We start from the raw sequence: 57,671 nt of genomic DNA on the forward strand, positions 1-57,671 counted from the left end.
AAACTGTAATGCGGCATTTTCCGCACCCAGGCCGGCCAGTTGATGCACGCGCAGCAGGCCAGTGTTCTTGTCCGGCATCAGCAGCATGACCCGCTGCATGCCGCTCGCCACCAGCGCATCGCGGGCGGTGCTGATCAGGTGCATGGCGTTGTTGAACGGGGAGGGCTCGACCAGCATGTCGGCGCACAGTTTGCGCCAGCGTTGCAGGTCATCGGCAGAAGGTGCGGCAGCGGGTTCATGGCCATTGCTGATGCGCCGAAAATCCCACGGCCAGAGCAGCGCCTGGGCGGGATGCCAAAGATCGTCCGCCGCATGCTGGCGAGCGCTGCTGGCAGCGTTCTGGTGTACCTGTTGCTGGGTCTGGTCCATTGACTGTTGCAGGTACAGACTGCTCAGCAGTTCCCAGCGCAGGCAGTGCGGGCTGTTCCAGGCCTGCTGTGCGGCCAGCGCCAGGCCATTACCCATCAATACCGTATTGGCTGGCTGGTTGAACCAGCGTTGCAGATCGGCGTTGGCATCCATGTCGCGCTGCTGTTGCAGCGGGTCGTGATTTTCCCTGGCGATACGCAGCGCCTTGACCCATTCGCGGCGCTCTTTGATCAGTACGGTATAGCCACGCGTGACCCAGACCGGCAGGCGCCAGACCGTGGCCAGTGCCTGGCACAAGTCCAGCAGCTTGACGCCGAACAATTCAAGCTCGACCGTGCGGCTTGATTCGCCTTTATGAATGACCCGCAGTTCCCATTCTTCCAGCAGCTTGGGGTGGGCCAGCGCCAGTGGCCAGAGCGGTGCGAGGAACAGCAGGCTGCCCAGATGAATATCCTGCCAGAGCCGCGCCAGACGGCTGGCGAACAGGCCATTGGCCTGTTGGGTGGCATGCTGGCTGATCAGAATCAGTTGACGGTAAGCCTGGGGGACTTCCTGCGCCTGTTTGGCCGGCAGGCGATTAAGCAGCACTTCGGTGCGGGCCAGGCCCAGGCGATTGAGCGCCACTTCAAGACTTTCGGCCGGCTCTGTGATGCCATGGCTGTGCTGGTTGGCCTCGCGCAGCACGCTCAGCACCAGCGCCGGGCTGTCTTGCATCATGTCGGCAATATCACGCAACGAACGACGGCTGTCGTTCAGTGCGGCGCGCACACGGGCGTGATTGGCCTGTGCAACGGGCAGGGCAAGATCATCCAGTTGTTTGACCCAGGCTTCAAGTGTCTTGGGGCGTGGGAGGTGCGATGTGCTGGCTATCGGCATACGGAAGGCCTGTGCGGCTGAGATCGTTCAGCAGTGGATACGCTTTTTCATATATGGATGCGTCATGTATTGTTACACCCTGTTTCGATAGCAAAACAGGTTTTTCACGGCAACAGCCTATAGTCTGGCTCAGGCGGGCCGATAAGCAGAACAACAGTTTCATGAATCACCGCACATCTCCCTGAACCCGACTCAACAAGTATTTGTACCTATGGCCAAAATCATCGGCATCATTGTCGTTTTCGCGAGCGTTCTCGGCGGATACATGCTATCCCACGGTCAATTGGCAGCGCTGTTCCAGCCATTTGAAATCGTCATCATTGGTGGTGCAGCGCTGGGCGCCTTTCTGCAGGCCAACCCTGGCCATATGACCATGCATGTGTTCAAAAAGTCGCTGAAGATGTTCAGCACTCGCTTCACGCATGCCTATTACCTCGAAGTGCTGGGTCTGGTGTACGAGATTCTCAACAAGAGCCGCCGCGAAGGCATGATGGCCATCGAAGGGGACATCGAAGAGCCGGCTTCAAGTCCGATCTTCGCCAAGTACCCTGGCGTACTCAAGGATGAGCGCATGACCGCCTACATCTGCGATTACCTGCGCATCATGTCGTCCGGCAACATGGCTCCTCACGAGCTTGAAGGCCTGTTCGACATGGAACTGTTGAGCATGAAGGAAGAGCTTGAGCATCCTTCCCACGCCGTGACCGGCATTGCCGACGGTATGCCCGGTTTTGGTATCGTGGCTGCGGTACTGGGTATTGTGATCACCATGGCCATGCTGGGAACCGGTGACAAGGCCGCCATCGGCCAGCACGTGGCGGCGGCACTGGTCGGTACCTTCTTCGGTATCATCGCGGCGTACGGCTTCTTTGGTCCGCTGGCTTCTTGCCTGGCGCACGATGCCAAGGAAGAAATGAACGTCTACGAGTCGATCAAGGCGGCTCTTGTGGCCTCGGCTTCCGGCATGCCGCCATCACTGGCCGTCGAGTTCGGTCGCAAGGTGCTTTACCCCGCCCACCGCCCCAGCTTCAGCGAGCTGGAACAAGCCGTACGTGGTCGCTAAACCATGGAAAATAATCAGCCAATAATCGTCAAGCGCGTCAAGCGCTTTGGCGGGGGGCACCACGGCGGTGCCTGGAAGATCGCCTTTGCTGACTTTGCGACAGCAATGATGGCGTTCTTTCTGGTGCTCTGGCTGTTGTCGGCTGCGACTCCGGAACAACTGGTGGCCGTGGCCGGTTATTTCAAGGACCCGGTCGGCTTCAGCGACAGTGGCTCGCCCTATGTCATCGACCTGGGCGGCTCGCCGGAAATGTCTCCTAACCAGACCCTCAACCCCGAGGTCAAGAGTACGCCGAGCCCGGACACCGTGCCGATCGAGGCCGAGTCTGCCGAAGCCAAGGCCGAGCAGGTCGAGCAGGAACGCATGGAAATGCTCCTGCTGGAGTTGCAGAACAAGATTGAAGAGAGTCCGGAGCTGCAAAAGTTCAAGGACCAGATCCTGCTGGAGATCACTCAGGACGGTTTGCGTATCCAGATTGTCGATGCCGATAACCGGCCAATGTTCGACTCCGGCAGTGCGCGGCTCAAACCTTACTTCGAAGACATCCTGCTGGCGATGTCTGACACCATCAAGGCTGTGCCGAACAAGATCAGCGTCAGTGGTCATACCGATGCCAAGCCGTTTGCCGGTACCGGTGAGTTCGGCAACTGGGAGCTGTCGGCCAACCGCGCCAACGCTGCCCGTCGTGCGCTGATCGCCGGTGGCTACCCTGAGCAGCAGGTGGCACGAGTGGTGGGGTACGCGTCCTCGGCGCTGTTCGATCGCCAGCATCCGCTGAACCCGGTCAACCGGCGTATCGATATCATCGTGCTGACCCGCAAGGCCCAGCAGCGTATGGATGGTGACCAAGGCAGTGCGCCGCCGGTCAATCCAGCCCCGGCGGCACCGGGTGCTGCGGCGCCTGGAGCCGCTGCGCCTGGCGCGGCGAACGGCAGCCAGGCGCCGGCCGTGCTGCCGCATGAGGTTCGTGAACGGGTCAATATCTTCGATCAGGGGCCACTCAGGGCGCCGGGTAGCAACCCGTAATCTGCCTGGCTGTCAGGCCGCCCCTGTAGCGTGCAGCAGGGGCGGCTGGCAGCTTTGCTGCGCCAGTCTCAGTATTCGTCTTGCGGCAGACTGGCCAGGATCGAGCGGTAGCTGTGCATCCGTTGCGGATGGATGCGGCCTTGTTCCAGCGCATTGAGCAGCGCACAACCCGGCTCGCGGTCATGCTTGCAGTCGCGAAAGCGGCATTTGCCCAGCAGATCATTGAACTCGATAAAGCCGGCCTCGACGTCGTCCCGGCTCACATGCACCAGGCCAAATTCGCGGATACCCGGCGAGTCGATCAGATCACCGCCGCCCGGGAAGTGGAACAGGCGTGCGGTGGTGGTGGTGTGGGTGCCTTGTCCGGAAAACTCCGATAGCGGCCCGACCCGGGTGCCGACTTCCGGCAACAGGCTGTTGACCAGCGATGATTTGCCGACCCCGGACTGGCCGACAAATACACTCACTTTGCCATCCAGTTGCTGTTGCAACTGCTGCATGCCATCGCCCTGATGGGCAGATACTTCGAGCACCGGATAACCCAGGCCGCGATACACCGACAGCAGGTCGTTGAGTACCACGCTGTTGTGTTCGTCGATCAGATCAGCCTTGTTGAGCAGCAGCAACGGGTGGATGCCGGCATGTTCGGCGGCGACCAGGTAGCGATCGATCAGGTTGGCATGCGGCTCAGGCATCGGCGCGAAGACGATGACGATCAGGTCGACGTTGGCCGCGACCGGCTTGAGCAGCCCGCGGCTGTCAGGGCGGCACAGTTCGGTGCTGCGCGGCAGTTGCGCGACAATCACGCCAACGCCCTGATTGCCGGCCCGCCACACCACTTTGTCGCCAGTGACCAGTGCCGGCAGGTTGGCGCGCAGGTAGCAGCGGTAGGTCTGGCCGCGATGCTCGCCGTCCTGGGCCTCGACTTCGACCTGCACACCGAAATGAGCAATCACCTGGCCGAACTCTTCCGGGCCCAGGTCGCCGCCTTCCAGAATCTCCAGCGCCTGGGTCTCACGTTTGGCGGCGCGAGCGGCGCGTTCGCCCTGGATCTTTTCGATGCGCCAGTTCTGGCGGCGGTTGAGTTGGCGTTTGGCCATGGGATTCCCGGTCAATGAGCTCGAACGCGCGATACTAGCATGCCGACGCTGAGCTAAACTGCGCGCCTATGCTGAGGAGCCAATATATGCAAAGCAAGAGCAACCTGATCTGGATCGATCTGGAAATGACCGGCCTGGACCCTGACAACGATGTAATCATCGAAATGGCCACCATCATCACTGACAGCGAGCTCAATACCCTGGCCGAAGGCCCGGTGATTGCGGTGCACCAGAGTGACGAGATTCTGGCCGGCATGGATGAGTGGAACACCCGTCAGCATGGCGGCTCGGGGCTGACTCAGCGGGTCCGTGAGAGCACCATCGACAGCGCCCAGGCCGAGGCCCTGACGCTGGCGTTCATCAAGCAATGGGTGCCGGAGCGCAGCTCGCCGATCTGCGGTAACAGCATCTGCCAGGACCGGCGCTTCCTGTACCGGCACATGCCAACGCTGGAAAACTACTTTCACTACCGCAACCTTGACGTTTCGACCCTCAAGGAGCTGGCGGCCCGCTGGTCGCCAGAGCTGAAGTTCAAGAAGGGCAGCACTCACCTGGCACTGGACGATATCCGCGAATCCATTGCTGAGCTGCGTTTTTACCGCGAAAACTTCATCAAGTAAGCACGCTGCTTCAAGCGCGCAGTCAACAAAGCCCTTTGCACCCTTTCAGTGCGTCGGGCCGCCGGGTAGACTGCGCGGCTTTGTCGCAGGGGGTAACGCCATGTTGTTGATGCTGTATCTGATGGCGATTACCGCCGAGGCCATGACCGGCGCGTTGTCCGCAGGACGGCGGGGCATGGACTGGTTTGGCGTGGTGCTGATTGCCTGTGTCACTGCGTTGGGTGGTGGCTCTGTGCGCGATGTGCTGCTTGGTCATTACCCTCTGACCTGGGTGAAACACCCCGAATATCTGGTACTGACCAGCGTCGCGGCGCTGGTGACGATCTTCATCGCGCCGCTGATGCGGCATCTGCGCTCGCTGTTTCTGGTGCTCGATGCCGTGGGCCTGGTGGCTTTCACCCTGATTGGCTGCCTGACCGCCCTGGAAACAGGGCACGGCATGCTGGTCGCTTCGGTCTGTGGCGTGATCACCGGAGTGTTCGGCGGCATTCTGCGCGACATCTTCTGCAACGATATTCCGCTGATCTTCCGCCGCGAGCTCTATGCCAGCGTGTCCTTTCTTGCTGCCTGGTGCTTCCTGGCTTGTCGCTACCTTGGCGTGTCAGATGAGCAGGCGATCCTGATTACCCTGTTCGGCGGCCTGTTGATGCGCCTGTTGGCGATCCGCTTCAAATGGGAAATGCCGAAGTTCGTTTACAAGGATGACCACTGAACGCAGCTCCTACCCCGCAGGGCGTGCTGCTCTATGGCCCATTCGACATGCTCACGGACCAGTTCTGACGGGTGCTCACGTCGTGCCTCCAGGGCCTGCAGCACGCTGATGGTCGAGGGCGCGTTACCCAGCCCGACGGCCAGGTTGCGCAGCCAGCGCTCATAGCCGGTGCGGCGCAGGGGCGAGCCTTCGGTGCTGCTGAGAAAGCGCTCTTCGTCCCACATGAACAGCTCGGCCAGCCCGGCATTGTCGAGGTTATGGCGCGGCTGGAAATCGCTTTGCTCGGTGGGTTTGGCGAAGCGGTTCCATGGGCAGACGATCTGGCAGTCATCACAGCCGAATACCCGGTTACCGATCAGTGCTCGCAACTCGACAGGAATGGCGGTTTTCAGCTCGATGGTCAGGTAGGAAATGCAACGCCGGGCATCGAGCACATACGGGCCGACAAACGCTGCCGTCGGGCAGATGTCCAGGCAGGCGCTGCACCGGCCGCAATGCTCGGTGGCGTGGGGCGGGTCCACCGGCAGCGGCATGTCGACGAACAGCTCGCCAAGAAAGAAGAAACTGCCGGCCTTGCGGTTGAGTACCAAAGTGTTCTTGCCGATCCAGCCCAGCCCGGCCTGTTCGGCAATGGCTTTTTCCAGTACCGGGGCGCTATCGACGAAGGCCCGGTAACCGAACGGGCCGATCGCCTGCTGAATGCGCTCGGCCAGTTGCTGCAGACGTTTGCGCACCAACTTGTGGTAATCGCGGCCCAGCGCGTAGCGCGACACGTAGGCTTTTTCCGGTTCAGCCAGGCGTTGGGTCATCTCGCTGTCGCCTGGCAGGTAGTCCATGCGCAGCGACACCACGCGCAAGGTGCCAGGCACCAGTTGCTCGGGATGGGAACGTTTGCTGCCATGCGCGGCCATATAGTCCATCTCGCCGTGGTAGCCCGCGTCGAGCCAGCGCTCCAGATGCTGTTCATGTTCGTTGAGATCAAGGCCGCTGATGCCGACCTGCTGGAAGCCCAGTTCGCGGCCCCAGGTCTTGATCGACAGGGCAAGTTCGGCGAGTTCGTCGCCGGTCAGTTGTTCGGTAGTGGCGGGCATGCGAAAGGAGAAAATAAGACCAAGGTGCGTATAATTCTGCCAGATATCGGAGCCCACACACGCATGCCAGATACTCAAAGCCATTTACCCGACGCGCTGTACACCGCTGAACAGGTCCGTGACCTCGATGCGCGGCTGATTGCCGCCGGCACGCCAGGTCTGGAGCTGATGCAGCGTGCGGCCCGTGCGACCTGGCGTGCAGTGCGCCGACGCTGGCCCGAGGCGGGCGTGCTGACGGTGCTGGCCGGGCATGGCAACAACGCCGGCGACGGGTATCTGGTGGCACAGTTGGCGCATCAGGCTGGTTGGGTGGTGCGGGTTCTGGCGGTGGGTGATCCGGCTGCTCTGCATGGCGATGCCGCCACGGCTCATCAGCAGGCTCGCGCAGCGGCTGTCGAAATCCTCCAGTGGCTGGGCCAGCCGCTGGTCGGGGTGGTAGTCGATGCGCTGTTGGGCACCGGGCTGCGCGGCGAGGTGCGTGAGCCCTATAAAGCGGCCATCGAAGCAATCAATGCGGCGGACCTGCCGGTGGTTGCGGTGGATATCCCCTCCGGTCTGAGTGCTGACACGGGGCAGGCGCTGGGCTGCGCCGTACGCGCCGATCTGACCGTGACCTTTATCGCTCTGAAGCTGGGCCTGTTCACCGGCGCTGCGGCCGATCATGTCGGGCAACTGCTGTGTGAGGATTTGCAGGCTGACCCGCAGTCGCTCAGCCAGACGCCGGCCACCGCAACACGGCTTGACAGCGCCAACCTGGCGGCTCTGGCGCCGCGCCCGCGTACTGCGCACAAGGGGCAGTTCGGCCGGGTGCTGGTGGTGGGCGGTGATCACGGCTTTGGCGGCGCCGCGCTGTTGAGCGCCGAAAGTGCATTGCGCAGCGGCGCCGGGATGCTGACCCTGGCAACCCGCGCTGAACACGTCACGGCTGCGCTGGTGCGCATGCCGGAAATCATGAGCGCCGCAATTCATTCTGCCAATCAATTGACCGGGTTGGTCGCTGCCGCTGATGTGCTGGTGGCAGGTCCTGGTCTGGGGCAGGGCAGTTGGGCACGCAGCCTGCTGTCTGTCGTTGCCGGTGCCGACACGCCGCAGGTGTGGGATGCCGATGCACTCAACCTGTTGGCGGCCGGCCAGGTCAGGCTGCCGTCGGGCTGTGTCATCACCCCGCACCCTGGTGAGGCGGCGCGGCTGCTGGGTGTCACGACGGCCGAGGTGCAGGCCGACAGGCCCGCAGCGGTTCGCCGTCTTGCAGAACAGTTCAAGGCTGTTTGCGTGCTCAAGGGCAGTGGCAGCCTGATTGCCGATCCGCAGGGGCGCCTGGCGCTCTGTGATCGGGGGCATCCAGCCATGGCCAGTGCCGGGCTGGGCGATGTGCTGTCCGGTCTGATCGGTGCCCTGTTGGCGCAGCACATGCAACCATTCGAAGCGGCTTGCCTGGGCGTCTGGCTGCATGCCAGGGCCGGTGAGCTGGCAGGCCTGGAGGGGCGTGGGCTGCTCGCCAGTGACCTGATCGTGATCATTCGTCGCCTGTTGGAGGAGCTGCAACCGTGTCTGAAGTAACCCTGCAGGTAGATGGCGAAGACGCCATGGTGGCATTGGGCGCGCGGCTGGCGCAGCTCACTGCGGCAAAGGGTGTGATTTTTCTCGAAGGTGACCTGGGCGCGGGCAAGACCACCCTGTCACGCGGCCTGATCCGCGGCCTGGGCCATGAAGGGGCGGTCAAAAGCCCGACCTTTACCCTGGTCGAACCCTATGAAATCGGCGCGCTGCGGGCTTTTCATTTCGACCTGTATCGGCTGACCGACCCTGAAGAGCTGGAGTACATGGGCATCCGCGATTACTTCGCCGATGATGCACTGTGCCTGATCGAATGGCCGGCCCGTGGCAAGGGGTTTTTGCCAAAGCCCGACCTGACCATTACCATTACGCACCAGGGTGCCGGTCGTACGGTGACCCTCAACCCGCAAGGCCCGCGTGGCGAACGCTGGTGCGCGGCCCTGGCCTGATGAGCCAGGCAGAATTCACAGAGAACTTTTACTGATATGGGGATGAATATGCGCATGCGCGCGCCGCTGGCGGTGCTTGGTTTGCTGTTGATGGCCATGGCCGTCGATGTGTGGGCGGCCGCGACCCAGGTGCGCAGTGTCCGCCTGTGGCGCGCCCCGGACAACACCCGGCTGGTCTTTGACCTGTCGGGGCCGGTGCAGCACAGCGTATTCACGCTGACCGCTCCGGATCGGCTGGTGATCGACATCAATGGTGCGACCCTGAGCGGGCCATTGAACGTGGCGACCGCCAATACGCCGATTACCAGTGTGCGTTCGGCGCAGCGCACCCCTACGGATTTGCGCGTGGTCGTTGACCTGAACAAGGCTGTGACCCCCAAGAGTTTTACCCTGGCCCCTAACCAGCAGTACGGCAATCGTCTGGTGGTCGACCTGTTCGACAACGCCGCCGATGCCAACCCGCCGCCGAGCCTGCCGGAGACCACAGTGGCCACTGCGCCAGCGGTACCAATCAGCCCGGCCAAGCCCGATGTCAAACTCACTCCGGTCCCAAGCGGCAAGCGCGACATTGTGGTGGTGATCGATGCCGGTCACGGCGGCGAAGACCCGGGAGCCTCGGGCGGCAAAGGGCAGATCGAGAAGCATGTGGTGCTGTCGATCGCCAAAGAGCTGCAGCGCCAGATCAGCGCGGAGAAGGGCTACCGGGCCGAGTTGACCCGCACTGGCGACTACTTCATTCCGCTGCGCAAGCGTACCGAGATCGCCCGCGCCAAGGGGGCTGACCTGTTCGTGTCGATTCACGCTGACGCCGCGCCGTCCAAGGCGGCGTTCGGCGCCTCGGTGTTCGCTTTGTCCGATCGCGGCGCAACATCGGAAACCGCACGCTGGCTGGCCGACAGTGAAAACCGTTCCGACCTGATTGGCGGTGCCGGTGCCGTGAGCCTTGACGACAAGGACCGAATGCTTGCCGGTGTGCTGCTTGACCTGTCGATGACCGCCTCGCTGTCGTCGAGCCTGAACGTCGGGCAAAAGGTCTTGAGCAGCATCGGCCGGATTACGCCGCTGCACAAATCCCGTGTCGAGCAAGCCGGCTTCATGGTGCTCAAGTCACCGGATATCCCGTCGATCCTGGTCGAAACCGGCTTTATCTCGAATGCCAACGAGGCCAGCAAGCTGACCACCACTTCGCACCAGCAGGCGCTGGCCCGTTCGATCAACGCCGGGGTCAAGCAGTTCTTCCAGCAGAACCCGCCGCAGGGCACCTACATCGCCTGGCTGCGTGATAACGGTAAACTGGCTCAGGGGCCGCGCAACCACGTCGTACGCTCCGGTGAAACCCTGGCCATGCTTGCTGCGCGCTATGAGATGAGCATGGCGACCCTGCGCAGTGCCAACGGGCTCAAGACTGACGATCTGCGCATTGGTCAGGACCTGCGAATCCCCAGCGTCGAGGTTGCCACCCAGCCATGACGGATCTGCTTGTCGACGACCAACCCGCACAGGACGCTGCAAGCGTTTCTCCTGCGGCGCGTATCCAGTTGCTCAGCCCGCGCCTTGCCAACCAGATTGCTGCCGGTGAGGTGGTCGAACGCCCGGCCTCGGTGGTCAAGGAACTGCTGGAGAACAGCCTGGACTCCGGTGCCCGGCGCATTGATGTCGATGTCGAGCAGGCCGGCGTCAAGCTGCTCAAGGTGCGTGATGACGGCCGAGGCATTGCGGCGGATGATCTGCCGCTGGCGCTGGCCCGCCACGCGACCAGCAAGATTCGCGAGCTCGAAGACCTTGAGCGGGTGATGAGCCTGGGCTTTCGTGGTGAGGCGCTGGCGTCGATCAGTTCGGTGTCGCGTCTGACCTTGACTTCCCGAACCCGGGACGCCGATCAGGCCTGGCAGGTCGAAACCGAAGGTCGTGAGATGAACTCCAGGGTCCAGCCATCGGCGCACCCGGTGGGGACATCGGTCGAAGTGCGTGACCTGTTTTTCAACACCCCGGCACGGCGCAAGTTTCTCAAGGCCGAAAAAACCGAATTCGATCATTTGCAGGAAGTCATCCGGCGTATGGCGCTGGCGCGTTTCGACGTGGCCTTCCACCTGCGCCACAACGGCAAAAGCGTCCTGAGCCTGCATGAAGCCCATGACGACACGGCCAAGGCGCGGCGTGTCGGGGCCATCTGTGGTCCGGGTTTTCTGGAGCAGGCGCTGCCGATTGATATCGAGCGCAACGGCCTGCACCTGTGGGGCTGGGTCGGCTTGCCGACCTTTTCGCGCAGCCAGGCCGACCTGCAGTATTTTTTCGTCAATGGCCGTGCGGTGCGCGACAAGCTGGTTGCCCATGCGGTGCGGCAAGCCTATCGCGACGTGCTATTCAATGGTCGTCATCCGACCTTCGTGTTGTTTTTCGAGGTCGATCCGGCAGCAGTGGATGTCAACGTCCACCCGACCAAGCATGAAGTGCGTTTTCGTGACGGGCGCATGGTCCATGACTTCCTGTACGGCACCCTGCACCGGGCGCTGGGCGATGTAAGGCCGCAGGATCACCTGCCCGAGGCGCAACCCGAGGCACCGATCCAGCGGCCGAGCGGTCTGCAGGCTGGCGAGTTCGGGCCACAAGGCGAGATGAGCCTGGCTGCGCACGCGCTGGAGCGCCCGCAAGGCCAGGCTTATGGCGCGCCGGCAGGTGGCGCAGGGGCCGCTGGCGGCGGTTCTGGCGGTTACCAGTATCAGTACACGCCGCGGCCCACTTCCAGCCTGCCGACTGCTGAGACCCAGAACGTCTACCGCGAATTCTATGCGCCACTGGCCGGCGCCGCGCCGGCGTCTGAGGTGGCGTCGCTGCCGGAGTCAAGCGGCGACATCCCGCCGCTGGGCTATGCCCTGGCGCAGCTCAAGGGGATCTACATCCTGGCCGAAAATGCCCATGGTCTGGTGCTGGTGGATATGCATGCCGCGCATGAGCGGATCATGTATGAACGCTTGAAGGTGGCGATGGCCCATGAAGGTCTCAGTGGTCAGCCGCTGTTGGTGCCTGAGTCGATTGCGGTCAGTCAGCGCGAAGCCGATTGCGCCGAGGAACACCTGGATACCTTCCGGCAGCTGGGCTTCGAATTACAGCGGCTGGGGCCGGAAAGCCTGGCGATCCGGCAGATTCCGGCACTGCTCAAACAGGCCGAGGCCAATCGGCTGGTCAGCGACGTGCTGGCCGATCTGATGGAGTACGGCACCAGTGACAGGGTCCAGGCACACATGAACGAGTTGCTTGGCACCATGGCGTGCCACGGCGCGGTACGTGCCAACCGGCGGCTGGCGATCCCGGAAATGAACGGTTTGCTGCGTGACATGGAAAATACCGAGCGCAGTGGCCAATGCAACCACGGGCGGCCCACCTGGACCCAGATGGGCCTGGATGATCTGGACAAACTTTTCCTGCGCGGTCGTTGAATGAATGCTTTACCTGCGGCCATCTTTCTCATGGGGCCAACCGCTGCGGGCAAGACTGATCTTGCCATTGAACTCACCAGGGTCCTGCCTTGTGAACTGATCAGCGTCGACTCGGCACTGGTCTATCGCGGCATGGACATCGGCACGGCCAAGCCGTCGAAGGCGCAACTGGCCGAGTTTCCACACCGCTTGATTGACATTCTCGACCCCTCGCAAAGCTACTCGGCAGCCGATTTTCGCCGCGATGCTCTTGAGGCCATGGCTGAAATTACCGCGCGCGGCAATATTCCTTTGCTGGTCGGCGGCACTATGTTGTATTTCAAGGCTCTATTGGAGGGGCTGGCCGACATGCCGTCCGCCGATGCCGGGATACGCGCACAGCTTGAAGCCCAGGCGCAGGCTCACGGGTGGCAGGCGTTGCATGACCGGTTGGCCGAGGTGGATCCGGTGTCGGCGGCGCGTATTCATCCCAATGACCCGCAGCGGTTGATTCGCGCGCTGGAGGTTTATCTGGTCAGTGGAATGAGCATGACGGCGCACCGCGAGCAACAAATTGCGCAAAGTGCCGAAGGATCAGCATCGGGACAGGGACAATTGCCCTATACTGTCGCCAGTCTTGCGATAGCTCCGGCTGATCGCAAGGTATTGCATGACCGCATTGCCTTACGTTTTGTGCAAATGCTGGAACAGGGATTTCTGGACGAAGTACTGGCACTGCGCTCAAGAGGCGATCTGCACGCAGATCTGCCGTCCATCAGAGCCGTCGGTTATCGCCAGGTCTGGGATCATCTGGATGGCAAGCTTACACGTGAAGAGATGCAGGAACGCGGCATCATTGCCACGCGCCAGTTGGCCAAGAGGCAGTTCACCTGGCTACGCAGCTGGAAGAACCTGCACTGGCTTGACAGTCTGGATCGCGACAATCTGCCACGCACCTTGAAATACCTGGGATCGGTCTCCATATTGGACTGAGTCCCTGCAATGGCTGTCTATCCTTGGGGGGTGGCGGTCCAAGCCAATCGAATTCGTTTTACTATTATTGATCCTTAAAGGAGTGCGGCACATGTCAAAAGGGCATTCGCTACAAGACCCTTACTTGAATACCTTGCGCAAAGAGAAGGTCGGCGTTTCGATCTATCTGGTCAACGGTATCAAGCTGCAAGGTACGATCGAGTCGTTCGATCAGTTCGTCATTCTGCTGAAAAACACCGTCAGCCAGATGGTGTACAAGCATGCTATTTCCACTGTTGTTCCGGTCCGTCCAATCCGCCTGCCAAGTGCTACCGATGAAGCAGGTGATTCCGAGCCTGGTAACGCCTGATAGGAGCCTGCCTTGTTCTTTGAGCGCCACAGCGGTGGTGAGCGGGCGTTGCTCGTTCATCTGGAAGGTCAAGACCCTGAGGCGCGCGAAGATCCGCAGGAGTTTCAGGAGCTGGCTCTGTCGGCCGGCGCCGATACCGTCGCACTGGTCAACGTGCCACGGCATCGTCCATCGGCCAAATACCTGATCGGAACCGGCAAGGTCGAGGAACTTCGCGACCAGGTCCGCTCCGGTCATGTCGATCTGGTGATTTTCAATCACACCCTCACGCCCAGCCAGGAGCGTAACCTCGAACGTGTCTTTGAATGCCGGGTGCTCGATCGTACCGGGTTGATTCTCGACATCTTCGCCCAGCGTGCGCGTACCCATGAAGGCAAGCTGCAGGTTGAACTGGCCCAGCTTGAGCATATGAGTACCCGCCTGGTTCGCGGCTGGACTCACCTTGAGCGGCAAAAGGGTGGTATCGGGCTGCGCGGTCCTGGTGAGACCCAGCTCGAAACCGACCGTCGTTTGCTGCGGGTGCGCCTGCGGCAGATCAAGGGCCGTCTGGAGAAGGTGCGCAGCCAGCGCGATCAGGCGCGGCGCGGGCGCAAGCGGGCGGATATCCCTTCGGTTTCGCTGGTCGGCTATACCAACGCAGGCAAGTCGACGCTGTTCAATTCAGTGACCGATTCTGAGGTCTATGCGGCCGACCAGTTGTTCGCCACCCTCGATCCGACCCTGCGTCGTCTGCAGCTTGACGACCTGGGGCCGATTGTTCTGGCCGATACCGTGGGTTTCATTCGCCACCTTCCGCACAAACTGGTCGAGGCGTTTCGCGCCACGCTGGAAGAATCGAGCAATTCCGACCTGCTGCTGCATGTGATCGACGCCCATGAGCCTGAGCGCGATGCGCAGATCGAACAGGTCATGGCCGTGCTGGTCGAGATCGGCGCCCAGGACTTGCCGATACTTGAGGTGTATAACAAACTCGATCTGCTCGAGAATGTCGAGCCGCATATCCAGCGAACCCCTGATGGCAAGCCGGAGCGGGTCTGGCTGTCGGCCCGCGACGGTCGTGGTCTCGACCTGCTCAAGCAGGCGATCGCTGAGCTGTTGGGTGAAGATCTTTTTGTTGCAACCTTGCGTTTACCGCAGCGTTTTGCTCGACTGCGGGCAAGGTTCTTTGAAGTCGGCGCTGTGCAAAGCGAGGTGCACGATGAAGAAGGGGCCAGCTTGCTGGCTGTGCGTCTGCCACGTGTCGAACTCAATCGACTGGTGAGTCGCGAAGGATTGCAGCCGCTGGAGTTCATTGAGCAACACACTTTGCAATAAAAGCGCGGGAAAGCGATAGCACGCCTTTCCCGAGCATTCGGTAGCATGGGGCGGCGCGCCGAGGGCGCGTCTTTGCTTTATCAGATGGAGAGCGCTATGGCTTGGAATGAGCCGGGTGGCAACTCGAACAATCAGGATCCCTGGGGTGGCAACCGTCGTGGTGGCGATCGCAAGGGGCCGCCGGATCTCGACGAAGCCTTCCGCAAGCTGCAGGAAAGCCTGAATGGGTTGTTCGGCGGCGGTAAGAAACGCAGTGGTGATGGCAGTGGCGGCGGCAGCTCCAGCAAGGGCGGCGGCTTTGGCCTGCTGGGCATCGGCCTGTTCGTGGTCCTGGCCTTCTGGTTGTACAACGCCGTCTATGTTGTCGACGAGCAGGAGCAGGCCGTCGTCCTGCGGTTCGGCAAGTACTACGAGACTGTAGGTCCCGGCCTGAACATCTATTTCCCGCCGTTCGACCGCAAGTACATGGAAAACGTCACCCGCGAGCGCGCTTACAGCAAGCAGGGTCAGATGCTGACCGAAGACGAGAACATCGTCGAAGTGCCGTTGACCGTGCAATACCGGATTTCCAGCCTCCAGGACTTCGTGCTGAATGTGGATCAGCCTGAAGTGAGCCTGCAGCATGCCACCGAAAGTGCCCTTCGCCATGTCGTGGGCTCCACGGCCATGGATCAGGTACTGACCGAAGGTCGTGAGCTGATGGCCACCGAGATCAAGGAGCGTTTGCAGCGTTTCCTCGATACCTACCGTACCGGTATCACCATCACCCAGGTGAACGTGCAAAGCGCAGCGGCACCGCGTGAAGTGCAGGAAGCCTTCGATGATGTGATCCGTGCCCGTGAAGACGAGCAGCGTGCCCGCAACCAGGCCGAAGGCTACGCCAATGGCGTGATTCCTGAGGCGCGTGGTCAGGCCCAGCGCATCATCGAGAACGCCAACGGTTATCGCGATGAAGTGATTTCCAGGGCCAAGGGTGACAGCGAGCGCTTCACCAAGCTGGTAGCTGAGTACCGCAAGGCTCCTGAGATCACTCGCGAGCGTCTGTATCTGGAGACCATGCAGGAAGTGTTCAGCAATACCAGCAAAGTGCTGGTCACCGGTGACAAGGGGCAGAACAACCTGCTTTATCTGCCGCTGGACAAGATGGTCGAGAGCGGTCGCAGCAACAATACCGCGACGCCTGCCAGCAATAACGGCTCTGCCGTGAGTGCTGACAATGCTGCTCGCCCGGTCGATATCCAGCAGCGTGAAACGCGTACCAGGGAGAGCCGCTGATGAGCAATAAGTCACTGTTTGCGCTCATCGTGGGCGTGGTGCTGGCGGTTGTCGCCTGGAACAGCTTCTACATCGTTGCGCAGACCGAACGTGCGGTCCTGCTGCAATTCGGTCGGGTCGTACAGCCTGACGTACAGCCTGGCCTGCATGTGAAGGTTCCGTACGTCAATCAGGTGCGCAAGTTCGATGCGCGTCTGCTGACCCTTGATGCACCCACCCAGCGGTTCCTGACGCTGGAGAAAAAGGCCGTGATGGTCGATGCTTACGCCAAGTGGCGGGTCAAGGATGCCGAGCGCTTCTACACCGCGACCTCGGGCCTCAAGCAGATTGCCGACGAGCGGTTGTCGCGTCGTCTGGAGTCCGGTCTGCGTGACCAGTTCGGTAAGCGCACCCTGCATGAAGTGGTATCGGGTGAGCGTGACGCGCTGATGGCAGACATCACCGGCTCGCTGAACCGTATGGCGGAGAAAGAGCTGGGTATCGAAGTCCTTGACGTACGTGTCAAAGCCATCGACCTGCCCAAGGAAGTCAACCGCAGCGTGTTCGAGCGCATGAGCACCGAGCGTGAGCGTGAGGCTCGCGAGCATCGCGCCAAGGGTAACGAGCTGGCTGAAGGTATTCGTGCCGACGCTGATCGTCAGCGCCGTGTGCTGCTGGCTGAAGCCTATCGTGAGTCTGAAGAGACCCGTGGTGATGGTGATGCCCAGGCCGCTGCGATCTACGCCAAGGCCTATGGTCAGGATCAGGAGTTCTACGCGTTCTATCGCAGCCTGCTGGCCTATCGTGAAAGCTTTGCAAGCAAGAGTGACGTGCTGGTGCTGGACCCCAAGAGCGAGTTTTTCCGCTACCTGGAGAAAGCCAAGCCGTAATCCGCATCACCCCATTGGGCGGCAAATCTGTCTCATGGGGTGAACGTACGGTAAAACGTGTGTATCATGCGGCAGCCGGGATATTCCCGGCTTTTTTGCGTCTGCATGTTTGATTGGCCGTTTGCCTGAGTGCAGGCGGCAGGATTTTTCAAGGAGAGTGGGTCCGAGGCCTGGTTTCGGGTGTTTGTCGTGCCCGTCGTATGGCGACCGCTCTCTGCTTCATTCAAGGCTTGCCCGAAGGCTGGCCGCCCGGATAAGGGGAAGGGCTTAATGGCAACGGTTGACCGCTGGCTGCTCCCGGATGGCATTGAAGAAGTGCTGCCACCCGATGCTGCACGCATTGAAGTCGCACGACGTCAGGTACTGGACCTGTTCCAGAGCTGGGGCTATGAATTCGTCGTCACTCCGCATATCGAATACCTTGAGTCGCTGTTGATCGGCGCCGGTTCCGATCTGGACCTGCGTACCTTCAAGGTGATCGATCCGCAGTCGGGGCGGCAGATGGGCTTTCGCGCCGACATCACGCCGCAGGTGGCGCGTATCGACGCCCACACCCTCAAGCGTGAAGGTCCTACACGTCTGTGCTACGCCGGTAGCGTGCTGCATGCCAAGCCGCGTGCATTGTCCAATTCGCGCAGCCCGATCCAGCTGGGTGCCGAGCTTTATGGCGATGCAAGCACCAGCAGTGACGTCGAAGTCATCAGTTTGATGCTGGCGATGCTGCAGCAGGCCGAAGTGCCGGATGTGCATATGGATCTGGGGCATGTCGGTATCTACCGCGGCCTGGCGCGTGCAGCCGGCTTGTCTGGCGAGGTCGAGCAGCAGTTGTTCGATGCACTGCAGCGCAAGGCCATCGACGAGGTCGTGAGCCTGACCACCGGTCTGCCTGCCAACCTGGCTTCCATGCTGCAGGCGCTGGTCGGGCTGTGCGGCGGCCGTGAGGTGCTGGCCGAGGCCCGTGAACGACTGGCGGGTGCGCCTGCACCGGTACTGGCGGCACTGGATGACCTGCTGGTGGTGGCCGAACGCCTGACCGCGCGCTTCCCGCAGTTGCCGCTGTATTTCGACCTGGGTGAGTTACGCGGTTATCACTACCACACCGGTGTTGTGTTTGCCGCGTTTGTGCCGGGTGTAGGCGAGTCGATTGCTCAGGGTGGCCGGTACGACGATATCGGTGCCGATTTCGGTCGTGCACGTCCGGCTACCGGCTTCTCGACCGATCTGAAAACCCTGGTCACTCTGGGGCAGGCCGAAATCGAAGTGCCGACCGGCGGTATCTGGGTGCCGGACAGTAATGATTCAGCGCTCTGGCAGTCCATCTGCCAGTTGCGCAAAGACGGGCAACGTGTCGTTCAGGCGTTGCCTGGGCAGCAGGTAAGCGCCGCGCGTGAAGCTGGCTGCGACCGGCAATTGATTCAGCATGGTGAGGGCTGGCAGGTAATGCCACTGGCCTCTTGAGTATTCCTGCCGGCTGCCGCCGGCACCAAGTTTGCGTGAATGAGGACGAGTGTTATGGGTAAGAATGTCGTAGTCCTGGGCACCCAGTGGGGTGATGAGGGCAAAGGCAAGATCGTCGATCTGCTGACCGAACATGCTGCCGCCGTAGTTCGCTATCAGGGCGGTCACAATGCTGGCCACACCCTGGTGATCGATGGTGAGAAGACCGTACTGCATCTGATTCCGTCCGGTGTACTGCGCGAAGGCGTACAGTGCCTGATCGGTAACGGTGTGGTCGTGGCGCCCGACGCGCTCATGCGCGAAATCGTCAAGCTCGAAGAAAAAGGCGTGCCGGTGCGTGAGCGCCTGCGTATCAGCCCTTCCTGCCCGCTGATCCTGTCTTACCACGTTGCGCTGGACCAGGCGCGCGAGAAGGCTCGTGGCGAGCTGAAGATCGGTACGACCGGTCGCGGTATTGGCCCGGCCTACGAAGACAAGGTTGCTCGTCGCGGCCTGCGTGTGGGCGACCTGTTCCATCGCGAGCGTTTCGCTGCCAAGCTGGGTGAGCTGCTGGATTACCATAACTTCCAGCTGGTCAATTACTACAAAGAGCCGGCTATCGACTTCCAGAAAACGCTGGACGAATGCATGGAATACGCCGAGCAGCTGCAACCGCTGATGCTCGATGTGACCGCCGAACTGCACGACCTGCGTCGCGCCGGCAAGGACATCATGTTCGAAGGTGCTCAGGGTTCGTTGCTCGACATCGACCACGGTACTTACCCGTATGTGACCAGTTCCAATACCACTGCTGGCGGTATCGCCACCGGCTCCGGTTTTGGTCCGCTGTACCTGGACTACATTCTGGGCATCACCAAGGCCTACACCACTCGCGTAGGTTCCGGTCCGTTCCCGACCGAACTGTTCGACGACACCGGTGCGTTCCTGGCCAAGCGTGGTCATGAATTCGGCTCCACCACTGGCCGCGCTCGTCGTTGCGGCTGGTTCGACGCCGTGATCCTGCGCCGTGCCATCGAAATCAACAGCATCTCGGGCCTGTGCCTGACCAAGCTGGACGTGCTCGACGGTCTGGAAACCATCAATATCTGCGTCGGTTACGAGAACGAAAACGGTGCGGTGATCGAAGCGCCGACCGATGCCGACAGCTATGTAGGCCTGCGTCCGGTATATGAGCAGTTGCCGGGCTGGAGCGAATCGACGCTGGGCGCCAAGACCCTTGCCGAGCTGCCGGCTGCTGCCCAGGCTTACATCAAGCGCATCGAAGAGCTGGTGGGTGCTCCGATCGACATCATTTCGACCGGTCCTGACCGCAACGAGACGATCGTCCTGCGTCATCCGTTCGCCTGATCTGATCGCGCTACACGACAAAGGGTCGCATTTGCGACCCTTTGTCGTTTCTGGGCAGCTGAGTTGCTCATAAATGTGTTACTTGCTGTGGGCACGACTATTGCTGTAGAAACGTCAGAAAAGATGCTATCAGTTTGATGGCGTTTGTTGGTGGAAGGAGTTCCCCCGTGTCTGCTGTCCTTTCTCTGCTGCGTAGTCGTTTGTTGCGTCCTGTATTCATTGCTCTTGGTATTGCCCTTCTGGTGCAAGTGCTGGTCGCTGTTGCGCTGACACGCAGCACGGTGGCTGCGCTGGAGGCTGATCTTGCCCGCAGTCTGGGTGTGGATTCGCAACAGCTGTCGACTCAGTTGGAGCGTGCCAGTAACGAAGTTGCTTCCAGCCTGGAAGCGCTATCGACCAATACCCGCCAGCGTTTGAGTCAGGGCTTGTCCACTCGTTTGAAGGATGAGCAGGGGCAACTGCGTGCCACGCTGGAAAAGAACCTGCACGAGTCTGCCAATGACATGGCCGAATTGCTGGCGGCGGTTGCGCCGCGTGCCATGTGGGATAACGACACCCCGACCCTCTCCGAATTCGCCCGCCGGGCGCAGCGCAATCCCAACGTGTTGTTCGTCGTCTATGACGATGCGGCCGGTGAGCACCTGACTCGCTACCTGGATCGAGATAACGCCAAGATCAAGGCGCTGCTGGCCAAGGGGCAGGGCGAGCGGGCCATGGACAAGGTCCTGGATGCGGCGAAAACCGATCCGGGTGTGTATTACGTCGAAGCATCGATCAGCCCCAATGGCGTCGAGATCGGCAAGGTGCGCATGGGGGTTTCTACCAGTGCGGTGGAAGAAAACCTGACTGCGCTGGACAAGCGCTTTTCGGGCCTCATCAGCAGTAGCGAGCAACTGGTTTCAGAGAGCCTGGCCAGTGCTTCGGCAGGCAGTTCGACGGCGCTGCGCAGCCGCTTGCAGGAGGCACACAACACTGCCGACACCATGGCGGGCAATACCCGGCTGGCGGTGCAGCAAGCAGCTGAATCACTGCGCTGGAGGATTGGTCTGAGCCTGGCGCTGGTCGGGTTGGGTGTGCTGCTGTTGGTGGCTGTGGTGCTTGGGCGGCGGGTGGTCAGCAAACTGCGCTTGCTGATTGCGGCCCTGAATGACCTGGCAGCGGGTGAGGGTGATTTGACCAAGCGGGTCAAGCTCGACAGCGATGACGAAATTGGCGATATGTCGGCAGCGGTCAACCGGTTTGTCGACAAGCTGCAGCCAATCGTGCGTGAGGCGGGTGAGGTGGCCCAGCGTACCGGTGTCGAAATCGGCGTGATGAGCGAGCGCAATGCCGGTGCTGATGCGGCAGCCGGGCGGCAACGTGACGAAGTCGCCGCCAGCTTGCAGGCGCTGGAGCGTATGGCTGATGAGGCGCAGAACGAAAGCCAGGTGATGCAGAGTGCGTTGCAGCAAGTGGTGGGAATCAAGCAGGCGACCGATGAAACCACGCGCACTGCCAACCAGGTGGGCGGTCTGATCGAGGCGCTGGCCGGGCAGGTCGAGACCGGTGCTCAGGTGATTGAGCGTCTGGCCCAGCAGAGTCAGCAGATCGAAGTGGTGCTTGAGGTGATTCACGGGATTGCCGAGCAGACCAACCTGCTGGCCCTGAACGCGGCGATTGAAGCGGCGCGGGCCGGTGAAACCGGACGTGGTTTTGCTGTGGTGGCGGACGAGGTGCGGGCGCTGGCCAGCAAGACTCAAAGCTCCACAGGCGATATTCAGGAACATATCGTGGCGTTGCAGCGCGGCGCCAAGGAGGCGGTGGCGGCAATTGATCAGGCCGGCCGGCAGGCCAAAGAGGGGTTGGCGGTGTTGCGTGACAGTTCCAGGTTGCAGCAGTCGGTGCAGGAGTCGGTCGAGCAGGTGCATGCGGCCATTGGTCTGGCAACTCAGGCCGCGGTGCATCAGGCGCAAGGTGCGCAGGCGGTGCGTGGTCGGGTCGAGGTGATCCATGCCCAGGCGGAGCGCGCAGCGCAGGCGGTATCGGAAACCACTGCCAGTGGTAAAGTGCTGAGTGGTCTGGCGGCGCAGCTCAAGGCGAGCCTGGGGCAGTTCCGGGCTTGATGGGGCTGGTATGCGGGTGGCGGCTTCGGTCGCCACTGATTTGTGTGGCGGGGGATTTGCGTAGGTGGCGCTAGGGCGGCATTGATTGTCGGTTAGGGTGATGAAAAACCGGATCGCAGAAAGCACAAAACCGAGCCAGTGGCTCGGTTTTGTTTGAATTGGTGCCCAGGAGAAGACTCGAACTTCCACGACCGTAAGGTCACCAGCACCTGAAGCTGGCGTGTCTACCAATTTCACCACCTGGGCGGATATTGCATTTGCAGCGTTTGCTTTTTCAGCTACATCCAAGACATTATCTTGAATGTTTGAATTGGTGCCCAGGAGAAGACTCGAACTTCCACGGCCGTAAGGCCACCAGCACCTGAAGCTGGCGTGTCTACCAATTTCACCACCTGGGCAACTCGTTGCATTTGGCTTTAATTTCGTTTGAAATCAAAGCTTGTCACAACTCAACGTAGGCTGTGCCGTCGTTGTGGTGCGCATCATAGGGATGGCATGAAAGCCTGTAAAGCTCTTTTTAAGGTTTTTGAAAAAAAGTGACTGGATGGGGTTAGACGCCTTCATTTAGCGTTTCAATCCCGTATATGCGAAACTGCGCCCTTACAGATAAGGTGAACGAATACTAATGGCCGATTGGCAATCCCTCGATCCCGAGGCCGCCCGTGAAGCGGAAAAATACGAAAACCCCATTCCCAGCCGCGAGCTGATCCTGCATCACCTCGCTGAGCGTGGTTCGCCCGCTGCCCGTGAGCAGCTGGTCGACGAATTCGGTCTGACCACCGAAGACCAGATCGAAGCCCTGCGCCGCCGTTTGCGGGCCATGGAGCGCGATGGTCAACTGATTTACACCCGTCGCGGCACCTATGCGCCGGTCGACAAGCTGGACCTGATCCTGGGTCGCGTGTCGGGCCACCGTGACGGCTTCGGCTTTCTGGTTCCGGACGATGGTTCCGATGACCTGTTCCTGAGCCCGGCGCAGATGCGCCTGGTGTTCGACGGCGACCGTGGCCTGGCGCGTGTGGCCGGTTTTGATCGTCGTGGTCGCCGCGAAGGGGTGATTGTCGAAGTCATCTCCCGTGGGCATGAAACCATCGTGGGTCGCTACTACGAAGAAAGCGGCATTGGTTTCGTGGTGCCTGACAATCCCAAGGTCCAGCAGGAAGTGCTGATCACCCAGGGACGTAACGGTGGCGCCAAGGTGGGCCAGTTCGTCTCGGTGAAGATTACCCACTGGCCGACCCCGCGCTTCCAGCCTCAAGGTGACGTGGTCGAAGTGGTAGGCAACTACATGGCTCCGGGCATGGAAATCGACGTTGCGCTGCGCAGCTACGATATTCCGCATGTCTGGCCGCAAGGGGTGCTCAAGGAGGCCGGGCGCCTCAAGCCCGAAGTCGAAGAGCGCGACAAGGCCAACCGCATCGACCTGCGCCATCTGCCGTTCGTGACCATCGACGGCGAAGATGCCCGCGACTTCGACGATGCGGTGTACTGCGAAGCGCGCCCCGGCAAACTGCGGCTGTTCTCTGGCGGCTGGAAGCTGTACGTGGCGATTGCCGACGTTTCCAGTTATGTGAAAGTTGACTCGGCGCTGGATGCCGAGGCCCAGGTGCGTGGCAACTCGGTGTATTTCCCCGAGCGCGTCGTGCCCATGCTGCCGGAAGAACTGTCCAATGGCCTGTGCTCACTGAATCCGCATGTCGATCGCCTTGCCATGGTCTGCGAGATGGATTTCTCCAAGACCGGCGAGATGGTCGATTACGTGTTCTATGAAGCCGTGATCCACTCCCATGCGCGCCTGACCTATAACAAGGTCAGCACCATCCTTGAGCACTCGCGTACTTCCGAAGCACGCAAGCTGCGTGAGCAATACAACGAAGTGGTGCCGGACCTCAAGCAACTGTATGCACTGTACAAGGTGCTGCTGGGCGCACGGCATGCGCGTGGTGCCATCGATTTCGAAACCCAGGAAACCCGCATCATCTTCGGTGCCGAGCGCAAGATCGCCGAGATCCGCCCGACCACCCGCAACGATGCGCACAAGCTGATCGAGGAGTGCATGCTGGCGGCCAACGTGGCCACTGCCGAATTCCTCAAGAAGCACGAGATTCCTGCCCTGTACCGGGTGCATGACGGCCCGCCGCCAGAGCGTCTGGAAAAGCTCAGTGCCTTTCTTGGTGAGCTGGGGCTTTCGCTGCACAAGGGCAAAGAGGGGCCAACCCCGAAGGATTACCAGGCGCTGCTGGAAACCGTGCGTGAACGCCCGGACCATCACCTGATCCAGACCGTGATGTTGCGTTCGTTGAGCCAGGCAGTCTACACCTCCGACAACAACGGCCACTTCGGCCTGAACTACGAGGCCTACACGCACTTCACCTCGCCAATCCGTCGCTATCCGGACCTGCTGACCCACCGTGCGATCCGCAGTGTGATCCGTTCCAAGCGCGAGACGCCCCATGTGCGGCGTGCTGGCGGGGCGACCATTCCCAAGGCGCGGATCTATCCGTACGACGAAACAAGCCTTGAGCAACTGGGCGAGCAGTGCTCGATGAGCGAGCGCCGTGCCGACGAGGCCACCCGCGACGTGGTCAACTGGCTCAAGTGCGAGTACATGAAAGACCGCGTGGGTGAGACGTTCCCGGGTGTCATCACCGCCGCGACCGGCTTTGGCCTGTTTGTCGAGCTGACTGACATCTATGTCGAAGGCATGGTGCATGTCACTGCCTTGCCGGACGACTACTACCATTATGACCCTGTGCACCATCGCCTGGCTGGTGAGCGCAGCGGGCGCAGCTACCGCTTGGGCGACAGCATTGAAGTGAAGGTCATGCGCGTCAATCTGGACGAACGCAAGATCGACTTCGAAGTGCCGGCCGGTTCAGCGACTGCAGCTGCACCGCGCAAGCGTCAGTTGCAGGGGCAAAATCAGGGGCAGAGCCAATCGCCTTTCAGTGAGCCGCCTGCAGCGCCGGCAAAAAAAGAGCGGCGCGCCACTTCAGGCAAACGTGCGGTGGCTGATGCTTACTATCCGAGCGATGCCGTGGCCAAAAACGCCGAGGTGCGCAAGAGCCGGGAAATGAAAAAGGCGCTGCTGGCCGAAGCCAAGGGCGCTGGCAAGTCTTCAGGCAAGTCCTCATCGCACAGCGGTGAGCCTGCAGGCAAGCCGACCAAGCATCGCAAGGGGCCATCGCGGTCCAAGTCCAAGGGCAAGTCATGAGTGAGCTGGAAAAAGTCTACGGCGTGCATGCCGTAGAGGCGTTGTTGCGTCATCACCCCAAACGGGTCAAGCAGATCTGGCTGGCGGAAGGGCGCAGCGAGCCGCGGGTGCAGAACCTGGTTGAACTGGCCACGCAGAACCGCGTGCAGATCGGTCAGGCCGAGCGTCGCGAGATGGACGCCTGGGTTGAAGGCGTGCATCAGGGTGTGGTCGCGGAAGTCAGCCCCAGCCAGGTCTGGGGCGAGGCGATGCTCGATGAGTTGCTTGAGCGTCATGAAGGCACGCCATTGCTGCTGGTGCTCGACGGCGTGACCGATCCGCACAACCTCGGTGCCTGCCTGCGCACCGCCGATGCCGCCGGTGCGCTGGCGGTGATCGTGCCCAAGGACAAATCGGCAACCCTCAATGCCACGGTGCGTAAAGTGGCCTGTGGTGCCGCTGAGGTCATCCCGCTGGTGGCGGTAACCAACCTGGCGCGTAGCCTGGAAAAACTGCAAAAACGCGGCGTGTGGATCGTCGGCACTGCGGGCGAAGCCGAGCAGGAGCTGTACCAGCAGGATCTTACCGGGCCGATCGCCATTGTCATGGGCGCCGAAGGCAAAGGCATGCGCCGTCTGACCCGCGAGCATTGCGATTTTCTGGTGCGCCTGCCCATGGCCGGCAGCGTCAGCAGCCTCAATGTCTCGGTTGCGACCGGTGTGTGTCTGTTCGAAGCCCTGCGCCAGCGCGGCACCAAATCGGCCGGCAAGAAATAAGGCTGGCCTGATAAAAGTGCCCCGACTGGTTCGGGGCATTTTTTTGCCCGTATGAAACATCTCAGGGGCAATATTTACCGGCGCGTGCAGGCTTTTCTTCTTTCGCTGTAGGGCATATCTGTTTTTCTCTGAAAACTGGTTTTCGAGAGGGCGAGCGCCTATCCATTAGTCATGCACACATCAAGTGCCATGCACCTGGAGAAGGAATCTCGCCATGAAAGAGCCTGCATCCGAAGTCGCGTTCACAGGGTCACACGACCCTGACCACGAGGCGATTGCCTGTCTTGAATACCTGTTTATCGAAAAGACCCAGAAAGCCCGCATTCGCCAGGGCCAGTGCCCGGTTCGACGTCCCGTGTTCCTGCGCCTCAATGGCGTTGCTCATGGACGCTTCGACGTGCTGGGCAACCTTCCCGAATCCTTGCGCGTCGGGCTGTTTGCCAAGGCGGGTAGCTACCCGGCGTGGGCCCGATATTCCTGCGATATCCCTGATGACGAGCCGGACTTCAAGGCGACGGTAGGGTTAGGTATCAAACTGTTCGATGTGCCGGGTCTCAAGTCTTTGGCGCCGGACGAGCACACGCCGACCCTGGACTTTCTGCTGCAAAACCATCCGGTGTTCTTCGTCAGGACCGCCAGGGACATGTGCGAATTCTTTCGGGATCCCGACGCCTGGGATCGTGAGCATCCAGAAACCCGTAAGGAGCTCGATGCAATGAGAAAAGCCGTACCCAGTGTGCTGCTAAGTGAGCTCTGGAGTGTGGTCCCTTATCGTTTTGGGGACTCGGGCTACTGCAAGTACAAGATCGTGCCGGAGTATGCGCCGCCGGCAGATGAGCCCGACGATGCCGATCCCGGCTACTTGCGCAAGGATCTGCGCAAACGGCTGGCGACAGGCGAGGCGCGCTTGCATTTCATGGTGCAGCACTGGACGTCGAGCGAGACCGCGCCCGTAGACGATGCCATGGCGCTGTGGGATGAAGCTGCAATGCCTGCTGTGCACGTGGCCACCCTGACATTGCCCATGCAGGACATTGATGCGCGCAGCCAGACCGAATATGGCGAGGCACTTGCCTACAACCCGTGGCGGACCCTCAAGGAGCATGAGCCGGTCGGCAGCATCGCCGAGGCTAGAAAAGTGATTTATCAGGCCTCGGCAAGCGTGCGCAGAAACTACAACGGACAAACGCTGGGTGAGCCACAGCTTCCCAGGCCCACGCTGCTTGAATAACCCTTTTCTACGACACTCCGTTCAAGGATGGACACGATGGATAACAGCAATACGACTCGCGAAGAAACATCAGCACCCGATCTCGGAACTATTGTACGAGCCGTGATTCACCCGGGAATCGGCATCGCCCGGCTTGGTAGCAGCCTGGAAGCCGATGGTTTTTTCATCGGGCCTGAAACTCTGGAGCTCGGCAGCGGTGTGCTGGGCGATGCGCGCGACGACACAGGCGCATTGATGCGCCAGGCCGCACGCTTTCGCATTTATGGTTATGACGCCAATGACCGGGTGGTAGCAGAACTCACCGCCGCCCAGGCACAGATCGACTGGCAGGTACACCTGGCTAATCGCAAGGCCCAGTGGTACAGGTTCGAGATGGCGATGGATCTTCCTGAGGCCGGGGACTTGGAAATGAAGCTGCGCAACGATCATATCGCCGGTGCTGAGCGAGAGGCGCTGGTCATCGACCCTGGCGCCCGGTCCATCAGTGGTAAAAATCGTAGCGGTCAGGATTATCAGTTTGACACCGGCCAATTCATGGGGGGCAAAGTTCCGTTGGGTGAGCTGCGCACCGACTCAGACGGGCGCTTGCTGGTGTTGGGCGGTTTTGCGCAGTCTGCGTCGCCCACCGGCAAACTGATTTACGATAAGGATGAGCAGGGCAGCTTTGCCAATGCCAGCGAGTGGTTCGATGACACGTCCGACGGCCCGGTCAGCGCCACGGTCGTGCTCAATGGCAAGTCCCTGCCGGTGGAGCCGGCATGGGTCGTTGCCGCACAACCCAGCTTCGCGCCTCATGTGGTCGGTTGGCGAACGCTCTATGATCTGCTGGTCGACACCTACATCGATTGTGGCTGGATGCAGCCTGTCGAGACGGTCTCTTTTCAGCGCGATGTCTTGCCAGTGCTGCAACGTTTGAGCGGCTTGCAATGGGTCAACAAAGGCTTCGCCAGCCTGTACGGTTATGGCGCGCCGATGGATTTCACCAATCGAAAACTGCTGGCCAAATTGTCCCTGACTGACGAAACCTACAGCCATCTGCGGCGTACAGTGTTCAACGCTTTTCGCGCGGCTGACAACAGTGTTCACGAACAGCGCACCTGGCCCTGGCTATACGGGGATACTTTTGGTGGCGATGAGGACTTGCCCGGTAATCATCTGGCGCTATCAGCGGGTCGCAGCAGCATATTGAAGCGCTGGGTTGCTGGAGACTTCATCAATGACTGGCAGGCAGAGCCTGCTCCGGTAGCCTCCTTCGACAGGTTGCCAGTGGCCATGCAGCCGGCGATGCTCGATCAGGCGGCGCTGCATTTTTGCGTGGCCGATGCGTTTCACCCTGGTATCGAATTGAGCTGGCCGATGCGCCACGCTTCGATCTATCGCGCGCCATTCCGTATCAAGGCTCTACCGGATGGTCAGCCCGTGCCCGAGTATGGACTGGTGCTGGATCAGAAAAAGGCCTTGAGTGCCGAGGGGCCTTTGCATGCCCAGCCTCCTGGGGGGCTGAGTCGCTGGATGGCGTTGCCCTGGCAGGTCGATGCGGTGGGTTGTCGCTCTGGCTATGACAAGGACTATGACCCCTACCTGCCGACTTTCTGGCCTGCGCAAGTGCCGAACCAGGTTTTGAGTGAGGCCGATTACAATCTGGTCATTGATGAATCGCTGCCGCGTGAGCAGCGCTTGGCGTTGTTCAACAAAAGGGCTCACTGGGGACGTCAACTGCCGAAGAGGTTTATCGATCAGGCCATGACGGTGGTTGCAGATGTCGGCGTGTTGGGTGTTGTGGAGGCTCGTCCGGGTATTGTCGATGACGAGGACTTTCCAGCTGTCATGCATGTCGAAATCGAGCGCCGATCTGCAGCCAGCGCGGCCTCGGGTCGATTGCCGGTGGCGATTTCGGCCGCCGCTGCACAGGGCGCCTTTGGTGATGAGCTGCAAAGCCTGATTCTGGCGGGCTGGGACAGTGTCGAGCAATACGAAGAGTTCTGCCGGATTTTCAAGCGTTGACGGCGATCGATGTTGCCGTGATCGGTGCTGGCCCGGCTGGAGCGGTAGCTTCGCGGCAGTTGGCGTTGTGCGGGTACCGGGTGGTGTTGATAGGCCCGGTGCCCGAGGTGCCGCGCGTAGGTGAAAGCCTGCCGGGTGCGGCGCGGCCATTGCTGCGTGACCTTGGGCTTTTGGAGCACCTGGAACGCAGCCTGCCGCAGGCTTGTATCGGCAATCGCTCGGCCTGGGGGGGAGCGCACTTGCTCACGCATGATTTCATGGTCGATCCGCATGGGGCAGGGTGGCACCTGAATCGTGCCCGCTTTGATGAGCTACTGCGCGAAGCGGCCCTTTTGGCAGGCGTTCAATGGTGGCGTGAGCGTCTTGGGCGGGTCAGCAGTAGTACGGACGGCTGGCAACTGCAGTGGGCGCACAAAAGCATTACTGCACGCTGGCTGATTGATGCCAGTGGCAGGGCTTCGATTGTGGCAAGGCGTCTGGGGGTTGGACGGGTCAGGGATCAGGCGTTGGTAGCGGTGTATGCTTGGGCGCAGAGCGATAATCGCGACCGGCGCACGCTGATCGAGTCTGTGGACAAGGGGTGGTGGTATCGGGCGTCGTTGCCTGACGGTCGGTGTGTGGCTGCCTTGCACACCTGTGCCGATCACGCGGCGGCGATACAGGGCTGCCGGCGGGCCTGGCTGGAGCAGTTGGAGGGCACCCGGCACCTGCGGTCGTGCCTGGACAGCCAGTGGAGCCTGCCGCGTGCCTGCGATGCTAGTGGCGGCCAGTTGCGGCAGTGGTCCGGCGATGGCTGGCTGGCCGTGGGTGATGCGGCGCTGGCATTCGACCCGTTGTCGTCCCAGGGACTGTTCAATGCCCTCTATACCGCTTTGCGCGGTGCCGAGGCGGTGGACAAGGCCTTGCAAGGCCAGTTGCAGGCCGCGGAGTCTTATGTGTCGGTGTTGCACAGCGTTCGCCAAGCCTATCTGAGGCAAATCGGTTATCACTATCGGCGTGAGCAGCGCTGGCCGAACGAGTCATTCTGGCAGGAGCGCAACGGCTATCGCGAGCGGTAAAAAGCAGATTGACCCGTAATCGGGGTGCGTCGGGGTGCGTTGCTCAAATAATCACCAATGTCCTTGCGCCGCTTCTGGCGCTTCTCTACAATTGCGCCCCTTGCTGTCATGGCAGGCGTTCATGCGCCTGTGACGAGCAAGATCAGAACGAGTCATTCACTCCTTGTCTGACCGCGCAAGCGGCAGGCTACAACCCGTAAGGAGCATTCATGCGTCATTACGAAATCATCTTTCTGGTTCACCCGGACCAGAGCGAACAAGTCGGCGGCATGGTCGAGCGTTACACCAAGCTGATCGAAGAAGACGGCGGCAAGATCCACCGCCTGGAAGACTGGGGCCGTCGTCAACTGGCCTACGCCATCAACAACGTTCACAAGGCTCACTACGTGATGCTGAACGTTGAATGCTCCGGCAAGGCTCTGGCCGAACTGGAAGACAACTTCCGTTACAACGACGCCGTGATCCGTAACCTGGTCATCCGTCGTGACGAAGCTGTTACCGGCCAGTCCGAGATGCTCAAGGCTGAAGAAAACCGCAGCGAGCGCCGTGAGCGTCGCGATCGTCCTGAGCACGCTGACAGCGCCGATGGCGACGACAGCGACAACAGCGACGTTAGCGATAGCGCTGACGAGTAATCCACGGACCTTTTGAGGAGCCTATTAAATGGCACGTTTCTTCCGTCGTCGTAAATTCTGCCGCTTCACCGCTGAAGACGTGAAAGAGATCGATTTCAAAGATCTCAACACTCTGAAAGCCTACGTATCGGAAACCGGCAAAATCGTTCCAAGCCGTATCACCGGTACCAAAGCTCGCTATCAGCGTCAGCTGGCCACCGCTATCAAGCGCGCCCGCTTCCTGGCCTTGCTGCCTTACACCGACAGCCACGGCCGCTGAGACCGGGTCGTCGACAAGCGTAACAAGGGATAGATCGCATGCGTGCCTTGGCTGAATTGATCATGCGCGGCCGTATGCAGGCCACCTTCGTGGTGGTCGGATGTGCGGCATTGCCGCTGCTGTTCTGGTTGAGTGCTGCCGCAGGATGCTTGGTGCTTCTGCGACGCGGGTTCAGCGATGCCGCCGGCATCCTGGCCTGGGCTCTGCTGCCGGCTTTGGCCTGGTGGTATTTCGGCGAACCGCGCACCGCCATGGTGTTGGTCGGATCGCTCGGCCTGGCAATGGTTTTGCGTGCCAGCGAGTCCTGGGCCCGTGTGTTACTCGCCAGTGTGGCGTGGGGACTGATGTATGCAGTGATCCTGGGAGCGGTATTCCGCGAACCTATCGAGCTGTTGTCGCAGGAGATTCAGAAACACCTGCCGACAATGCTCGCCGGCCTCTACGAGCAAATGAGCGTAGAAGAGCGGGCCCGTCTGGGATCCCTGATTGCACCGGTACTCAATGGCCTGATAGCGGCTTTGTTGCAGATCGTCAGTGTGCTGACCCTGATGCTGGGGCGTTACTGGCAAGCGTTGTTGTACAACCCTGGCGGTTTCGGGCGCGAATTTCGTGCCGTGAGACTGTCGCCAATACCGATGCTGGTACTGGTGGTTGCCATGCTGGTCGGGCCGAATTTCGGTCCCCACATGGCCATGCTGACACCTCTGTGCAGCGTGCCGCTGGTCTTTGCAGGGCTGGCACTGGTTCATGGCCTGGTCGCTGAAAAGCGTCTTGGCAAATTCTGGCTGGTGGGGATGTATGTCGCGCTGCTGTTATTCATGCAACTGATCTATCCGTTGCTCGTGGTTCTGGCCATTGTCGACAGCCTGATTGATTTTCGCGGCCGCCGGGGGTCGAAAGACGCCGGTAACGGTCCTGCGAACGGTGAAGGTTAAAAGTTTAGAGGATTTCCACATGCAACTGATCCTTCTGGAAAAAGTCGCCAACCTGGGCAACCTGGGCGACAAAGTAAACGTTAAGGCCGGCTACGGTCGTAACTACCTGCTGCCTTACGGCAAAGCCACCCCTGCGACCCCAGCCAACCTGGCTGCGTTCGAAGAGCGTCGTGCTGAGCTGGAGCAACTGGCTGCAGACAAGAAAGCTTCGGCTGAAAGCCGCGCTGCCCAACTGGCCGAGCTGGAAGTGACCATCACTGCCACCGCTGGCGACGAAGGCAAGCTGTTCGGTTCGATCGGCACCCACGACATCGCTGACGCACTGACCGCCTCCGGCGTTGAAGTTGCCAAGAGCGAAGTTCGTCTGCCGAACGGCACCATCCGTAACGTCGGCGAGTACGACGTTGCCGTGCACCTGCACAGCGACGTTGATGCGACCGTTCGCGTTGTCGTGGTGGCTGCGTAAGCAGTACGTGATGCTCTGGCGGCTGGCCCGCCAGAGGATTAACATCGGGCACGATCCTGTTTACAGGTCGTGCCCTTTGTCTTTCTGAAATGAGTAACTACTAATTCCAGTGGCCATGAACGACATTTCCGCCCCCGAGCAATACGATCTGCAAACCGCTGCCCTCAAGGTGCCGCCGCATTCCATCGAGGCCGAACAGGCTGTGCTGGGTGGTCTGATGCTGGACAACAACGCCTGGGAGCGTGTGCTCGATCAAGTATCCGATGGCGATTTCTATCGACATGACCACCGCCTGATCTTCCGGGCCATTGCCCGGCTGGCCGATCAGAACCTGCCGATTGACGTCGTGACCCTGTCAGAGCAACTCGACAAGGAAGGCCAGACCTCTCAGGTCGGTGGCCTTGGCTACCTCAGTGAGCTGGCCAAGAACACCCCGTCGGTGGCCAACATCAAGGCCTATGCGCAGATCGTCCGCCAGCGTGCGACCCTGCGGCAACTGATCGGTATCAGCAACGATATCGCCGACAGCGCGTTCAACCCTGAAGGCCGCACTGCCGAGGAAATTCTCGACGAGGCCGAGCGGCAGATCTTCCAGATCGCCGAGGCGCGTCCCAAGACTGGCGGCCCGGTCGGCGTCAATGACCTGCTGACCCGCGCCATCGACCGCATCGACACGCTGTTCAACAGCAACAATGCGATCACCGGCTTGTCCACTGGCTATACCGATCTGGATGACAAAACCAGCGGGCTGCAGCCGGCCGACCTGATCATCGTTGCCGGTCGTCCATCGATGGGTAAGACCACCTTTGCCATGAACCTGGTCGAAAACGCCGTGCTGCGCAGCGAAAAGGCCGTGCTGGTCTACTCGCTGGAGATGCCAGGCGAATCGCTGATGATGCGGATGCTGTCATCGCTGGGGCGTATCGACCAGACCAAGATCCGCTCCGGGCAACTGGACGATGATGACTGGCCGCGTCTGACCTCGGCAGTCAACCTGCTCAACGACCGCAAGCTGTTCATCGACGATACCGCAGGCATCAGCCCGTCGGAAATGCGCGCCCGAACCCGGCGCGTCGCCCGCGAGCATGGCGATATTGGCATGATCATGATCGACTACCTGCAGTTGATGAAAATTCCAGGTGCCGGCGGCGAGAACCGGACCAACGAAATCTCCGAGATTTCCCGCTCCCTCAAGGCACTGGCCAAGGAATTCAACTGCCCGGTCATCGCCCTGTCGCAGCTCAACCGCTCTCTGGAGCAACGGCCGAACAAACGCCCGATCAACTCCGACCTTCGTGAATCCGGAGCGATCGAGCAGGACGCCGACGTGATCATGTTCGTCTACCGCGATGAGGTCTACCACCCGGAGACCGAGTTCAAGGGGGTTGCGGAAATCATCATCGGCAAACAGCGTAACGGCCCGATCGGCACGTCACGGCTGGCGTTCATCGGTAAATACACCCGCTTCGAAAACCTCGCGCCGGGCAGTTATCAGTTCGACGATGATTGATCCTGCCGGCACTTTGTTCTGGTGACAGCTTGTCGGCCTGGTGTTCCACACCGGCCCGGCTGTCATATAAAAACGCGAAGCTTTGCCGGGTGCGCAGCAACCCCAAACAAGCTGACAAATCCGACCATTACCGTCGGATGTGGTCAAAATTTGTGCTATATTCCGCGCCCGCGATTTTCCTGCACTCCGAGACTGGGCACCGCCATGCAAGCAGCCAAGCCGTTATTTGACTATCCCAAGTACTGGGCCGAATGTTTCGGACCAGCGCCTTTCCTGCCGATGAGCCGGGAAGAGATGGATCAACTGGGCTGGGATTCCTGCGACATCATCATCGTTACCGGTGATGCTTATGTCGATCATCCCTCCTTCGGCATGGCGATCATTGGCCGGCTGCTGGAGTCTCAGGGCTTCCGCGTCGGGATCATTGCCCAGCCTGACTGGCAGTCCAAGGACGACTTCATGAAGCTTGGCGAGCCGAATCTGTTTTTCGGCGTTGCAGCGGGCAACATGGACTCGATGATCAACCGCTATACGGCGGACAAGAAAATCCGTTCCGATGACGCCTATACGCCCGGCGGCATGGCCGGCAAGCGTCCGGACCGCGCCAGCCTGGTGTATAGCCAGCGCTGCAAGGAAGCCTACAAGCATGTGCCGATCATCCTCGGCGGCATTGAGGCTTCGCTGCGCCGCATTGCCCACTATGACTACTGGCAGGACAAAGTGCGGCATTCGATCCTGGTCGATGCCTGCGCCGATATCCTGCTGTACGGCAACGCCGAGCGCGCCGTGGTCGAGGTGGCCCAGCGCCTGTCGTGGGGTGAGAAGATCGAAGACATCACCGATATTCGCGGCACTGTGTTCGTGCGCCGTGATACCCCCAAAGGCTGGTATGAAGTCGACTCGACCCGCATTGACCGGCCGGGCAAGGTCGACAAGATCATCAACCCCTATGTGAACACTCAGGACACCCAGGCCTGCGCCATCGAGCAGGCCAAGGGCGAGGTCGAGGACCCCAACGAAGCCAAGGTCGTGCAGATCCTCGAAAGCCCGCGCATGACCCGCGACAAGACCGTGATCCGTCTGCCGTCCTTCGAGAAAGTGCGCAACGACCCGGTGCTCTACGCCCACGCCAACCGCGTGCTGCACCTGGAAACCAACCCCGGCAACGCGCGGGCGCTGGTGCAGAAGCATGGCGACACGGATATCTGGCTGAACCCGCCACCGATTCCGATGACCACCGAAGAAATGGACTACGTGTTCGGCATGCCTTATGCGCGAGTACCGCACCCGGCGTACGGCAAGGAGAAGATTCCTGCCTACGAGATGATCCGTTTCTCGGTGAACATCATGCGTGGCTGCTTCGGTGGCTGCACCTTCTGCTCGATCACCGAGCACGAGGGGCGGATCATCCAGAACCGCTCCCACGAGTCGATCATCCGCGAAATCGAAGAGATCCGCGATAAGGTGCCAGGCTTTACCGGGGTGATTTCCGACCTCGGCGGGCCGACCGCCAACATGTACCGCATTGCCTGCAAGAGCCCGGAAATCGAATCCGCGTGCCGCAAGCCATCGTGCGTGTTCCCGGGCATCTGCCCGAACCTCAATACCGATCACTCTGCGCTGATCCAGCTGTACCGCAGTGCTCGCGCGTTGCCGGGGGTGAAGAAGATTCTGATTGCCTCGGGCCTGCGTTACGACCTGGCCGTGGAGTCGCCGGAGTATGTGAAGGAGCTGGTAACCCACCACGTCGGCGGTTACCTGAAGATTGCCCCGGAGCATACCGAGGAAGGTCCGCTCAACCAGATGATGAAGCCGGGCATCGGCAGCTACGACCGCTTCAAGCGCATGTTCGAGAAGTTCTCGAAAGAAGCGGGCAAGGAGCAGTACCTGATTCCGTACTTCATCGCGGCCCACCCCGGCACCACCGACGAAGATATGATGAATCTGGCGCTGTGGCTCAAGCGCAACGGCTTCCGCGCCGACCAGGTACAGGCGTTCTACCCGTCGCCGATGGCTTCGGCTACCGCGATGTACCACTCGGGCAAGAACCCGCTGCGCAAGGTCACCTATAAGAGTGAAGGGGTGAACATCGTCAAGAGCGATGAGCAGCGCCGTCTGCACAAGGCGTTCCTGCGCTATCACGACCCCAAAGGCTGGCCGATGCTGCGCGAGGCGCTGGAGCGCATGGGGCGTAGCGACCTGATCGGGCCGGGCAAGGATCAACTGATTCCGCTGCATCAGCCGGCCACCGACAGCTACCAGAGTGCCCGGCGCAAGAACTCCACGCCGTCGGGCAGCCACAAGGTGGGCAAGGGCAGCGCGACCGGGAACGGTGGTGGCAAGATCCTGACCCAGCACACCGGCCTGCCACCGCGTGGCAGCGATGGCAGCAAGCCGTGGGACAAGCGCGAGCAGGCCAAGGCCGCCGCCGAAGCCCGCCACAAGGAAGCCGCGCGCGAGCGCGCCCAGGCCAACAAGAAGGGCGGCAAGAAGCCGGCCCGTCAGCCCGTGCTGCCGCGCTAAATGAACACGCCAACCTTCGGGTTGGCGTTTTTATTTCGGCTCCGTTCTTGTGCATCCACCCCTATTCAGAGCATGGTGTGGCGTAATCCTGGTGCTCTGCTTGACTGACTAGCCATCACCCACGCCTCGGGCGTCGTGCATGCCGACGATGGCATAAGTCTTGCGCGGCCCAGGGACTGTCCAGGCTCGCAGGAGGCTCGCCGTGTCGATTCACATCGCCTTGCACCATGTTACCCATTACCGTTACGAGCGCCCTATTGCTCTGGGGCCGCAGGTGGTTCGCCTGCGCCCGGCGGCGCACAGCCGCACGCGGATCCTCTCGTACTCCCTGAAGGTGCAACCGCAAGAGCACTTCATCAACTGGCAACAGGACCCGCAGGGCAATTACCTGGCCCGTCTGGTGTTTCCCGAGAAGACCCGCGAACTGCGTATCGAGGTCGATCTGGTCGCGGAAATGGTGGTGTTCAACCCGTTCGACTTCTTTCTTGAGCCATATGCCGAGAAGATCCCGTTCGCCTACAGCGCTGATGAGCAGCGCGAGCTGAGCTCGTTTCTGGAAAAGCTGCCGCTGACGCCGAAGTTTGCCGCCTATCTTGACGGCATCAGCCGTGAGCCGTTGGCAAGCATCGACTTTCTGGTGGCGCTCAACCAGCGCGTGCACGCTGACATCAGCTACCTGATCCGTATGGAGCCTGGTGTACAGACCCCTGAACAAACCCTGGAGAATGCCTCGGGCTCGTGCCGCGACTCGGCCTGGCTGCTGGTACAACTGCTGCGTCATTTAGGCCTGGCAGCGCGTTTCGTTTCGGGCTACCTGATCCAGCTCAAGGCTGACGTCCAGGCCCTCGACGGGCCGTCGGGCACCGATGTCGATTTCACCGATCTGCACGCCTGGTGCGAGGTGTACCTGCCAGGCGCGGGCTGGGTCGGCCTGGATGCGACCTCGGGCTTGCTGGCGGGCGAAGGGCATATTCCACTGGCGTGCAGCCCCGAGCCTTCCTCGGCGGCACCAATCAGCGGGGTTCTGGAGCCGTGCGAAAGCGAGTTCAGCCACAGCATGTCAGTGCAGCGGATCTGGGAAGCGCCGCGGGTCACCCAGCCCTACAGCGATGAGCAATGGGCCGAAATTCTGGCCCTTGGCGAACAGATCGATCACGACCTGCAAGAAGGTGATGTGCGCCTGACCATGGGCGGCGAGCCGACCTTCGTGTCGATTGACGACCGTGATGGTCAGGAGTGGAGCACCGCAGCCCTGGGGCCGAACAAGCGGCGTCTGTCGGCTGAACTGTTCCAGCGCCTGCGTGAGCATTACGCGCCGCAGTCACTGGTGCATTTCGGGCAGGGCAAGTGGTACCCCGGCGAGCAATTGCCGCGTTGGTCGCTGAACTGCTTCTGGCGCAAGGACGGCCAGCCGGTGTGGCGCAACCCGGCGCTGATCGCTGATGAAAACCGCGACCATGGCGCCGACAGCGAGCTGGCCGGGCGCTTTCTGGCCAGTGTCGCCGAGCGCTTGGGCGTAGCCCCGCGCTTCGTGTTTGCGGCTTATGAAGACAACCTTTACTACCTCTGGCGTGAAGGGCAGTTGCCGGTCAATGTCAGCGCTGAAGACTCACGGCTGGACGATGAGCTAGAGCGCGCCCGGCTGCGCAAGGTATTCACTCAGGGGCTGGACAAGGTGGTCGGCCAGGTGTTGCCACTGGCCCGCACCGCGGACGGCAAGCATTGGCAGAGCGGGCGCTGGTATCTGCGCGGCCAGCATTGCCGTCTGGTGCCGGGTGACTCGGCGCTGGGCTACCGTTTGCCGCTGGCTTCGCAGCCCTGGGTGAGCGCGGCCGAGTATCCGTTTATCCATCCTGAAGACCCGAACCAGCCGTTTGCCGAGCTGGCTGAACTTGCCGATGAGCCTGCGCTGTCTGGTAGCCAGGAGAATGAGCATGCGCCGCTCATTGATGAGTCGGCCGACTGGCTGACCCGTACCGCGCTGTGCGCCGAGGCCCGCAACGGGCGCCTGTATCTGTTCATGCCGCCGCTGCAGAAGCTCGAAGAGTATCTGGCGTTGGTGGCGGTGATCGAGGCCACCGCCGAAGAGCTCAAATGCCCGGTGTTGCTGGAAGGCTACGAGCCGCCCGGCGACCCGCGGCTGGCGAACTTCAGGATCACCCCCGATCCTGGGGTCATCGAGGTCAATGTTCAGCCTTCGGCGAGCTGGAGCGAGCTGGTCGAGCGCACCGGCTTTCTCTACGAGCAAGCACGCCTGACGCGGCTGACCACCGAGAAGTTCATGATTGACGGCCGGCATGTCGGCACCGGGGGTGGCAATCACTTCGTGCTGGGCGGCGCTACCCCGGCAGACTCGCCGTTCCTGCGCCGCCCCGATCTGCTGCGCAGCCTGATCAGCTACTGGCACAACCACCCCTCGCTGTCTTACCTGTTCTCGGGGCTGTTCATCGGCCCGACCTCCCAGGCGCCGCGCATCGACGAAGCGCGCAATGACTCGCTGTACGAGCTGGAGATCGCCTTTGCCCAGTTCCCGGCACCGGGTGAAGACGTCGCGCCGTGGCTGGTCGATCGCTTGCTGCGTAACCTGCTTATCGATGTGACGGGCAATACTCATCGGGCGGAGTTCTGCATCGACAAGCTCTATTCGCCGGACAGCAGCAGCGGTCGCCTGGGGCTGCTGGAACTGCGCGGCTTCGAGATGCCGCCGCATGCCCGCATGAGTCTGGCCCAGCAGTTGTTGCTGCGGGCACTGGTGGCGCGTTTCTGGCGTGAACCCTACGCGCCGCAACGCTTGGCGCGTTGGGGTACAGAGCTGCATGACCGGTTCATGCTGCCGTACTTCATCGAGCAGGATTTCGCGGATGTGATCACCGAACTCAACCAGGCCGGTTACCCGCTCAAGAGCGAGTGGTTCGCCGCACACCTGGAGTTTCGCTTTCCCAAGCTGGGCGACTACGCGGTCAATGGCATCGAGCTGCAACTGCATCAGGCGCTGGAACCCTGGCATGTACTGGGGGAGGAAGGCTCAGGTTCCGGCGCTGTGCGCTATGTGGATTCGTCACTGGAGCGCGTTCAGGTACACCTCAAGGGGCTGGCGCCGCAGCGCTACGTGCTGACCTGCAACGGTATACCGGTGCCGCTGCAACCGACCGGGCAGGCCGGGGAGTTTGTCGCCGGGGTGCGCTATCGCGCCTGGCAGCCGGCCAGTTGCCTGCAACCGACCATTGGTGTGCACGCGCCGCTGGTGTTCGATCTGGTCGATACATGGATGCAGCGCTCGTTGGGTGGCTGCGAGTATCATGTCGCGCATCCGGGCGGCCGCAACTTCGAGACCTTGCCAGTCAATGGCAATGAAGCGCAGAGTCGACGCCTGGCGCGTTTTCAGCGAATCGGTCATACACCGGGCAAGATCAGTGTGGCGCCGCTCAACATTAGCGACGAGCTGCCGATGACGCTGGATATGCGTCGTCATCAACCCGTTCGCCGCAGTTGAGCATGAACGGCAGCCTGGCTTTACCGCCGGCTGCCTGGCGACACCGCAAATGAAACGCGTGTGAGTTAACCTGAAGTCCTCATAGTCGCCTGCCGAGACCTGCATGCCTGATCTGCTCGATCGCTACCCGTTTTCATCGGGAACCTACCACGAGATGCTCGATGAACAGCGGCAGTTGCGCAGTCACTGGCGCCGTTTGCACGAGCAACTGCAACGCAGCAGCCCGGCGCAGTTGATGCAGCGCCAGGCATTGCTGAGCCGGCAGATCCAGGAAAACGGCGTCACCTACAACGTCTATGCCGACCCCAAGGGCGCTGACCGGCCTTGGGAGCTGGACTTGCTGCCGCATGTGATCGACGCCGACGAGTGGCGCCATATCGAAGCCGGCATCGCCCAGCGCGCACGCCTGCTCAACGCGGTGCTGGCCGACCTGTACGGCCCGCAGCGCCTGATCGCCGAAGGTCTGCTGCCTGCCGAGCTGGTATTTGGCCATAACAACTTCCTCTGGCCTTGCCAGGGTGTGTTGACGCCAGACAGCACCTATCTGCACATGTATGCGGTGGATCTGGCACGCACGCCCGACGGCCGCTGGTGGGTGACCGCCGACCGTACCCAGGCACCGTCGGGGGCCGGTTATGCTCTGGAGAACCGCCAGATCGTTGGCCGGGCGTTGCCCGACAGCTACCGTGACATGAAGGTCCGGCACCTGACCGGCTTTTTCGACACGTTGCAACAGACCCTGGCCCGTCAGGCGCCGGCTGGCGATGAGGCGCCGCTGGTGGTGGTGCTGACGCCGGGGCGCTTCAACGAAAGCTATTTCGAACACCTGTACCTGGCCCGCCATCTGGGTTATCCGCTGGTCGAAGGCGGCGACCTGACCGTGCGTGATGCGCGTGTCTACCTGAAGACCCTCAGTGGGCTACGCCGGGTGCATGCCATCATGCGCCGTCTCGATGACGACTTCTGCGACCCGCTGGAACTGCGCACCGACTCTGCGCTGGGGGTGCCGGGGTTGCTGGAGGCGGTGCGTCAGGGCCAGGTACTGGTGGCCAATGCGCTGGGCAGCGGGGTGCTGGAGTCGCCCGGGTTACTGGGTTTTCTGCCGAAAATCAGTGAGCGGTTGTTGGGCGAGCCATTGATCCTGCCGTCGATTGCCACCTGGTGGTGCGGCGAGCCACCGGTGCTGGCCCAGGCCCTGGAAAAGATGCCCGAGCTACTGTTCAAGCCGGCGTTTCCTTCGCAGCGCTTTATCCCGATTCTTGGCCGCGATCTGGATGAGGCTCAGCGTGATACGCTGGCGCAGCGCATCCAGGCCCGGCCCTATGCCTACGTGGCCCAGGAACTGGCGCAGTTATCCCAGGCGCCGGTATTGCAGGACGATGGGCAGAGCCTGCAGGCGCGGGCCATCGGCATGCGGCTTTACGCCGTGGCGGATACGATGGGCTATCGGGTGCTGCCGGGTGGGCTGACCCGGGTGGCAGCACTGGCCAATGCCGATGCGGTCTCGATGCAGCGCGGCGGGGCCAGCAAGGACACTTGGGTGCTGGGTGAGCGTACGCCGGCCAGCGAACCCTGGAAGGGGCGTCGGGTGATCGGTGTGCATGACCTGATCCGCCGCGATCCTTACCTGCCTTCGCGGGTGGTGGAAAACCTCTATTGGTTCGGTCGCTACAGTGAGCGCTGCGACGACAGCGCGCGGTTGTTGCGCATCATGCTGACCCGCTATGTCGACGGTGACGACCCCTTGGCCTTGCAAGCGGCGGTGGAGCTGGCCGAGCGTCTGGGTTTGCTGCCCGATGCCGAGGAGGGCGAGACCCTGCCGCAGCGACTGTTCAGTGCGCTGGCGGGCAAGGAATGGGTGTTCAGCCTGCGCGCCAACCTGCAGCGCTTGCAGTGGGCGGCCTCGCAGGTGCGCGGCAAGCTGTCGAGGGAGAACTGGCAGGCGCTGGTCGAACTGCAACAAGAGGCTCAGAGTCTGGAAACCGCCGAGCCGGACTTTGGCGAGTTGCTGGACTTTCTCAACCGTCTGGTCATGTCGCTGGCGGCCTTGTCCGGCTTTGCCCTGGACGACATGACCCGTGATGAAGGCTGGAGCTTTCTGATGATCGGCCGGCGCATCGAGCGCTTGCGGTTTCTCAGCACTGCGCTGGCAGGCTACCTGCGTGGCGCAGCGGTCAAGGATCAGGCCGCGCTGGAATGGCTGCTGGAACTGGGCAACAGCAGCATCACCTACCGCTCGCGTTACATGGCGGTGCCGCAGTTGATTCCGGTCCTTGATCTGCTGCTGCTCGATGAGCAAAACCCGCATGCCGTGCTGTTCCAGCTCAAACAGGTGTCGCGCTCGCTGCGCCGGCTGAACGAAGCCTTCGACGCGCCGCGTGATCACAGCCTGGCGAACCTGGCCAGGCGCCTGGCCAGTGTCGACCTCGGCAACCTGGAAAATCCGCTGTTCGGCGACAGCGGCGTGCAGGCTGCACTCGACGCCCTGGCTGAGCTGTTGCAAAGCGTCGGCGATGCCAGCGGGCTGGTGTCCGATCGCCTGGCATTGCGCCATTTTGCCCATGTCGATGATATCAGCCAGCGCACGGTGTCCGTCTGATGAGTGCCCGTTACCAGATTTTCCACGATACCCATTACCGCTATGACAGTGCGGTGTCATTGGCGCAGCAGCTGGCGCATCTCTGGCCGCGCAGCAATCGCTGGCAGCACTGCACTGAACAGCATCTGGACATCAGCCCGATACCCACCATGCGTCGCGACGAGCTGGATGTGTTCGGTAACCCGGTCACCCGGCTGGCGTTCGAGCGCCCGCACGATGAACTACAGATCAACGCCCGCTTGCAGGTCGAGGTGCTGGCGCGTCCGGAGCTGGACTTTCGCCTGTCCAGCGAATGGGAGCTGGCCTGCGCGGCATTGAGCTACAGCGCCCGGCCGATGGATGCCGGCAGCCTGGATGCCTGCCGCTTCCGTTTCGAGTCGCCTTATGTGCATCTCAAACGGGCCTTTGCCGAATTTTCCGCCGATTGCTTCCCGCCCGGCCGGCCGGTGCTGCAGGGGGCCCAGGCGCTGATGGAAAAGATCTTTCGTGAATTCACCTTCGACGCCGAAGCCACGCAAGTGGCGACGCCGCTGCTGGAGGTGCTCGAGCGGCGTCGCGGGGTGTGTCAGGACTTCGCTCATATGATGCTCGCCTGCCTGCGCTCACGCGGCCTGGCGGCGCGTTACGTCAGCGGCTACCTGCTGACCCAGCCACCCCCTGGCCAGCCACGCCTGATCGGCGCTGACGCCTCCCACGCCTGGGTCTCGGTGTATTGCCCGGCGTCAGGCTGGGTCGATTTCGACCCGACCAACAATATCCAGCCAGCGCTGGAACACATCACTCTGGCCTGGGGCCGGGACTTCTCCGACGTGTCGCCGCTGCGTGGCGTCATCCTCGGCGGCGGCAGCCATGACCCTGAAGTGCGAGTGACCGTGATGCCGCTGGAGGAAGCGCAGATGCGCAATGCGTAGGCGAGGCCGAACGGCGCTCCGGTTGCTGGCGAAGACAGCGGCGCATTCGCAGCAGATGCTGTGACTTTACCGGCCTCTTCACGAGCGAGCTCGTTCCCACAGAGATTGCGCCGACCTTAACTGATCGGCATTACCTCGTCCTTCACCGCGAAAGCGCAGCACCTATGGCTGGTCGAGAGAGTCGTATGGACAATGCGCGCTGGCAGCGCAGGCATAGGCGGCGAAAACACGGCTTAACAGTTCGCTTACCGACATGATGATGGCTCCATGACTTGATGCCGCAAGCCTAGTAGGCTGGCCGCCGTCTGGCTGTTTGATTGTCTGTATGGCACCGATAGTGCCCGGCGGTAGGCACGTTGACGCAGGTCATTGGAACCGGCCCGTCTATCAGGCAGTCTTGGAGCAAGACCGAGTACCCTTTCAGGAGATTTCCATGATTCGCAAACTTCTCGCCGTGTCTTTGCTGACGCTGGCCAGCGGCCAACTGCTGGCGGCCGAATGCAAGGCCACTGTCGATTCCAACGACATGATGCAGTTCACCAGCAAGTCCATTGACGTCGACAAGAGCTGCAAGACGTTCACGGTCGAACTCAAGCACGTCGGCACTCTGCCCAAGAACGTCATGGGCCATAACCTGGTGCTGAGCAAGGCGGCGGATGTGCAGGGCATCGCCACCGACGGCATGGGCGCCGGGGTCGACAAGGATTACCTCAAAGAGGGCGATGCGCGGATCATCGCCCACACCAAACTGATCGGCGGCGGCGAAACCACATCGCTGACCTTCGATGCGACCAAGCTCGATGCCGCAGAAAAATACAAGTTCTTCTGCTCGTTCCCCGGCCATGTGGCGATGATGCAGGGCGACTTGATCCTCAAGTGACCCGCCCGGCGAGCTCATCCCTGTTGCGGATGAGTTCGCTGGTTCAGCCTGTTACGGCGCGTAAGGCAGTTCGCGTTTGTGAGCGGTCTTGGCGTAGGTTTCGCTGATGATCCGGAACGCCTCTTCACTGACCTGCTGGCCATGCAGGAAGGCATCGATCTCGACATAAGTCACGCCATGCGAGGCTTCGTCCGGCTTGCCCGGTGCCAGGTCTTCCAGGTCGGCGGTCGGTACTTTTTCCACCAGATACTCCGGTGCACCGAAGCTGCGGGCAATCGCCCGTACCTGGTTTTTCACCAGGCCGCTCAAAGGCGCCAGGTCGCAAGCGCCGTCACCGAATTTGGTGAAGAAGCCCATCACCGCTTCGGCGGCGTGGTCGGTGCCGATCACCAACCCCTGGTATGCGCCAGCAATGGTGTATTGCGCCACCATACGGGTGCGTGCCTTGGTGTTGCCCACCACGAAGTCCACCGCACCGGCGTGCTGCGCATCGAAGGCCCGAACCTCGGCGACCAGCGCCTGGACGCTTGGAGCGATGTTCACGGTGTGACGCTCGTCCGGGTTGATGAAGTCCACGGCGGCGGTGGCTTCGTGTTCATCCTGTTGCACGTGGTAAGGCAGACGCACCGCAACGAAGCGGTAGCCGTTGTCGCCAGTGCTTTCACGCAGCTCGCGCACCGCGCGCTGGGCCATCAGGCCGGCGGTCAGTGAGTCGACGCCGCCGCTGATGCCCAGTACCAGGGTCTTGAGCCGCGCATTACGCAGGCATTGCTTGATGAATTCGACCCGGCGGGTCAGGTCGGCTTGCAGCGCTGCCTCATCGGCGAACGGCGGCTGAACCTTGAGTTGTTCGGCAATCTGGCGTTGCAGGGCTTGCATGGGGCTCTCCTTGTTGAAAATCGAAAGGCTCACTCGCCGGCAATGGTCGGCACCTTGAACACGTGGCGCAGGTAGGCAACGAAGTTGGGATCCTTGCATTGGGCCTTGCCCGGCTCATCGGAAATCTTCGCCACCGGCTGGCCGGCACAGGCTGTCATCTTCAGCACCATGTTCATCGGCGCGACGCCGGGGATATCGGCGGTCAAATTGGTGCCAATGCCGAAGCTGACGTTGATGCGCCCACGCAGGGCACGGAAAATCTGCAAGGCCTTGGGCAGGCTCAGGCCGTCTGAGAACACCAGCGTCTTGCTCATCGGGTCGATGCCCAGCTTGCGGTAATGGGCTATGCATTTTTCGCCCCACTGTACCGGATCACCCGAGTCGTGACGCAAACCGTCAAACAGTTTGGCGAAGTACAGATCGAAATCGTTCAGGAAGGCATCGGTGGTGATGCAGTCGGTCAGGGCGATGCCCAGCAGGCCGCGGTACTCACGCACCCAGCAATCCAGGGCGGCGCTCTGGCTGTCGATCAGTCGCGGGCCGAGTTGTTGGTGGGCCATGATCCACTCATGAGCCATGGTGCCCAGCGGTTTGATGTCTTTTTGTTGGGCCAGGTGCACATTACTGGTGCCGACGAACTGTCCGGGAAAATCATCCTTGAGGGCCTGGACCACAGTTTCCTGCACGGCATAGGAGAAGCGTCGCCGGGTACCGAAGTCAGCGACCTTGAACTCGGCCAGTTCTTCGGCACTGGCATTGGCCTTGAGCCAGTCGAACTTGGCGTACAGATGATCGCTGGCCTGAGCGAGCAGGATGTCTGGATGCTTGTGGCGGTTGCGCACCTCGCTGACGATGGCCAGCAGTGGCACCTCGAACAGGATCACGTGCAGCCAGGGGCCGTGCAGCCGAATGCGCAATTCACCGTCTTCGATGCTGGCGTCTACATAGCGGGTGTTAAAGCGAAACAGGCCCAGAAAGCGCAGAAAGTCCGGTTTCAGAAAACTGATGCGCTCCAGAAAGCCCAGTTGCTCCTTGCCGAGCGACAGATTGCACAGCCGCTCGATCTGCCGTTCGATTTCAGGCAGGTACGGGCGCAGATCCTCGCCATTGCGGCAGCGGAACTCCCACTCCACATCCACATTGGGATAGTTATGCAACACCGCCTGCATCATGGTGAGCTTGTAGAAATCGGTGTCGATCAGGTTTTGCACGATGCTCTCGGAGAAAGCGCTCTCGCTCATCGGGATAGCTCCAGCATGACCGCTCAAAGGGTGCGGTCCAGGCGAAAAACAATCCGACATCACCGGGCAGCGAATGTGGCAACTCGAGTCGCGAGTGTGTCGAGGCGATCATGATGCCAGCGAACGGCATTTGGTGGGGCGCTTTGTTCAAAGGTGTGTCAGCGATGCACTCAGCTCGGCAATGCAGAAATGACGATCAACACCGTAGGCTTTTTTACCTATTTAAATAGGATGCATCCATTTTTTCTGATTCGCTTTCAAGGCCTTGGCTGCGGCGCGTATAAAACGCGCCTGCGTCTGGTCTGATGGCTCGTTTCGGCTGTCCCGGATCTGTGCGTTGATCAATCAGGAAAAGGAAGTCCGATGAAACTGCTCACAAGTCTGATCCTCTTGCCCATGCTGATGCTGGTCGGTTGCAAAGGCCAAGAGCGCTGGATAAGCCTGAATTTTTCAGGTCCGGTCACGCACGACGGTCGTGTATTACCGTCGGCGTCCGCCCGCTCTCATGAATCACAACTGGCCAATCAGTTCGAGAAAATGGGTATTGCGCCGGGCGCGCTGAAGATCAGGCGAGACAGGGATGATCAGAGTGTTGTGCATATCAAGATGGTTCAAGGGGCTCTTGATGCTCAACAGCAAGAGGCGATAAAGAGCTATCTCATCGGCTTGATCGAGTCGCGTCGGCACGCCAACTTTCGTATGTCCCTGACGACTGACAAGACCGCTATCGAGGAGGTCGCCAGCAAGCTGTCAATGGCGGGCATGAAGAGCTTGGTGACGTTCAATACCTTGGGTCATTTTTCGGTCAACTTACTGGACCCGCAAAGCCTGAAACCTTATCGGCCTGGTGATACAGGCGAGCGGGCAGTATGCGCCGTCACTTTAAGGCTTCAGCGTCCGACGTCGGTCTCCTACTCCAGTATCGAGCGGATCGAGGGTGCAGCGTTTTCCGGTGCGCGCAAACCCAACGTGTACGGTGAAGTTCGCTCCTTGCGGCCTTCAATGCCCGAACAGCTGATGAAAGTGCCTGTTTTACTGAGTATCGAGGATGCTGACCTGCGCAGGTTGTTGAACGAAGGTCGGCTGCAGGTACATTTTCAACTCGAGCCCCCACAGCGCTCTTGGGGAGCCTGGGCTGTTCCTATGTATGGCGTAGAGAACATCAGCTTCACTCTGACATCCATTGATGTATCGGACATTGCCAATCCCGTGTTGCGTTATTCAAGAATGCATCAGCAGTGCACCCGCGAAGTGGCTACCCTGGAGCGCCCTTTTTCTTTCCAGACCGGGCGTGGTCTGGACAGTCTGAGAGATGCCGTTTTCTGGGATGAGCCGTAATGCGAAGGCCTTGCTGGGCGATTCCATAGCATTGAGGCAACTTCATGCCCGAATGGAATGACATTCGGCACAAACCTCGTTTGCCCGCCGTCGATCAAGGGTTTATCAATAGCCGCTGGATTTTGCCCATGCGGCTGGCGGCCTGACGACACCCGTCGAAAGGTTTTGCCGCGTTACGCTAACAATCCACTAATCTCAAAATGGTGCGTCCCGTAGCGTTCGCGCACCGCCGGTGTGCAGTTCGGTGACAGCGCCGGTTACAGTTGGGTTGCTCTTCGTGTGAGGGCGGGGTTGCTGCTTTTTGTCGTTCTGGTTGCGCTTTTTTGTTGCGTGGTTGCAACCCGTTGATCCAGAGGGTTGCACCTCTTGGTTTGCTGGATTATCAGCAACCGTACGTCCCCTGGATCGTGAGTTTTTGAAAAATAAAAAAATGATGGCACGAGGCTTGCTCAAGCCTATGGCGTAGTTGCAGTGCTAATTAAAAAAACCTCAGGAGCACCACTCATGTCGCAGACGTTCTACCGTAAAGGCTTTCTGGCAATCGCAGTGGCAACTGCATTGGGCGTGTCGTCTTTTGCCCAGGCTGACGTGAAGATCGGCGTTGCGGGGCCCATGACAGGGGCTAATGCATCGTTTGGTGAGCAGTACATGAAGGGCGCCCAGGCGGCCGCCGATGCGATCAACAAAGCAGGCGGCATCAATGGCGAGAAGATTGTCCTGGTGGCCGGAGATGACGCCTGCGAACCCAAGCAGGCCGTGGCCGTGGCCAACCGCCTGGTCGATCAGGACAAGGTCGTGGGGGTGGTCGGGCACTTTTGCTCGTCTTCTACCATTCCGGCCTCTGAGGTCTACAGCGATGCTGGCGTAATCGCCATCACCCCTGGCTCCACCAACCCGACGGTGACCGAGCGTGGCCTGAAAGAAATGTTCCGTATGTGTGGCCGTGACGACCAGCAAGGTATCGTCGCCGGCGACTACATTGTCGACGTGCTCAAGGCCAAGAAGGTCGCGGTTATCCATGACAAAGACACCTATGGTCAGGGCCTTGCCGATGCGACCCGTGCGCAGTTGGCCAAGCGCGGTGTAAAAGAGGTGTTGTACGAAGGTCTTACCCGTGGCGAAAAAGACTTCAGTGCGCTGGTCACCAAGATCCGCTCCACTGGCGCTGAAGTGGTCTATTTCGGTGGGCTGCACCCCGAAGCCGGCCCGCTGGTCCGCCAGTTGCGTGAGCAGGGCCTGAAGGATGTCAAGTTCATGTCCGATGACGGTATCGTTACTGACGAGCTGGTCACCACTGCGGGCGGTGCGAAAAACGTCGATGGCGTGTACATGACTTTCGGCGCCGACCCGCGTCTGCTGCCTGACAGCAAGGCAGTGGTCGACGAGTTCCGCAAGTCCGGGTACGAGCCTGAAGGTTACACCCTGTATGCCTATGCGTCAGTGCAGGCACTGGCTGCCGGCTTCAACGGTGCCAAGGCCAACAAGGGCGACAAGGCCGCCGAGTGGCTCAAGGCCAATCCGGTGCAGACGGTGATGGGCAAGAAGGAGTGGGACACCAAGGGTGACCTGAAAACCTCCGACTATGTCGTTTACCAGTGGGACGCCAACGGTAAATACAAGCAACTGGACCAGCAGAAGTAATCCAGGCCCGCCACACCCTCGCACCCTGCGGGGGTGACCTGGATTGTTCCCTTTGCACCTGTTCGCTGCGCCTTTAGAGGCGCGGCGGGCAGGACCCTGAGCGGCTTTCAAGTGTGTGAGCGTGCGTGATGGACGGTATTTTCCTGCAACAAATGGTCAACGGCCTGACCCTCGGGTCGGTCTACGGCCTGATCGCCATCGGTTATACGATGGTCTACGGCATTATCGGCATGATCAACTTCGCCCACGGCGATGTGTACATGATCTCTGCCTACCTGACCGCCATCGGTCTGGCGGTGCTGGCCTTTTTTGGGCTTGAGTCCTTTCCCTTACTGATTCTCGGCACCCTGGTGTTTACCATTGTGGTCACCGGGGTCTACGGCTTTGTGATCGAGCGGGTGGCCTACAAGCCACTGCGTAACTCGACCCGTCTGGCACCGCTGATCAGTGCCATCGGTATTTCGCTGATTCTGCAGAACTACGCTCAGATCAGCCAGGGTGCCCGTCAGCAAGGCGTACCGACCCTGCTCGAAGGCGCCTGGCGTTTCGAGATCGGCAGCGGCTTCGTGCAGATCACCTACACCAAGATCTTTATCCTGATCGCCGCCTTTGCCGGCATGGCGATCCTGACTTACATCATCCAATGCACCAAGCTGGGCCGGATGTGCCGCGCCACCCAGCAGGACCGCAAGATGGCCTCGATTCTGGGCATCAACACTGATCGGGTGATTTCCTATGTGTTCATCATCGGTGCGGCCATGGCGGCGCTGGCCGGTGTGCTGATCACCATGAACTACGGCACCTTCGACTTCTACGCCGGCTTCGTGATCGGCATCAAGGCATTCACTGCTGCCGTGCTGGGCGGCATCGGCTCACTGCCGGGGGCGATGCTCGGCGGGCTGATTCTTGGCGTGGCTGAGGCGCAGTTCTCCGGGATGATCAACTCTGACTACAAAGACGTGTTCAGCTTCAGCCTGCTGGTGCTGATCCTGATCTTCCGTCCGCAGGGCCTGCTGGGCCGCCCACTCGTGGCTAAGGTGTAAGCATGTCAGCTCCTACTAAACCAATCGATTACAAGAAAAGCCTGATCGACGCGGTGCTGGCCGGCCTGCTCGCGCTGATCGTGTTCGGTCCTATCGTCGGCGTGGTCCTGGATGGCTACAGCTTCAATCTTGAGCCTGCCAAGGTGGCGATGTTTGTCGCCGTGGTCATGGTCGGGCGCCTGCTGCTCAGCCTGTTCCTGCAAACGGCGCGTGGCCAGCGGCTGGCCCAGGGCATGGAGTCCGGTGGCGCAGGGGTGCATGTGCTCAAGCCTGATCACAAGTCGAGCCTGTACTGGATTATCCCGGCCCTGATCGTCATTGCCGTGATCTTTCCGGTATTTGCCAACAAGTACCTGCTGACCGTGGTCATTCTTGGCCTGATCTACGTGTTGCTCGGCCTGGGGCTGAACATCGTGGTCGGTCTGGCTGGCCTGCTCGATCTGGGGTACGTGGCGTTTTACGCCATCGGCGCCTACGGTCTGGCGCTGGGTTACCAGTATCTGGGCCTGGGTTTCTGGTCGGCCTTGCCCTTGGCGGCCATTGCTGCGGCACTGGCGGGCTGTATCCTGGGCTTTCCGGTGTTGCGCATGCACGGTGATTATCTGGCCATCGTGACCCTGGGTTTTGGCGAAATCATTCGCCTGGTGCTCAACAACTGGCTGTCGTTCACCGGTGGTCCCAATGGTGTGCCGGTGCCGTCGCCGACCTTCTTCGGTCTGGAGTTCGGGCGCAGGGCGAGAGAGGGCGGGGTGCCGATCCACGAGTACTTTGGCTTCGAATACAACCCTGACCTGAAATTCCTGTTCATCTATGCGGTGCTGTTCATCGTGGTGCTGGCGGTGCTGTTCATCAAGCATCGCCTGACCCGTATGCCTATCGGGCGTGCCTGGGAAGCGCTGCGTGAGGACGAGATCGCCTGTCGTGCCATGGGCCTGAACCATGTGCTGGTCAAACTCTCGGCATTCACCATCGGTGCCTCCACTGCCGGTCTTGCCGGAGTGTTTTTCGCCAGCTATCAAGGCTTCGTCAACCCGACCTCGTTCACCTTTTTCGAGTCGGCACTGATCCTCGCCATCGTGGTACTGGGTGGCATGGGCTCGACGGTCGGCGTGGTGATCGCGGCGTTCGTGCTGACGGTTGCCCCTGAACTGCTGCGTAGCTTCGCTGAATATCGGGTGCTGCTGTTCGGCATCCTGATGGTATTGATGATGATCTGGCGGCCACGCGGCCTGATCCGTATCAGCCGCACCGGCGTCAAGCCTCGCAAGGGTGTTCTGGTGCAGGGAGGAGCGGCGCAATGAGCCAGGAAATCGTACTTTCGGTCGAGCACCTGATGATGCACTTTGGCGGTATCAAGGCGTTGAGTGACGTCAGCCTGCAAGTGCGGCGCAATTCGATCTTCGCCCTGATCGGCCCCAACGGCGCCGGCAAGACCACCGTGTTCAACTGCCTGACCGGCTTTTACAAGGCCACTGGCGGGCGCATCGAGCTGCACACCCGTGGCAAAACCACCAACGTCATCAAGCTGCTGGGCGAGTCTTTCCAGCCGACCGACTTTATCTCGCCACCGAGCTTTTTCCGCCGGCTGTACTACAAGATGTTCGGCGGTACTCACCTGGTGAACCGCGCAGGGCTGGCAAGGACGTTCCAGAACATTCGCCTGTTCAAGGAAATGTCCGTGGTGGAGAACCTGTTGGTGGCCCAGCACATGTGGGTCAACCGCAACTTGCTCAGCGGTATCCTCAACACCCGTGGCTATCGCAAGGCCGAAGAGGACGCTTTGAATACCGCGTTCTACTGGCTCGAAGTGGTGGATCTGGTGGACTGTGCCAACCGCCTGGCCGGTGAGTTGTCCTACGGCCAGCAACGGCGTCTGGAAATCGCCCGGGCCATGTGTACCCGGCCCCAGGTGATTTGCCTCGACGAGCCGGCTGCCGGCCTCAACCCGCAGGAAACCGAAGCCCTGAGCGGCATGATCCGCAAGCTGCGCGATGAACACGACATGACGATCGTGCTGATCGAGCACGATATGGGGATGGTCATGAGCATTTCCGATGACATCGTGGTGCTCGACCACGGCAACGTGATTGCGGCGGGCAAGCCACAAGACATTCGTAACGACCCCAAAGTGATTGCTGCCTATCTGGGCGCTGAGGAAGAGGAACTGGTATGAGTCAACCGATCCTCGAATTGAAAGAGATCGACGTGTTCTACGGGCCGATCCAGGCCCTCAAGAAGGTGTCGCTGCACATCGATGAAGGCGAGACGGTTAGCCTGATCGGTGCCAACGGGGCCGGCAAGTCGACCCTGCTGATGTCGATTTTCGGCCAGCCGCGGGCGGCCAGCGGGCAGATTCTCTACCAGGGCACCGACATCACCCAGAAGTCCTCGCACTACATCGCTTCCAACGGTATTGCCCAGTCACCGGAGGGCCGCCGGGTGTTCCCCGACATGTCGGTGGAAGAGAATCTGCTGATGGGCACCATTCCGATTGGTGACAAGCACTGCGGCGAAGACATGCAGCGTATGTTCGAGTTGTTTCCCCGGCTCAAGGAGCGGCGCAATCAGCGGGCGATGACCATGTCGGGTGGCGAGCAGCAGATGCTGGCCATTGCCCGGGCGCTGATGAGCCGGCCCAAACTGCTGCTGCTTGATGAGCCGAGCCTTGGCCTGGCACCGATCATCGTCAAACAGATCTTTTCGATCCTGCGCGAGCTGGCCTCTACCGGCATGACCATCTTTCTGGTCGAGCAGAACGCCAACCACGCCCTGAAACTGTCTGACCGCGCCTACGTGATGGTCAACGGCGAGATTCGCCTGTCCGGCACCGGCCAGGAGCTGCTCTGCAACGAGGAGGTGCGCAACGCTTATCTGGGCGGGCATTGATCGCGTCAAGTTTTCAACAGCAGTTATCCACGCCCCGGCCGGTTATCGTCCGGGGCGTCATTTTTTCCGATTGTGGAAAACCTTTTTGGCGCGGCGCTGGAGCGCGACATAAAGCCGCTGTAACGGCCTGTTTTGTCACGCTTTTGACTTGTTCAGGATTACTGTGGAACTGACTGTTGATAACTTGGTGGCATTTATCTGTAGGCCTTTATATACAAGGCTTATAGCGCTATGGTTAAAAAATGATCAGCGGTTTTTTTCAAGCGTATCAGAGCGTTTGTCAATCGTTTGAGCGCTGGTTATTGATACAGTATAAGGTGCTTGTCATCCTGTGGATAACTCTGTGGGAAAGCCTTGGAAAGACTCGGCAATGCCAAGTACCCAAAGGGCTGCGACGTATTTTCGCTAAACATCCATGAACGGCTCGTTACAACCAGGCAGCGCAAGTCAAGCAAAAAACTTTTCCTTAGGCCCTGCAGCCCGCGTCACGCAAGGCTTTGCCGGTTTCAGAGTTGCTCACGGAAATTGTGGGCCTGACTGTGGATAAGGTGAGTAAAACCAGCTACAGGCCACGAACTGCATGGCTTACAGGCTGTTGATCGTTTTTTGTACAGTTCCACGTGGTATTGGCTGTTTTATCCACCGGGCTTGATCCTCGGCCGATCGCACGGGCATTCTGCCGGTCTTGTGTGCGCGGCTGTTTGCAGTTGACGCACTTATCAACAGGCTGCGCGGTTCAGCGCCATGTCAGGAGAATGAAATGACTTCCACCGTATTCATTACCGGAGCGACGTCCGGGTTTGGCGAAGCCTGTGCCCGCCGCTTTGCCGAGGCCGGCTGGTCGCTGGTACTTACCGGTCGGCGCAAGGAGCGTCTGGATGCGCTGCAGGCCGAGTTGTCGGCCAAGACCCGGGTGCTGACCCTTGAGCTGGACGTGCGTGACCGCAAGGCCATGGAGAAGGCCATCGCCGAACTGCCGGAAGAATTCGCCACGATTCGCGGACTTATCAACAACGCAGGCCTGGCCTTGGGCCTGGAACCGGCACCGAAGTGCGATCTGGACGACTGGGACACCATGATCGACACCAACATCAAGGGCCTGGTCTATACCACGCGCCTGCTGTTGCCCCGCCTGATCGCCCATGGTCGTGGTGCGAGCATTGTCAACCTGGGGTCGGTGGCCGGTAACTACCCGTATCCGGGCGGTAACGTATACGGCGGCTCCAAGGCCTTTGTCGGTCAGTTCTCGCTGAACTTGCGCAACGACCTGGTCGGCACTGGCGTGCGGGTCACCAACCTTGAGCCGGGCCTTTGCGAAAGCGAGTTCTCGCTGGTGCGTTTTGCCGGTGACCAGTCCAAGTACGACGCCACCTATGCCGGCGCCGAGCCGATCCAGCCGCAAGACATTGCCGAGACCATCTTCTGGATCATGAACACGCCGGCCCACGTCAACATCAACAGCCTGGAGCTGATGCCGGTCAGCCAGACCTGGGCAGGCTTTGCCATCGATCGCAACCGCGGCTAAAACCTGTTCGCTGACCCCGTAGGAGCTGCTTTAGCAGCGAATTTCAGCAGCGAATTGATGCTGAAGCCTTCGCGGCTGAAGCGGACCGCCGCCCGGCCGCTCCTACCGGCTCAGGTGTTGTTATTGAGGTGGTTTTCCAGCCCCAGGTAGCAGGTTGCCAGGTGGTACGGGGTGGTGGAGGGCATGTCGCTGCGGCTGACCTTGCCCTCGCTGTCCAGGCACTCATGCCAGCCCTGTGGATAAATGAACCGGGTCTGCAGCGCCATGGCCTGCGCAGGCAGCAATGACTTTGCGCCGTCGCGTAACGCCAGGGCACGCAGGTACTCGGCCTGGGCCCAGATACGCTGGGTGCCGTCCACGACACTGCCATCGGGTTTGAGCATTGCACTGACCGCGCCGCTGCGGGCATCCACACCTTGCGCCTGAGCCACGGCGAACGCTGTGTGCATCGCCTTGTACAACGGGCTGCCATGCAACTGCGGGGTTGATTGCAGAAGAAAGAACCACTCGAACTGGTGCCCCGGCTCATACCAGTTATCCACAGCGCCGAGCGGCTTCTCCAGCAGCACCCCGCTCGCCGGATCAATGAAGTGCTCATGCATGTGATCCACCAGCCCTTCCAGTGCCTCGACGGTGTCGGTGTCGGCGCGCACTTGTAACGTCGCCAGAAAGGCTTCGGCCAGGTGCATCAGCGGGTTTTGCAACGCGCCGCTGCCCAGATCGGACCAGTCTTCGCCAAGGCTCGCTTCATAAAGCCCCTGGCCATCGGCAAAATGCTCGCGTACCACGCTCAAGGCGGCATCCAGTGCCGACTCGGCCAATGGCTCTCGGGTTTTGGCCCAGTAGTGCGCGCAGGCAAAAATGATGAACGCGTGGGTATACAGATCCTTGCGCCGATCCAGCGGGGCGCCTTGCGGGTCGATGCTGTAGAACCAGCCGCCATGCTCGGCATCGTGAAAGTGCCGCTGCAACGAGCGGAACAACGCATGGGCACGCTGCTCGGCTTGCGGCACTTGCGAGTTGCCGATCAGGCTTGCGAACACAAACAACTGGCGGGCGCAGGCCATGGCCCGGTAGCGTTGTGCAGGCAGTGGCTGGTGCGCGGGGTCGACGGCCTCAAAGGGCAGTGCCAATGCCGGGTTCCAGCCTGGGCCCAGCCATATGGGCACGACAATCTGGAGAAAATGCGTTTGCAAGGCGGCAAACACCTGACTCAGTTCAGGCTGTGGAGCGGTGCTGGAGGCGTGGGGCATGAGCGGGCATCACGGCAGGATCGGATGCGCGCATGTTAACAGGCGTACTGCTAACCGTGCAGGCCGCGCCAATGGCGCGCGCCCATAAATATGAAACGCAGTTGTTCGGTGATCTTAGCCTGCGGGGTCAGGTGGGCCGCCAGCGGGGCAGCTGGCGGGTCGATCAGCTCTGGCAACATGGCGAACACACTCTTGACCACCAGATCGGCAATGATGCCCAGCGAGTTGCTGTTCAAATGCTGCCACTTGGGCATTTTCCCCAGGTCTGTGGCCAGGTCGGCGACGATACCTTCGCGCAATGCCGCCAGCGCCTGACGAACCTGCAATGAGCCGCCGTACTGTTCGCGTGCCAGGAACAGAAACTGCTGCCGGTTGGCCGCCACACCGTCGAGAAAAATCCGTACCGAGGCTTCGATCAGGCCGCCCATCACCATTTCGTTATGGCGGACCAGGCGGATGGTTTCCCGAAAGGTATGGCCGACTTCCGCGACCAACGCCAGACCCAACTGGTCCATGTCGTCGAAATGCCGATAGAAACCGGTCGGCACGATCCCGGCAGTACGCGCCACCTCCCGCAGGCTCAGACTGCCGAAGCCGCAGCCGCTTTCCATCAACTGATGTGCGGCGTCGAGCAGGGCGCGGCGGGTCTGTTGTTTCTGTTCGGCGCGGGGTGACATGGGTGGGGCGTTCCGGGGATAAACTGCGCTGCACTCTAACACGAGAGCGACCGATAGCAGGTTGATGAGTGATCGAGTCAAACCATGCTGGCTTTTACCAGTCAAAGTGGTATGTCGTGTGTAGCGCGCCTGATTGGCGCGCGGGTTCTGGAGAGTCGCAATGACGCGCAGCCGCAAGATTTTCGCCTGGACAGGCGTCACCCTGGTCGCCCTGCTGGCCATTCTGATCGTTGTGATCGCCACCTTTGACTGGAACCGCCTCAAACCTTTTATCAACGACAAAGTCAGCGCAGCCTTGCATCGTCCGTTTGCCATCAACGGAGATCTGAGCGTGCGCTGGCAGCGCGAAGGCGATGAAAACGGCTGGCGTGGCTGGGTGCCCTGGCCGCAGTTTGTCGCGCAGGACCTGACCCTGGGCAACCCTGACTGGTCGCGTCAGGCGCAGATGGTCACGCTCAAACAAGTGACGTTCAGCCTCTCGCCGTTGCCGTTATTGAGCCAGCGGGTGGTGATTCCCCGCATCGAACTGAATCAACCCGACGCGAAACTCGAACGGCTGGCCGACGGCCGCGCCAACTGGGTGTTCGACCTGCCCAAGTCCGATCCAGACGCAGAGCCTTCGGCGTGGGAGCTCGACATTGGCTCGATCCGCTTCGACAAAGGCCTGGTAAGCATTGATGACCAGACCCTTAAAACCCGGATGGAACTGGTCATCACCCCATTGGGTAA

46 protein-coding genes and 2 tRNA genes (2 of these 48 only partly in view) are annotated in these 57,671 nt (G+C 60.8%); 39 read left to right on the forward strand and 9 right to left on the reverse strand.

Annotation, left to right across the window (positions count from 1 at the left end; all coding sequences use genetic code 11):
* Positions 1–1,245, reverse strand: the 5' portion of a protein-coding gene (locus PSCI_RS11865; protein WP_045486805.1) for an HDOD domain-containing protein. It extends 312 nt beyond the left edge of the window; 1,245 of the gene's 1,557 nt are visible here — the first part of the coding sequence; it begins with the start codon at positions 1,243–1,245; its stop codon lies beyond the left edge, outside the window.
* A gap of 211 nt (positions 1,246–1,456) precedes the next feature.
* Here PSCI_RS11865 and motA point away from each other — a divergent pair, with 211 nt between their 5' ends.
* Both motA and motB read left to right on the forward strand, forming a co-directional pair.
* The gene (gene motA, locus PSCI_RS11870; RefSeq protein ID WP_045486806.1) at positions 1,457–2,308 is read left to right on the forward strand and encodes a flagellar motor stator protein MotA; all 852 of its coding nucleotides are present in this window, start codon (positions 1,457–1,459) and stop codon (positions 2,306–2,308) included.
* Positions 2,309–2,311: 3 nt separating this feature from the next.
* Positions 2,312–3,334, forward strand: coding sequence for a flagellar motor protein MotB (motB, locus tag PSCI_RS11875; RefSeq protein WP_045486807.1), 1,023 nt, complete (start codon positions 2,312–2,314; stop codon positions 3,332–3,334).
* A 68-nt stretch (positions 3,335–3,402) separates the two neighbouring features.
* Here the strand turns inward: motB and rsgA are convergent, their stop codons facing one another.
* Positions 3,403–4,434 (reverse strand): small ribosomal subunit biogenesis GTPase RsgA, encoded by a 1,032-nt coding sequence (rsgA, locus tag PSCI_RS11880; protein ID WP_045486808.1) that lies wholly within the window; start codon positions 4,432–4,434, stop codon positions 3,403–3,405.
* Between the two features lie 86 nt (positions 4,435–4,520).
* Between rsgA and orn the strand changes: the two genes are divergently transcribed.
* Together orn and PSCI_RS11890 are read left to right on the forward strand one after the other, a co-directional pair.
* Positions 4,521–5,054, forward strand: coding sequence for an oligoribonuclease (orn, locus tag PSCI_RS11885; RefSeq protein ID WP_045486810.1), 534 nt, complete (start codon positions 4,521–4,523; stop codon positions 5,052–5,054).
* A gap of 100 nt (positions 5,055–5,154) precedes the next feature.
* Complete coding sequence (locus PSCI_RS11890; RefSeq protein ID WP_045486812.1) at positions 5,155–5,766, forward strand: trimeric intracellular cation channel family protein; 612 nt, start codon at positions 5,155–5,157, stop codon at positions 5,764–5,766.
* On the opposite strand, the gene queG is transcribed toward PSCI_RS11890, so the two are convergent.
* The gene (gene queG, locus PSCI_RS11895) at positions 5,748–6,857 is read right to left on the reverse strand and encodes a tRNA epoxyqueuosine(34) reductase QueG (protein ID WP_045494164.1); all 1,110 of its coding nucleotides are present in this window, start codon (positions 6,855–6,857) and stop codon (positions 5,748–5,750) included. The genes PSCI_RS11890 and queG overlap by 19 nt on opposite strands.
* Positions 6,858–6,920: 63 nt before the next feature.
* Between queG and PSCI_RS11900 the strand changes: the two genes are divergently transcribed.
* From PSCI_RS11900 to PSCI_RS11955, 12 genes are all read left to right on the forward strand, one after another.
* Positions 6,921–8,417 (forward strand): NAD(P)H-hydrate dehydratase, encoded by a 1,497-nt coding sequence (locus tag PSCI_RS11900; protein ID WP_045486815.1) that lies wholly within the window; start codon positions 6,921–6,923, stop codon positions 8,415–8,417.
* Positions 8,405–8,863 carry a tRNA (adenosine(37)-N6)-threonylcarbamoyltransferase complex ATPase subunit type 1 TsaE gene (tsaE, locus tag PSCI_RS11905; protein WP_045486817.1) on the forward strand — a complete coding sequence of 153 codons (459 nt, stop codon included), beginning with the start codon at positions 8,405–8,407 and terminating at the stop codon, positions 8,861–8,863. The genes PSCI_RS11900 and tsaE overlap by 13 nt, the downstream gene beginning before the upstream one ends.
* Positions 8,864–8,911: 48 nt before the next feature.
* Complete coding sequence (locus tag PSCI_RS11910; RefSeq protein ID WP_045494167.1) at positions 8,912–10,333, forward strand: N-acetylmuramoyl-L-alanine amidase; 1,422 nt, start codon at positions 8,912–8,914, stop codon at positions 10,331–10,333.
* Positions 10,330–12,300, forward strand: a complete 1,971-nt coding sequence (mutL, locus tag PSCI_RS11915; protein WP_045486819.1) for a DNA mismatch repair endonuclease MutL — start codon at positions 10,330–10,332, stop codon at positions 12,298–12,300. Before PSCI_RS11910 ends, mutL begins: the two co-directional genes overlap by 4 nt.
* Positions 12,301–13,272 carry a tRNA (adenosine(37)-N6)-dimethylallyltransferase MiaA gene (gene miaA, locus PSCI_RS11920; protein WP_045486821.1) on the forward strand — a complete coding sequence of 324 codons (972 nt, stop codon included), beginning with the start codon at positions 12,301–12,303 and terminating at the stop codon, positions 13,270–13,272. It begins immediately after the preceding gene.
* 91 nt (positions 13,273–13,363) lie between these two features.
* Complete coding sequence (gene hfq / locus PSCI_RS11925) at positions 13,364–13,621, forward strand: RNA chaperone Hfq (protein WP_045486823.1); 258 nt, start codon at positions 13,364–13,366, stop codon at positions 13,619–13,621.
* 12 nt (positions 13,622–13,633) lie between these two features.
* Positions 13,634–14,935: a ribosome rescue GTPase HflX gene (gene hflX / locus PSCI_RS11930; protein ID WP_045486825.1), complete on the forward strand. Its 1,302-nt coding sequence runs from the start codon at positions 13,634–13,636 to the stop codon at positions 14,933–14,935.
* Positions 14,936–15,031: 96 nt separating this feature from the next.
* Complete coding sequence (gene hflK / locus PSCI_RS11935) at positions 15,032–16,210, forward strand: FtsH protease activity modulator HflK (protein WP_045486827.1); 1,179 nt, start codon at positions 15,032–15,034, stop codon at positions 16,208–16,210.
* Complete coding sequence (gene hflC / locus PSCI_RS11940; RefSeq protein ID WP_045486829.1) at positions 16,210–17,079, forward strand: protease modulator HflC; 870 nt, start codon at positions 16,210–16,212, stop codon at positions 17,077–17,079. The genes hflK and hflC overlap by 1 nt, the downstream gene beginning before the upstream one ends.
* A 270-nt stretch (positions 17,080–17,349) precedes the next feature.
* A complete protein-coding gene (locus PSCI_RS11945; protein WP_045486831.1) occupies positions 17,350–18,537 on the forward strand; it encodes an ATP phosphoribosyltransferase regulatory subunit in 1,188 nt (395 codons plus the stop codon).
* Positions 18,538–18,591: 54 nt separating this feature from the next.
* On the forward strand, positions 18,592–19,884 hold the full coding sequence (locus PSCI_RS11950) for an adenylosuccinate synthase (RefSeq protein ID WP_045486833.1): 1,293 nt from the start codon (positions 18,592–18,594) through the stop codon (positions 19,882–19,884).
* A 167-nt stretch (positions 19,885–20,051) separates the two neighbouring features.
* Positions 20,052–21,986, forward strand: a complete 1,935-nt coding sequence (locus tag PSCI_RS11955) for a methyl-accepting chemotaxis protein (protein ID WP_045486835.1) — start codon at positions 20,052–20,054, stop codon at positions 21,984–21,986.
* Between the two features lie 159 nt (positions 21,987–22,145).
* Here the strand turns inward: PSCI_RS11955 and PSCI_RS11960 are convergent.
* Both PSCI_RS11960 and PSCI_RS11965 read right to left on the reverse strand, forming a co-directional pair.
* Positions 22,146–22,232 (reverse strand) — tRNA-Leu (locus tag PSCI_RS11960).
* Between the two features lie 65 nt (positions 22,233–22,297).
* Positions 22,298–22,384, reverse strand: a tRNA-Leu gene (locus tag PSCI_RS11965).
* A 227-nt stretch (positions 22,385–22,611) separates the two neighbouring features.
* Between PSCI_RS11965 and rnr the strand changes: the two genes are divergently transcribed.
* The 15 genes from rnr to azu all read left to right on the forward strand — a co-directional run bounded on the left by rnr (position 22,612) and on the right by azu (position 44,459).
* Positions 22,612–25,200: a ribonuclease R gene (rnr, locus tag PSCI_RS11970; protein ID WP_045486837.1), complete on the forward strand. Its 2,589-nt coding sequence runs from the start codon at positions 22,612–22,614 to the stop codon at positions 25,198–25,200.
* On the forward strand, positions 25,197–25,955 hold the full coding sequence (gene rlmB / locus PSCI_RS11975; protein WP_045486839.1) for a 23S rRNA (guanosine(2251)-2'-O)-methyltransferase RlmB: 759 nt from the start codon (positions 25,197–25,199) through the stop codon (positions 25,953–25,955). Before rnr ends, rlmB begins: the two co-directional genes overlap by 4 nt.
* Before the next feature lie 214 nt (positions 25,956–26,169).
* On the forward strand, positions 26,170–27,186 hold the full coding sequence (locus PSCI_RS29615; RefSeq protein ID WP_045486841.1) for a hypothetical protein: 1,017 nt from the start codon (positions 26,170–26,172) through the stop codon (positions 27,184–27,186).
* A 102-nt stretch (positions 27,187–27,288) separates the two neighbouring features.
* Entirely contained in the window at positions 27,289–29,190 is a 1,902-nt protein-coding gene (locus PSCI_RS29620; RefSeq protein ID WP_197540947.1) for a LodA/GoxA family CTQ-dependent oxidase, read from the forward strand.
* On the forward strand, positions 29,187–30,248 hold the full coding sequence (locus tag PSCI_RS11990; RefSeq protein WP_144403238.1) for a tryptophan 7-halogenase: 1,062 nt from the start codon (positions 29,187–29,189) through the stop codon (positions 30,246–30,248). Before PSCI_RS29620 ends, PSCI_RS11990 begins: the two co-directional genes overlap by 4 nt.
* A 209-nt stretch (positions 30,249–30,457) precedes the next feature.
* On the forward strand, positions 30,458–30,883 hold the full coding sequence (rpsF, locus tag PSCI_RS11995; protein WP_045486846.1) for a 30S ribosomal protein S6: 426 nt from the start codon (positions 30,458–30,460) through the stop codon (positions 30,881–30,883).
* Between the two features lie 28 nt (positions 30,884–30,911).
* On the forward strand, positions 30,912–31,142 hold the full coding sequence (gene rpsR / locus PSCI_RS12000) for a 30S ribosomal protein S18 (protein WP_003249563.1): 231 nt from the start codon (positions 30,912–30,914) through the stop codon (positions 31,140–31,142).
* A 38-nt stretch (positions 31,143–31,180) separates the two neighbouring features.
* Positions 31,181–32,077, forward strand: a complete 897-nt coding sequence (locus tag PSCI_RS12005) for a hypothetical protein (RefSeq protein WP_045486849.1) — start codon at positions 31,181–31,183, stop codon at positions 32,075–32,077.
* 19 nt (positions 32,078–32,096) lie between these two features.
* Positions 32,097–32,543 carry a 50S ribosomal protein L9 gene (gene rplI / locus PSCI_RS12010; protein WP_045486850.1) on the forward strand — a complete coding sequence of 149 codons (447 nt, stop codon included), beginning with the start codon at positions 32,097–32,099 and terminating at the stop codon, positions 32,541–32,543.
* A gap of 115 nt (positions 32,544–32,658) precedes the next feature.
* Complete coding sequence (dnaB, locus tag PSCI_RS12015; RefSeq protein ID WP_045486851.1) at positions 32,659–34,053, forward strand: replicative DNA helicase; 1,395 nt, start codon at positions 32,659–32,661, stop codon at positions 34,051–34,053.
* A 204-nt stretch (positions 34,054–34,257) separates the two neighbouring features.
* A complete protein-coding gene (locus tag PSCI_RS12020; RefSeq protein ID WP_045486853.1) occupies positions 34,258–36,576 on the forward strand; it encodes a YgiQ family radical SAM protein in 2,319 nt (772 codons plus the stop codon).
* 202 nt (positions 36,577–36,778) lie between these two features.
* Positions 36,779–40,069, forward strand: a complete 3,291-nt coding sequence (locus tag PSCI_RS12025; RefSeq protein ID WP_045486856.1) for a transglutaminase family protein — start codon at positions 36,779–36,781, stop codon at positions 40,067–40,069.
* 103 nt (positions 40,070–40,172) lie between these two features.
* Positions 40,173–42,668 (forward strand): circularly permuted type 2 ATP-grasp protein, encoded by a 2,496-nt coding sequence (locus tag PSCI_RS12030; protein ID WP_045486859.1) that lies wholly within the window; start codon positions 40,173–40,175, stop codon positions 42,666–42,668.
* Complete coding sequence (locus PSCI_RS12035) at positions 42,668–43,579, forward strand: transglutaminase family protein (protein ID WP_045486862.1); 912 nt, start codon at positions 42,668–42,670, stop codon at positions 43,577–43,579. The genes PSCI_RS12030 and PSCI_RS12035 overlap by 1 nt, the downstream gene beginning before the upstream one ends.
* Positions 43,580–44,012: 433 nt before the next feature.
* Positions 44,013–44,459 (forward strand): azurin, encoded by a 447-nt coding sequence (azu, locus tag PSCI_RS12040; RefSeq protein WP_045486865.1) that lies wholly within the window; start codon positions 44,013–44,015, stop codon positions 44,457–44,459.
* Positions 44,460–44,510: 51 nt separating this feature from the next.
* Here azu and nadE read toward each other — a convergent pair whose 3' ends face one another.
* The gene (nadE, locus tag PSCI_RS12045) at positions 44,511–45,338 is read right to left on the reverse strand and encodes an ammonia-dependent NAD(+) synthetase (protein WP_045486867.1); all 828 of its coding nucleotides are present in this window, start codon (positions 45,336–45,338) and stop codon (positions 44,511–44,513) included.
* A 29-nt stretch (positions 45,339–45,367) separates the two neighbouring features.
* The gene (gene pncB / locus PSCI_RS12050; RefSeq protein ID WP_045486870.1) at positions 45,368–46,579 is read right to left on the reverse strand and encodes a nicotinate phosphoribosyltransferase; all 1,212 of its coding nucleotides are present in this window, start codon (positions 46,577–46,579) and stop codon (positions 45,368–45,370) included.
* A gap of 363 nt (positions 46,580–46,942) precedes the next feature.
* On the opposite strand from pncB, the gene PSCI_RS12055 reads away from it, so the two are divergent.
* The 7 genes from PSCI_RS12055 (at position 46,943) to PSCI_RS12085 (ending at position 55,012) form a co-directional block, all read left to right on the forward strand.
* Positions 46,943–47,917, forward strand: coding sequence for a hypothetical protein (locus tag PSCI_RS12055; protein WP_045486872.1), 975 nt, complete (start codon positions 46,943–46,945; stop codon positions 47,915–47,917).
* Positions 47,918–48,421: 504 nt separating this feature from the next.
* Positions 48,422–49,558, forward strand: coding sequence for a branched-chain amino acid ABC transporter substrate-binding protein (locus PSCI_RS12060; protein WP_045486875.1), 1,137 nt, complete (start codon positions 48,422–48,424; stop codon positions 49,556–49,558).
* 128 nt (positions 49,559–49,686) lie between these two features.
* Complete coding sequence (locus PSCI_RS12065) at positions 49,687–50,601, forward strand: ABC transporter permease subunit (protein ID WP_045486877.1); 915 nt, start codon at positions 49,687–49,689, stop codon at positions 50,599–50,601.
* A gap of 2 nt (positions 50,602–50,603) precedes the next feature.
* Positions 50,604–51,902, forward strand: coding sequence for a high-affinity branched-chain amino acid ABC transporter permease LivM (gene livM, locus PSCI_RS12070; RefSeq protein ID WP_045486879.1), 1,299 nt, complete (start codon positions 50,604–50,606; stop codon positions 51,900–51,902).
* Complete coding sequence (locus PSCI_RS12075) at positions 51,899–52,774, forward strand: ABC transporter ATP-binding protein (RefSeq protein ID WP_045486881.1); 876 nt, start codon at positions 51,899–51,901, stop codon at positions 52,772–52,774. The genes livM and PSCI_RS12075 overlap by 4 nt, the downstream gene beginning before the upstream one ends.
* Complete coding sequence (locus PSCI_RS12080) at positions 52,771–53,487, forward strand: ABC transporter ATP-binding protein (protein WP_045486883.1); 717 nt, start codon at positions 52,771–52,773, stop codon at positions 53,485–53,487. Before PSCI_RS12075 ends, PSCI_RS12080 begins: the two co-directional genes overlap by 4 nt.
* 760 nt (positions 53,488–54,247) lie before the next feature.
* A complete protein-coding gene (locus tag PSCI_RS12085; RefSeq protein ID WP_045486886.1) occupies positions 54,248–55,012 on the forward strand; it encodes an SDR family oxidoreductase in 765 nt (254 codons plus the stop codon).
* Positions 55,013–55,122: 110 nt separating this feature from the next.
* Here PSCI_RS12085 and PSCI_RS12090 read toward each other — a convergent pair whose 3' ends face one another.
* Together PSCI_RS12090 and PSCI_RS12095 are read right to left on the reverse strand one after the other, a co-directional pair.
* On the reverse strand, positions 55,123–56,265 hold the full coding sequence (locus PSCI_RS12090; protein ID WP_045486888.1) for an AGE family epimerase/isomerase: 1,143 nt from the start codon (positions 56,263–56,265) through the stop codon (positions 55,123–55,125).
* Between the two features lie 50 nt (positions 56,266–56,315).
* Complete coding sequence (locus PSCI_RS12095; RefSeq protein ID WP_045486891.1) at positions 56,316–56,942, reverse strand: TetR family transcriptional regulator; 627 nt, start codon at positions 56,940–56,942, stop codon at positions 56,316–56,318.
* Between the two features lie 160 nt (positions 56,943–57,102).
* On the opposite strand from PSCI_RS12095, the gene PSCI_RS12100 reads away from it, so the two are divergent.
* Positions 57,103–57,671: the 5' end (the start) of an AsmA family protein gene (locus PSCI_RS12100; RefSeq protein ID WP_045486894.1), read on the forward strand. Its footprint extends 1,498 nt past the window's final position; only the first 569 of its 2,067 coding nucleotides appear in the window; the start codon lies at positions 57,103–57,105; the stop codon falls past the right edge of the window.

It is taken from the genome of Pseudomonas sp. StFLB209, assembly GCF_000829415.1.
Lineage (GTDB): Bacteria > Pseudomonadota > Gammaproteobacteria > Pseudomonadales > Pseudomonadaceae > Aquipseudomonas.

Bases quoted from the DNA above. Each gene is read 5' to 3' on its own strand.
- motA (WP_045486806.1), top strand. From the start codon at position 1,457: ATGGCCAAAATCATCGGCATCATTGTCGTTTTCGCGAGCGTTCTCGGC.
- motB (WP_045486807.1), top strand. From the start codon at position 2,312: ATGGAAAATAATCAGCCAATAATCGTCAAGCGCGTCAAGCGCTTTGGC.
- rsgA (WP_045486808.1), bottom strand. From the start codon at position 4,434: ATGGCCAAACGCCAACTCAACCGCCGCCAGAACTGGCGCATCGAAAAG.
- orn (WP_045486810.1), top strand. From the start codon at position 4,521: ATGCAAAGCAAGAGCAACCTGATCTGGATCGATCTGGAAATGACCGGC.
- PSCI_RS11890 (WP_045486812.1), top strand. From the start codon at position 5,155: ATGTTGTTGATGCTGTATCTGATGGCGATTACCGCCGAGGCCATGACC.
- queG (WP_045494164.1), bottom strand. From the start codon at position 6,857: ATGCCCGCCACTACCGAACAACTGACCGGCGACGAACTCGCCGAACTT.
- PSCI_RS11900 (WP_045486815.1), top strand. From the start codon at position 6,921: ATGCCAGATACTCAAAGCCATTTACCCGACGCGCTGTACACCGCTGAA.
- PSCI_RS11910 (WP_045494167.1), top strand. From the start codon at position 8,912: ATGCGCATGCGCGCGCCGCTGGCGGTGCTTGGTTTGCTGTTGATGGCC.
- mutL (WP_045486819.1), top strand. From the start codon at position 10,330: ATGACGGATCTGCTTGTCGACGACCAACCCGCACAGGACGCTGCAAGC.
- miaA (WP_045486821.1), top strand. From the start codon at position 12,301: ATGAATGCTTTACCTGCGGCCATCTTTCTCATGGGGCCAACCGCTGCG.
- hfq (WP_045486823.1), top strand. From the start codon at position 13,364: ATGTCAAAAGGGCATTCGCTACAAGACCCTTACTTGAATACCTTGCGC.
- hflK (WP_045486827.1), top strand. From the start codon at position 15,032: ATGGCTTGGAATGAGCCGGGTGGCAACTCGAACAATCAGGATCCCTGG.
- hflC (WP_045486829.1), top strand. From the start codon at position 16,210: ATGAGCAATAAGTCACTGTTTGCGCTCATCGTGGGCGTGGTGCTGGCG.
- PSCI_RS11945 (WP_045486831.1), top strand. From the start codon at position 17,350: ATGGCAACGGTTGACCGCTGGCTGCTCCCGGATGGCATTGAAGAAGTG.
- PSCI_RS11950 (WP_045486833.1), top strand. From the start codon at position 18,592: ATGGGTAAGAATGTCGTAGTCCTGGGCACCCAGTGGGGTGATGAGGGC.
- rnr (WP_045486837.1), top strand. From the start codon at position 22,612: ATGGCCGATTGGCAATCCCTCGATCCCGAGGCCGCCCGTGAAGCGGAA.
- rlmB (WP_045486839.1), top strand. From the start codon at position 25,197: ATGAGTGAGCTGGAAAAAGTCTACGGCGTGCATGCCGTAGAGGCGTTG.
- PSCI_RS29615 (WP_045486841.1), top strand. From the start codon at position 26,170: ATGAAAGAGCCTGCATCCGAAGTCGCGTTCACAGGGTCACACGACCCT.
- rpsF (WP_045486846.1), top strand. From the start codon at position 30,458: ATGCGTCATTACGAAATCATCTTTCTGGTTCACCCGGACCAGAGCGAA.
- rpsR (WP_003249563.1), top strand. From the start codon at position 30,912: ATGGCACGTTTCTTCCGTCGTCGTAAATTCTGCCGCTTCACCGCTGAA.
- PSCI_RS12005 (WP_045486849.1), top strand. From the start codon at position 31,181: ATGCGTGCCTTGGCTGAATTGATCATGCGCGGCCGTATGCAGGCCACC.
- rplI (WP_045486850.1), top strand. From the start codon at position 32,097: ATGCAACTGATCCTTCTGGAAAAAGTCGCCAACCTGGGCAACCTGGGC.
- dnaB (WP_045486851.1), top strand. From the start codon at position 32,659: ATGAACGACATTTCCGCCCCCGAGCAATACGATCTGCAAACCGCTGCC.
- PSCI_RS12020 (WP_045486853.1), top strand. From the start codon at position 34,258: ATGCAAGCAGCCAAGCCGTTATTTGACTATCCCAAGTACTGGGCCGAA.
- PSCI_RS12030 (WP_045486859.1), top strand. From the start codon at position 40,173: ATGCCTGATCTGCTCGATCGCTACCCGTTTTCATCGGGAACCTACCAC.
- PSCI_RS12035 (WP_045486862.1), top strand. From the start codon at position 42,668: ATGAGTGCCCGTTACCAGATTTTCCACGATACCCATTACCGCTATGAC.
- azu (WP_045486865.1), top strand. From the start codon at position 44,013: ATGATTCGCAAACTTCTCGCCGTGTCTTTGCTGACGCTGGCCAGCGGC.
- nadE (WP_045486867.1), bottom strand. From the start codon at position 45,338: ATGCAAGCCCTGCAACGCCAGATTGCCGAACAACTCAAGGTTCAGCCG.
- pncB (WP_045486870.1), bottom strand. From the start codon at position 46,579: ATGAGCGAGAGCGCTTTCTCCGAGAGCATCGTGCAAAACCTGATCGAC.
- PSCI_RS12055 (WP_045486872.1), top strand. From the start codon at position 46,943: ATGAAACTGCTCACAAGTCTGATCCTCTTGCCCATGCTGATGCTGGTC.
- PSCI_RS12060 (WP_045486875.1), top strand. From the start codon at position 48,422: ATGTCGCAGACGTTCTACCGTAAAGGCTTTCTGGCAATCGCAGTGGCA.
- PSCI_RS12065 (WP_045486877.1), top strand. From the start codon at position 49,687: ATGGACGGTATTTTCCTGCAACAAATGGTCAACGGCCTGACCCTCGGG.
- livM (WP_045486879.1), top strand. From the start codon at position 50,604: ATGTCAGCTCCTACTAAACCAATCGATTACAAGAAAAGCCTGATCGAC.
- PSCI_RS12075 (WP_045486881.1), top strand. From the start codon at position 51,899: ATGAGCCAGGAAATCGTACTTTCGGTCGAGCACCTGATGATGCACTTT.
- PSCI_RS12080 (WP_045486883.1), top strand. From the start codon at position 52,771: ATGAGTCAACCGATCCTCGAATTGAAAGAGATCGACGTGTTCTACGGG.
- PSCI_RS12085 (WP_045486886.1), top strand. From the start codon at position 54,248: ATGACTTCCACCGTATTCATTACCGGAGCGACGTCCGGGTTTGGCGAA.
- PSCI_RS12090 (WP_045486888.1), bottom strand. From the start codon at position 56,265: ATGCCCCACGCCTCCAGCACCGCTCCACAGCCTGAACTGAGTCAGGTG.
- PSCI_RS12095 (WP_045486891.1), bottom strand. From the start codon at position 56,942: ATGTCACCCCGCGCCGAACAGAAACAACAGACCCGCCGCGCCCTGCTC.